The organism is Sphingobium xenophagum (assembly GCF_002288285.1).
Lineage (GTDB): Bacteria > Pseudomonadota > Alphaproteobacteria > Sphingomonadales > Sphingomonadaceae > Sphingobium > Sphingobium xenophagum.
Map to the genome: position 1 here is coordinate 2,908,833 of NZ_CP022745.1, position 57,516 is coordinate 2,966,348.

Annotated in this window: 54 protein-coding genes, 1 other RNA gene, 1 pseudogene and 1 other annotated feature (2 of these 57 running past the window's edge); of the genes and pseudogenes, 10 read left to right on the forward strand and 46 right to left on the reverse strand. The window is 63.6% G+C overall.

The features are described 5' to 3' along the window. The 12 genes from CJD35_RS14195 to CJD35_RS14250 form a co-directional block, all read right to left on the reverse strand. Window positions 1–455, reverse strand: the 5' portion of a protein-coding gene (locus CJD35_RS14195; protein ID WP_019054325.1) for a type II secretion system protein N. It extends 268 nt beyond the left edge of the window; 455 of the gene's 723 nt are visible here — the first part of the coding sequence; its start codon is at window positions 453–455; its stop codon lies off the left edge, out of view. After that, entirely contained in the window at window positions 452–937 is a 486-nt protein-coding gene (gene gspM, locus CJD35_RS14200) for a type II secretion system protein GspM (RefSeq protein WP_026002660.1), read from the reverse strand. The genes CJD35_RS14195 and gspM overlap by 4 nt, the downstream gene beginning before the upstream one ends. After that, window positions 934–2,052 carry a type II secretion system protein GspL gene (gspL, locus tag CJD35_RS14205; protein WP_017184557.1) on the reverse strand — a complete coding sequence of 373 codons (1,119 nt, stop codon included), beginning with the start codon at window positions 2,050–2,052 and terminating at the stop codon, window positions 934–936. Before gspL ends, gspM begins: the two co-directional genes overlap by 4 nt. Continuing rightward, window positions 2,049–3,038: a type II secretion system minor pseudopilin GspK gene (gspK, locus tag CJD35_RS14210; RefSeq protein WP_017184558.1), complete on the reverse strand. Its 990-nt coding sequence runs from the start codon at window positions 3,036–3,038 to the stop codon at window positions 2,049–2,051. Before gspK ends, gspL begins: the two co-directional genes overlap by 4 nt. Next, the gene (gene gspJ, locus CJD35_RS14215; protein WP_017184559.1) at window positions 3,031–3,696 is read right to left on the reverse strand and encodes a type II secretion system minor pseudopilin GspJ; all 666 of its coding nucleotides are present in this window, start codon (window positions 3,694–3,696) and stop codon (window positions 3,031–3,033) included. Before gspJ ends, gspK begins: the two co-directional genes overlap by 8 nt. Beyond that, window positions 3,696–4,022, reverse strand: coding sequence for a type II secretion system minor pseudopilin GspI (gene gspI / locus CJD35_RS14220; protein WP_037515225.1), 327 nt, complete (start codon window positions 4,020–4,022; stop codon window positions 3,696–3,698). The genes gspJ and gspI overlap by 1 nt, the downstream gene beginning before the upstream one ends. Before the next feature lie 70 nt (window positions 4,023–4,092). After that, window positions 4,093–4,542: a GspH/FimT family pseudopilin gene (locus CJD35_RS14225; RefSeq protein WP_017184561.1), complete on the reverse strand. Its 450-nt coding sequence runs from the start codon at window positions 4,540–4,542 to the stop codon at window positions 4,093–4,095. Window positions 4,543–4,588: 46 nt separating this feature from the next. Beyond that, on the reverse strand, window positions 4,589–5,131 hold the full coding sequence (gspG, locus tag CJD35_RS14230; protein WP_095687169.1) for a type II secretion system major pseudopilin GspG: 543 nt from the start codon (window positions 5,129–5,131) through the stop codon (window positions 4,589–4,591). A 9-nt stretch (window positions 5,132–5,140) separates the two neighbouring features. Continuing rightward, entirely contained in the window at window positions 5,141–6,358 is a 1,218-nt protein-coding gene (gene gspF / locus CJD35_RS14235; protein ID WP_017184563.1) for a type II secretion system inner membrane protein GspF, read from the reverse strand. Then, window positions 6,351–7,796, reverse strand: a complete 1,446-nt coding sequence (locus CJD35_RS14240; protein ID WP_276327787.1) for a GspE/PulE family protein — start codon at window positions 7,794–7,796, stop codon at window positions 6,351–6,353. Before CJD35_RS14240 ends, gspF begins: the two co-directional genes overlap by 8 nt. A gap of 164 nt (window positions 7,797–7,960) precedes the next feature. Continuing rightward, a complete protein-coding gene (gene gspD / locus CJD35_RS14245) occupies window positions 7,961–10,144 on the reverse strand; it encodes a type II secretion system secretin GspD (RefSeq protein WP_017184565.1) in 2,184 nt (727 codons plus the stop codon). Continuing rightward, a complete protein-coding gene (locus CJD35_RS14250) occupies window positions 10,141–10,965 on the reverse strand; it encodes a type II secretion system protein N (protein WP_017184566.1) in 825 nt (274 codons plus the stop codon). Before CJD35_RS14250 ends, gspD begins: the two co-directional genes overlap by 4 nt. 169 nt (window positions 10,966–11,134) lie before the next feature. Here CJD35_RS14250 and CJD35_RS14255 point away from each other — a divergent pair, with 169 nt between their 5' ends. Beyond that, window positions 11,135–11,776, forward strand: coding sequence for a prolyl hydroxylase family protein (locus tag CJD35_RS14255; protein WP_017184567.1), 642 nt, complete (start codon window positions 11,135–11,137; stop codon window positions 11,774–11,776). Between the two features lie 81 nt (window positions 11,777–11,857). Here the strand turns inward: CJD35_RS14255 and CJD35_RS14260 are convergent, their stop codons facing one another. The 5 genes from CJD35_RS14260 to CJD35_RS14280 all read right to left on the reverse strand — a co-directional run bounded on the left by CJD35_RS14260 (window position 11,858) and on the right by CJD35_RS14280 (window position 17,892). After that, the gene (locus tag CJD35_RS14260) at window positions 11,858–14,563 is read right to left on the reverse strand and encodes a TonB-dependent receptor domain-containing protein (protein ID WP_017184568.1); all 2,706 of its coding nucleotides are present in this window, start codon (window positions 14,561–14,563) and stop codon (window positions 11,858–11,860) included. A 92-nt stretch (window positions 14,564–14,655) separates the two neighbouring features. After that, window positions 14,656–16,245: a hypothetical protein gene (locus CJD35_RS14265; RefSeq protein ID WP_086485712.1), complete on the reverse strand. Its 1,590-nt coding sequence runs from the start codon at window positions 16,243–16,245 to the stop codon at window positions 14,656–14,658. Between the two features lie 244 nt (window positions 16,246–16,489). Continuing rightward, window positions 16,490–16,873, reverse strand: a complete 384-nt coding sequence (locus CJD35_RS14270; protein ID WP_380789171.1) for a tetratricopeptide repeat protein — start codon at window positions 16,871–16,873, stop codon at window positions 16,490–16,492. A 328-nt stretch (window positions 16,874–17,201) separates the two neighbouring features. After that, window positions 17,202–17,557: a transfer-messenger RNA gene (gene ssrA, locus CJD35_RS14275) on the reverse strand. Window positions 17,558–17,655: 98 nt separating this feature from the next. Then, a complete protein-coding gene (locus CJD35_RS14280; RefSeq protein ID WP_017184572.1) occupies window positions 17,656–17,892 on the reverse strand; it encodes a hypothetical protein in 237 nt (78 codons plus the stop codon). A gap of 223 nt (window positions 17,893–18,115) precedes the next feature. Between CJD35_RS14280 and CJD35_RS14285 the strand changes: the two genes are divergently transcribed. After that, window positions 18,116–18,706 (forward strand): anthranilate synthase component II, encoded by a 591-nt coding sequence (locus CJD35_RS14285; RefSeq protein ID WP_017184573.1) that lies wholly within the window; start codon window positions 18,116–18,118, stop codon window positions 18,704–18,706. Between the two features lie 24 nt (window positions 18,707–18,730). Here the strand turns inward: CJD35_RS14285 and CJD35_RS14290 are convergent, their stop codons facing one another. Together CJD35_RS14290 and CJD35_RS23435 are read right to left on the reverse strand one after the other, a co-directional pair. Next, window positions 18,731–20,221, reverse strand: a complete 1,491-nt coding sequence (locus CJD35_RS14290; protein ID WP_026002665.1) for a SulP family inorganic anion transporter — start codon at window positions 20,219–20,221, stop codon at window positions 18,731–18,733. A gap of 14 nt (window positions 20,222–20,235) precedes the next feature. Then, window positions 20,236–20,358, reverse strand: a complete 123-nt coding sequence (locus CJD35_RS23435) for a hypothetical protein (protein ID WP_017184575.1) — start codon at window positions 20,356–20,358, stop codon at window positions 20,236–20,238. After that, window positions 20,286–20,341: a sequence feature (sul1 is cis-regulatory element that is thought to sense ions involved in sulfur or methionine metabolism; They are found in Alphaproteobacteria), on the reverse strand. Its footprint overlaps the gene before it by 56 nt. Window positions 20,359–20,475: 117 nt before the next feature. On the opposite strand from CJD35_RS23435, the gene trpD reads away from it, so the two are divergent. From trpD to lexA, 5 genes are all read left to right on the forward strand, one after another. Next, entirely contained in the window at window positions 20,476–21,468 is a 993-nt protein-coding gene (trpD, locus tag CJD35_RS14295) for an anthranilate phosphoribosyltransferase (RefSeq protein ID WP_017184576.1), read from the forward strand. Next, window positions 21,465–22,256, forward strand: a complete 792-nt coding sequence (trpC, locus tag CJD35_RS14300; RefSeq protein WP_017184577.1) for an indole-3-glycerol phosphate synthase TrpC — start codon at window positions 21,465–21,467, stop codon at window positions 22,254–22,256. The genes trpD and trpC overlap by 4 nt, the downstream gene beginning before the upstream one ends. Continuing rightward, window positions 22,253–22,723 carry a cyclic pyranopterin monophosphate synthase MoaC gene (gene moaC, locus CJD35_RS14305; RefSeq protein ID WP_017184578.1) on the forward strand — a complete coding sequence of 157 codons (471 nt, stop codon included), beginning with the start codon at window positions 22,253–22,255 and terminating at the stop codon, window positions 22,721–22,723. Before trpC ends, moaC begins: the two co-directional genes overlap by 4 nt. Then, window positions 22,720–23,904, forward strand: coding sequence for a molybdopterin molybdotransferase MoeA (locus tag CJD35_RS14310; protein WP_086485714.1), 1,185 nt, complete (start codon window positions 22,720–22,722; stop codon window positions 23,902–23,904). Before moaC ends, CJD35_RS14310 begins: the two co-directional genes overlap by 4 nt. Before the next feature lie 125 nt (window positions 23,905–24,029). Next, entirely contained in the window at window positions 24,030–24,701 is a 672-nt protein-coding gene (gene lexA, locus CJD35_RS14315) for a transcriptional repressor LexA (RefSeq protein ID WP_017184580.1), read from the forward strand. Here the strand turns inward: lexA and CJD35_RS14320 are convergent. Continuing rightward, window positions 24,698–26,836: a ComEC/Rec2 family competence protein gene (locus CJD35_RS14320; RefSeq protein WP_167383158.1), complete on the reverse strand. Its 2,139-nt coding sequence runs from the start codon at window positions 26,834–26,836 to the stop codon at window positions 24,698–24,700. The genes lexA and CJD35_RS14320 overlap by 4 nt on opposite strands. 19 nt (window positions 26,837–26,855) lie before the next feature. On the opposite strand from CJD35_RS14320, the gene gltX reads away from it, so the two are divergent. Together gltX and CJD35_RS14330 are read left to right on the forward strand one after the other, a co-directional pair. Then, window positions 26,856–28,328: a glutamate--tRNA ligase gene (gene gltX, locus CJD35_RS14325; RefSeq protein WP_380823364.1), complete on the forward strand. Its 1,473-nt coding sequence runs from the start codon at window positions 26,856–26,858 to the stop codon at window positions 28,326–28,328. Between the two features lie 20 nt (window positions 28,329–28,348). Further along, window positions 28,349–29,635 (forward strand): citrate synthase, encoded by a 1,287-nt coding sequence (locus CJD35_RS14330; RefSeq protein ID WP_026002667.1) that lies wholly within the window; start codon window positions 28,349–28,351, stop codon window positions 29,633–29,635. 67 nt (window positions 29,636–29,702) lie between these two features. On the opposite strand, the gene CJD35_RS14335 is transcribed toward CJD35_RS14330, so the two are convergent. From CJD35_RS14335 to CJD35_RS14350, 4 genes are all read right to left on the reverse strand, one after another. Further along, on the reverse strand, window positions 29,703–31,082 hold the full coding sequence (locus CJD35_RS14335; RefSeq protein WP_017184584.1) for a sensor histidine kinase: 1,380 nt from the start codon (window positions 31,080–31,082) through the stop codon (window positions 29,703–29,705). After that, a complete protein-coding gene (locus CJD35_RS14340) occupies window positions 31,079–32,167 on the reverse strand; it encodes a DUF2336 domain-containing protein (RefSeq protein WP_017184585.1) in 1,089 nt (362 codons plus the stop codon). The genes CJD35_RS14335 and CJD35_RS14340 overlap by 4 nt, the downstream gene beginning before the upstream one ends. 56 nt (window positions 32,168–32,223) lie before the next feature. Continuing rightward, window positions 32,224–33,405 (reverse strand): hypothetical protein, encoded by a 1,182-nt coding sequence (locus tag CJD35_RS14345; RefSeq protein WP_017184586.1) that lies wholly within the window; start codon window positions 33,403–33,405, stop codon window positions 32,224–32,226. A 90-nt stretch (window positions 33,406–33,495) separates the two neighbouring features. Continuing rightward, entirely contained in the window at window positions 33,496–33,798 is a 303-nt protein-coding gene (locus CJD35_RS14350) for a hypothetical protein (protein WP_017184587.1), read from the reverse strand. Between the two features lie 81 nt (window positions 33,799–33,879). On the opposite strand from CJD35_RS14350, the gene CJD35_RS14355 reads away from it, so the two are divergent. Beyond that, window positions 33,880–36,552, forward strand: coding sequence for a coiled-coil domain-containing protein (locus CJD35_RS14355; protein ID WP_026002668.1), 2,673 nt, complete (start codon window positions 33,880–33,882; stop codon window positions 36,550–36,552). Window positions 36,553–36,618: 66 nt separating this feature from the next. Here CJD35_RS14355 and CJD35_RS14360 read toward each other — a convergent pair whose 3' ends face one another. From CJD35_RS14360 to CJD35_RS14465, 22 genes and pseudogenes are all read right to left on the reverse strand, one after another. Next, window positions 36,619–36,888: a DUF1467 family protein gene (locus CJD35_RS14360; RefSeq protein ID WP_017184589.1), complete on the reverse strand. Its 270-nt coding sequence runs from the start codon at window positions 36,886–36,888 to the stop codon at window positions 36,619–36,621. Window positions 36,889–36,897: 9 nt separating this feature from the next. Beyond that, window positions 36,898–38,535 carry a ribonuclease J gene (locus CJD35_RS14365; protein ID WP_017184590.1) on the reverse strand — a complete coding sequence of 546 codons (1,638 nt, stop codon included), beginning with the start codon at window positions 38,533–38,535 and terminating at the stop codon, window positions 36,898–36,900. Continuing rightward, on the reverse strand, window positions 38,535–39,314 hold the full coding sequence (locus CJD35_RS14370) for a type III pantothenate kinase (protein ID WP_017184591.1): 780 nt from the start codon (window positions 39,312–39,314) through the stop codon (window positions 38,535–38,537). Before CJD35_RS14370 ends, CJD35_RS14365 begins: the two co-directional genes overlap by 1 nt. Before the next feature lie 14 nt (window positions 39,315–39,328). After that, entirely contained in the window at window positions 39,329–39,988 is a 660-nt protein-coding gene (locus CJD35_RS14375) for a biotin--[acetyl-CoA-carboxylase] ligase (protein ID WP_017184592.1), read from the reverse strand. 41 nt (window positions 39,989–40,029) lie between these two features. Beyond that, entirely contained in the window at window positions 40,030–41,466 is a 1,437-nt protein-coding gene (nuoN, locus tag CJD35_RS14380) for an NADH-quinone oxidoreductase subunit NuoN (RefSeq protein WP_017184593.1), read from the reverse strand. Beyond that, on the reverse strand, window positions 41,466–43,031 hold the full coding sequence (locus tag CJD35_RS14385) for an NADH-quinone oxidoreductase subunit M (RefSeq protein WP_095687171.1): 1,566 nt from the start codon (window positions 43,029–43,031) through the stop codon (window positions 41,466–41,468). The genes nuoN and CJD35_RS14385 overlap by 1 nt, the downstream gene beginning before the upstream one ends. Beyond that, window positions 43,031–45,124 (reverse strand): NADH-quinone oxidoreductase subunit L, encoded by a 2,094-nt coding sequence (gene nuoL / locus CJD35_RS14390; RefSeq protein ID WP_017184595.1) that lies wholly within the window; start codon window positions 45,122–45,124, stop codon window positions 43,031–43,033. Before nuoL ends, CJD35_RS14385 begins: the two co-directional genes overlap by 1 nt. 10 nt (window positions 45,125–45,134) lie before the next feature. Beyond that, on the reverse strand, window positions 45,135–45,419 hold the full coding sequence (gene nuoK / locus CJD35_RS14395; protein WP_019053664.1) for an NADH-quinone oxidoreductase subunit NuoK: 285 nt from the start codon (window positions 45,417–45,419) through the stop codon (window positions 45,135–45,137). Window positions 45,420–45,436: 17 nt separating this feature from the next. Continuing rightward, window positions 45,437–46,048, reverse strand: coding sequence for an NADH-quinone oxidoreductase subunit J (locus CJD35_RS14400; protein WP_017184596.1), 612 nt, complete (start codon window positions 46,046–46,048; stop codon window positions 45,437–45,439). Between the two features lie 136 nt (window positions 46,049–46,184). Then, window positions 46,185–46,670 (reverse strand): NADH-quinone oxidoreductase subunit NuoI, encoded by a 486-nt coding sequence (nuoI, locus tag CJD35_RS14405; RefSeq protein WP_017184597.1) that lies wholly within the window; start codon window positions 46,668–46,670, stop codon window positions 46,185–46,187. After that, window positions 46,667–47,716: an NADH-quinone oxidoreductase subunit NuoH gene (gene nuoH, locus CJD35_RS14410; protein ID WP_017184598.1), complete on the reverse strand. Its 1,050-nt coding sequence runs from the start codon at window positions 47,714–47,716 to the stop codon at window positions 46,667–46,669. Before nuoH ends, nuoI begins: the two co-directional genes overlap by 4 nt. Before the next feature lie 106 nt (window positions 47,717–47,822). After that, window positions 47,823–49,829, reverse strand: coding sequence for an NADH-quinone oxidoreductase subunit NuoG (nuoG, locus tag CJD35_RS14415; protein ID WP_017184599.1), 2,007 nt, complete (start codon window positions 49,827–49,829; stop codon window positions 47,823–47,825). Between the two features lie 2 nt (window positions 49,830–49,831). After that, window positions 49,832–51,163 (reverse strand): NADH-quinone oxidoreductase subunit NuoF, encoded by a 1,332-nt coding sequence (gene nuoF, locus CJD35_RS14420; RefSeq protein ID WP_017184600.1) that lies wholly within the window; start codon window positions 51,161–51,163, stop codon window positions 49,832–49,834. A 7-nt stretch (window positions 51,164–51,170) separates the two neighbouring features. Then, a pseudogene (locus tag CJD35_RS14425) lies at window positions 51,171–51,827 on the reverse strand (complex I 24 kDa subunit family protein); the annotation flags it as partial. Beyond that, complete coding sequence (locus CJD35_RS14430; protein ID WP_017184602.1) at window positions 51,827–53,062, reverse strand: NADH-quinone oxidoreductase subunit D; 1,236 nt, start codon at window positions 53,060–53,062, stop codon at window positions 51,827–51,829. The gene CJD35_RS14430 and the pseudogene CJD35_RS14425, both read right to left, overlap by 1 nt. A 126-nt stretch (window positions 53,063–53,188) precedes the next feature. Continuing rightward, window positions 53,189–53,992 (reverse strand): NADH-quinone oxidoreductase subunit C, encoded by an 804-nt coding sequence (locus CJD35_RS14435; RefSeq protein WP_017184604.1) that lies wholly within the window; start codon window positions 53,990–53,992, stop codon window positions 53,189–53,191. Between the two features lies 1 nt (window position 53,993). Then, the gene (locus CJD35_RS14440) at window positions 53,994–54,548 is read right to left on the reverse strand and encodes a NuoB/complex I 20 kDa subunit family protein (protein WP_026002669.1); all 555 of its coding nucleotides are present in this window, start codon (window positions 54,546–54,548) and stop codon (window positions 53,994–53,996) included. Continuing rightward, entirely contained in the window at window positions 54,539–54,913 is a 375-nt protein-coding gene (locus CJD35_RS14445) for an NADH-quinone oxidoreductase subunit A (protein ID WP_017184606.1), read from the reverse strand. Before CJD35_RS14445 ends, CJD35_RS14440 begins: the two co-directional genes overlap by 10 nt. Window positions 54,914–55,041: 128 nt before the next feature. Continuing rightward, window positions 55,042–55,854 (reverse strand): inositol monophosphatase family protein, encoded by an 813-nt coding sequence (locus CJD35_RS14450; protein ID WP_017184607.1) that lies wholly within the window; start codon window positions 55,852–55,854, stop codon window positions 55,042–55,044. Window positions 55,855–55,951: 97 nt separating this feature from the next. Further along, on the reverse strand, window positions 55,952–56,515 hold the full coding sequence (efp, locus tag CJD35_RS14455; protein ID WP_017184608.1) for an elongation factor P: 564 nt from the start codon (window positions 56,513–56,515) through the stop codon (window positions 55,952–55,954). A gap of 103 nt (window positions 56,516–56,618) precedes the next feature. Beyond that, a complete protein-coding gene (locus CJD35_RS14460; protein ID WP_026002670.1) occupies window positions 56,619–57,191 on the reverse strand; it encodes a M23 family metallopeptidase in 573 nt (190 codons plus the stop codon). 2 nt (window positions 57,192–57,193) lie between these two features. After that, a protein-coding gene (locus CJD35_RS14465; protein ID WP_095687172.1) for a L,D-transpeptidase family protein crosses the window boundary here: on the reverse strand, window positions 57,194–57,516 show its 3' end. 778 nt of this gene lie beyond the right edge of the window; 323 of the gene's 1,101 nt are visible here — the last part of the coding sequence; its start codon lies beyond the right edge, outside the window — the gene reads right to left on this strand; the stop codon is at window positions 57,194–57,196.

Sequence of the window (57,516 nt, forward strand, 5' to 3'; positions counted from 1 at the left end):
ACCCGTCCTTGCGCATGACCGCACCGATCGCCGATGAAATAGGCGGACACATCCTCCATCTGAAGCCCGGCGATCGGCAGCGGCGCGAAGGTCCGGCCCAGCGGCACCGCGCCGGTCACATCATCCACTCCGATCCGCCCGAACCCAACCGTCAGCGCGCCCGATATGTCGTCGGCCAATCCCTTGGTCCGGGCAATGTTGAACCGCGCCCGACCCGTCAGCAACGCCAATGGAGAAAGGCCCGCGCGCACGCTGCCCATTGGCATGTCGCCCAGCATCAACTGGTCGATCCGCCCGCTCCATACCGTGCCCCGCACGTCACGCGCGGCCACGCCCAGCCGCTCCAGCCCGGACAGACCCAGCGCGACCCGCATCGGCAGGAACAGCAACAGCCCCAGCAGCACGATCAGCAACAGGATGATCCGCATCCGGCGGGACAGGACCAATCCCATCATTGCCCGCTTCCCCGCACCAGCACCGCCTGCACCGACAGGCTGCCAGCGGTCGGCGCGGGCCGCGCGCTCATCGTTTCGACCCGCACGCCCTGCGCCTCCAGCACCGCGATCCAGGAAAAGAGTGCGACCGGCCGGATCGCGGCGATGGCAATCTCCATCCGGTCCGGCCCCTGCGCCTGCGCACGTTCCAGTGTCAGGCCCGCTTCGCCCGCGCCCTGCCCGACCAGCTGGTCGAGCGGCGCGGCCGGGCCACCAGCCGCCGCACGGGGCAGCGCCTTCAGCTGCTGCACAGCCGTGCGCACCGCGGCGTTGCGCTCGGTCGCCTCGACCAAATTGTCGCGCGCCGACCGCTGCGCCCGATCGAGCGGCACTGCTACCCCGAACCAGAGGAGCACGCCTGCCAGCAAGGCGAACATCACGCCCAGCATCACCTGCTCACGCGACGATCGTTCCGCCCAAAGCGCCTGCATCCGTTCCATCATGACCGCACCGTAATCTCTGCCAGCGTCCGCCCGCCCGGCTCCTGCGCGGGTGTCGCCGTAATCGTGAAGCCTGCCGCCTGTAACGCGAGCAGCACTATGTTGATGTCATCCGCCTTCGCCGCCGCCAGCGTGGCGCGCAGCATCCCGTCCGGGTCGCGCGACAGGCTGGTCAGCGCCACGCCCGGCGCATCCTGCATCGCCGCCATCAGGGCCGCGACCGGCGCGGTAAAGGCCCGTCCACCAGCGCCCCGCGCAGCCAGTTGCTGCTCCATCGCGCCAAGCGCCTGGGCCGCATCGCTCGCGCCGGGCACGACCTGCTGCGCCAGCGCCAGGCTTTCTGCGTCCAGCCGACTGGCCTCGCGATGGCTTTTGACGATGCCGACCAGTGCGATCAGCAGCGCGGCAAGCAGGATCAGCCCGCTCCACACGGCCGCGCGTTTCAGCACGCGCTGGTCGAGCTGCCGCCGCACCCGCTTGGCGAAATCACCCTGCCGCAGATCGATGGGCGGGGCGTCAAGCGCCGCGATGGCGCGCCCCTCGATCACGCCCCGTGGTACATCCACCACCGGCGCATCGCCGATCAGTGCGGGCAGGGCCAAGTCGCCGGTCAGCGCCATATCCGTGCCGCGCAGCACCGTCACATCGCCGATCAGCCCGCGCGAAAAACCCGCCTCCGGCTCCGGCAGCAACAGGGGCGCTGGCACAATCATTTCGGGGTCCAGCCCATGATGCTGCGCCCAGAGCAGCCAATGCTGCATGTCTGCCCGCGCTGCCAACGCCACGATATGGGGCCGCGCAGGATCGTCCTGCACGTCGGTCACCGCAAACAGCTGATCGGCGGGCAATATCCCGTCCGCCAGCACCGCCAGCCGTGCCGCCGCGCGCGCCTGCCGCACCGGAAGGTCGGGATGCAGCGCCCAATGGAGCGCCACCAGAGCCGCAGGCGGCACCAGCATCACCCGCGCTTCAACGGGCAAGGCGGCAATGCCGCACGCTGCCAGCCAGTTCGCGCCCTCGCCCGATTGCACCAGCGCGCCATCGATCACGCGCATCCAATATGGCGGCGCGTCCTGCGCTTCGGGCAGAAACACGATCAGGGCGTCGCGCGCGCTCATGCCCCCGCACCCCAGCTGCGTCGCACCACGATTGCGGGGCTTTCCCGCGCGTCGATCAGCGACCGCTCCACCAGTTGCGTTCCCCCGACAGTCACCGCCACGTCCACTCCGAAAAATCCCGTCGTCAATTTGACCTGCTCGGCCACCTCGGTCATCGGCGACAGGCCGGCGAGCGAGGGCAAGGCCCAGAACTGGTTCGTGCTGCCGTAGCCGTCCGCGGGCCGCTGCGCCAGCAATTGCCGCGCCTGTCCGACGCTCAATTGCCCCGGCAACAGCATCGCGAACAGCGGCGCCTGCTCCGGCAACAGCGTGTTGATGTTGATCGGCGACAGATCCGTGACTGGCAATGCGCAGATCCAGGGCCGCACCGTCGCATAGATGGCAGGCGTGATGCCATTGACCGCGCGCAACTCGCTGGCATCGACCATCAGGCGGTTGGCCGCGCGATAGGGCCGCGCCATTTGCCCATAGACCGCATCCTCCGCCCCGCCCGGCTGCGGATCGCCATCGCTGTCGATCCAATCGGCCAGGCTCGCCGCAGCGCCCTGCGCCTGTCGCGCATCGACGCCCAGCGCCACCAGCAGCGCCTGAAATTGCGACACGCCGATGGGCCGCACCTTCAGGCTGGCCTCGCTTTCGCCGCTGACCACGCTGTTGAGGTTGAAACAATTGCCGCCGTCATTCACCCGCGCCGTCGCGATGCCGCCGGGCACCGGAATGCTTTGCGGCGCGCCCAGCCAGCCGCCCGCCAGCGTCATCTTCGCCGGATTGGCCGCGACCAGATCGCCGATCCGCAAGCGCGCAACCGCCGTGCCAGCCTCGGCATAGGCGCGCGCCTGATCGATCGCGCCGCCATTGCCGGTCATTCGCGTGGCCAGCGCCACTCGCTCCAGCGCGGTCGCGGCAACGACGGCCATCACCGCCACCAGCAGCAACACGGTCAGCAGCGCTGCGCCCTGTTCATCGGGTTTGCGCGGATCAGGCACCGGGCGAACCTTCGATGACCGGCTTTTCGACCGGGCCGGGCGCGACCAGAAAGCGCAAGGTCACCGGCGGCTCGCCCGTGCGGGTGAGCGTCATTTCCACCGCGCGCGGCAACAGGTCGGGCTGGGTCGGCGTCCAGTCGTCACGCCATTTCCCCTGCGCATCGCGGAATTTCAGCGCGACCGCCTCTACATCCTCCAGCAAGGCGGCTGGCTGATCCCCCGCTGCGCCATCCAGTTGCGCATAGGTTCGCCGCTCCAGCCGCCCCTGCCGCACCCAATATTCGACCTTCTGCAAGGAGGGCCGGGGCAGATCGCCCAGATTGTCCCACCCGCCCCGCACGAACTGCATCACCGGCTGATCCTCACCTTCATGATGCGCCCAGAAGGCGGGCGCCAGCGTGCCGCTCTCCGTACGGGTAATGCGTGGCACAGCCTGCCCCAGATCGCCCGCCAGCGCCCCGCCAGCCCGTTGCACCGCGGCCATATCGTCGAGCCGCGCCTTGACCTGCGCCTGTGCCGACACGCTGTTGCCCAGCAGGAGGACACCGGCGCTGGCGAGCATCGCGAAGATCATGAGGGCGACGAGCAACTCGATCAGGGTGAAGCCATCGTCACCCTTGATCCTGTCACATCCACATTGGTTGAGGCGCGCCGCCATCACTCCACCACCCGTATGAAGCTCAACACCACGGGCGACGCGCCCGGCTGGCCATCGACGGTCAGGTCGACCTGCAACAGGCGCTGGTCGTCGGTTGGCTTGACAGTCCGGCTCCAGTGCCAGCGTCGCCCGCCATTCTCGACATCGCCCGCTTCGTCGCCGACGGATGGCGGCACCGGGTCGCTCTGCACATCGACCATCAGATTGCGCGCGACGATCTGACCCAGCGCCTTGCTATCGAGATCAGCCGCCGTCCGCAGCGTCACCCCCTGCAACCGCACCAGTGCCAGCGCCGCCAGGCTGAACACCGCCAGCGCAACCAGCATTTCCAGCAACGTGAAGCCGCGTTCGCCTTTGAAATGGTCGTCCCGGCATGACGGTGGAGGAGATGGCCGACTACCCACCGACCATGACCTTTCCCGCCATGTCGACCGTCACCGACACCCGCTCGCCCTCGCGCGCCAGCGTTACGGTCAGCGGATCGGTCGGCAGGCCGGTGCCGTCGAAGGCGATCTGCTGCCGCCCGTCCTTGCCGACCAGAGCGCGGGTGCCGCTTTTCCAGTTGGCGGTGACGAAAGGCTTGTCCTCCAGCGCCACCCATTGCCCGCCATCGCGGCGCTGAAAGCCATAGCCGGATGCGGAGACCCACAGCCCCATGGGGGCGGCGGTCACGACCGCTTCGTCGCGCGCGGCGGCAACGCGCGCGGCGAAGCGGTCGGCATCCTCGATCACCCGCCCGCGCGGATCGGGGATGGCCAGCACGACAGCCGCCGAAATGAAACCGATGATCGTCAGGACGACCATCAGTTCGAGGAGGGTGAAGCCATTTCCGTTCGGTTCGAGCATGTCGAGAACCGTTTCTCGACTTCGCTCGAAACGAACGGATGTGGTTTTATAGCTCGCTGGAATGAATATCCGCATTTTCGCTCTCGCCGCCCGGCTGGCCGTCCGCCCCCAGCGAACTGATGTCGAACGCGCCCTTGCGCCCCGGCACGGTGTAGATATAGGCGCGACCCCACGGATCGTCGGGCAGCTTCTTGATATAGCCGCCACGCCGGTAACGTTGCGGCTGCGCCAGCGATGCTGGCGGATTGAGCAGCGCCTGCAACCCGTCCGATCCCGCCGGATAGGTCAGATTGTCGAGCCGATATTGCTCCAGCGCCTGTTCGATCGTGGCGATGTCCGCCTTCGCCTTTTCGACCCGCGCCGTGTCCGTCGCGGGGATGACGTTGATCGCCACGATCGTCGCCAGCAGGCCGATGATGACGATGACGACCATCAGTTCGACAAGGGTGAAGCCTTGTTCGGCGGAACGCCGGGCGGACCCGAATCCTTCTTCCCCGTTCGTCCTGAGCCTGTCGAAGGACTGCTCTTTCCTTCTGAAGAAGGGCAGGGCTTCGACACGCTCAGCCCGAACGGATTCTAGTGTAACCATATTCAACTCCTAAGCCCCGGTCAGGCTTTGCAGCTGCAAGATCGGCAGCAGGATGGACAGGATGATGACGGCGACGATCGCGCCCATCATGATGATGATGATCGGTTCCAGCATGGCGAGCGCGGTCGAGGTGAAGGCGTCGAATTCGCGTTCCAGATAATCCGCCGCCCGCTCCAGCATCGTGTCGAGCCGCCCGGCGCTTTCGCCGCTCGCGGCCAGATAGACCAGCAAGGGCGGAAACACCCCGGCCCGCCTGAGCGCCGCCGACAGGCTGCCGCCGCCACGAATGGCTTCGACAATATCGTCCGAAGCGTGTCGCAATACCCGGTTGTGGACGGTGTTGGCTGTCAGTGTCAGCCCCTCCAGCAGGGGCAGGCGGCTTGCCACCATGGTCGACAGCGTCCGCGCCATCCGCGCCGCGTGCAGATCGCGGGTCAGCTTGCCGATCACCGGCAGCCCCAGCAGCATCGCATCGAACCGATAATGGAACCGCTCATTCCTCATCGCCCGCCAGAAGCCAAGAGCCGCCAGCCCCGCCAGGATCAGCAGCAGCCACCACCAGCCCGCCAGAAAGGCAGACAGGCCCATCACCATCCGGGTCAGCAACGGCAATTCCTGCCCCACCGTATCGAACTGCTCAACCACCTTGGGCACGACGAAGATCATCAGCGCCGCGACGACCAGCACGGCAAAGCTGGCCAGCACCGACGGATAGGCGATGGCGGTCAGCACCTTGGAGCGCATCTGCGCCTGCCGCTCCATCAGGTCCGACAGCCGTTCCATGATCGCGGGCAGGCTGCCTGAACTTTCGCCAGCGGAAATCATCGCACGATAGAGGGGCGGAAAGCTTTTGGGTTCGACGCCCAGCGCTTCGGCCAGCCGCCGCCCTTCCATCACGCCGCCATGCACTTTGCCGACAATAAGCCGAACATGGTCCTGCTCGCTCTGCCGCCCGATCGTGCGCAGCGATTCCTCCAGCGGGCTGACCTGGGTCAGCGTCGCCAGTTGCCGGGTGAACAGCGTCAGTTCCTTGGGACTGAGGCGCGGGGTGCGCAGCGACAGGCCGGTGCGTTTGCGGGCCACCTCCACCGCGCCGGCGCTGAGTTCGACAATGAACAGCTTGCGCGCGTCGAGCTTCGCCCGTGCATCCTCCAGCGTTTGCGCCTTCAGCGCGCCTTTGCGCTCCTTGCCAGCCGGGTCGATCGCGACATAGTCAAATTCAGCCATCGGCGATGGTTTCCGCGTCCACGCTGTCGCGCCGCGACACGCGGATGGCCTCTTCGGCCGTCGTCTGCCCGTCACGCACCAATGCCCGCGCCGCCGATCCCAGATTGGGGGCATTGAGGAACGCATGGCGCGCGATCAGCGATTCATCGCCACCGTCATTGATCAGGCGTCGGATCGTATCGTCCACCCGGATCGCCTCGAACACGCCGATCCGGCCCTTATACCCCGTGCCGCCACATTCGCTGCAACCCCTGGCCCGATAGATGATCGTGCCGGGATCGAAGCCCAGCAGGGCGCTGGCGGACTTGTCCGCCTGCACCGGTTCGCGGCAATGCTGGCACAGTCGCCGCACCAGCCGCTGGGCGATGACCGCGCGCAGCGTGGAGGCCAGCAGGAAGGGTTCGACCCGCATGTCGCGCATCCGCGTGATCGCGCCGACCGCATCGTTGGTGTGAACGGTCGACAGCACCAGATGCCCGGTCAGCGACGCCTGCACCGCAATTTCCGCCGTCTCGCGATCGCGGATTTCGCCGACCATCACCACGTCCGGGTCTTGCCGCAGGATTGCGCGCAACCCGGCAGCGAAGGTCAGCCCGACCTTGGCATTCACCTGCGTCTGCCCCACGCCCTCCATCGCATATTCGACCGGATCTTCGACCGTCAGGATATTGCGGCTGCCGTCGTTGAGCTGGCGCAAGCCTGCATAGAGCGTGGTCGTCTTGCCCGATCCGGTCGGCCCGGTGACCAGGATGATGCCATTGGGTTCGCTGAGGCCTTCGCGGAAAATCCGGTCCGGCACGCCGTTCATGCCCAGCAGGTCGAGCGTGATCCCGGCATTTTCCTTGTCCAGAATACGCAGCACCACCCGCTCGCCCGCCCGGCTCGGCAAAGTCGATACGCGCACGTCGAGCAATTTGCCGCCCAGCGTCAGGCCGATGCGCCCGTCCTGCGGCACACGCCGTTCGGCAATGTCGAGCCGCGCCATCACCTTGACCCGGCTGACGACCACCGGGGCGACATGGGGTGGCATCCGCAGCGTTTCGCGCAATACGCCGTCGATCCGCATCCGCACGACCAGGCCGGTTTCATAGGGTTCGATATGAATGTCCGACACGCCCTGCCGCGCGGCTTCGGCGATGATGCCGTTGATCAGCCGGATTGCGGGCGCGTCATCGGCGCTGTCCAGCAAATCGTCGGCGGTCGGCATGTCGGCGGCCAGCATGTCCAGTTCGTCCGCGCCCATTTCGATCGACCCGGCCATGGCCGCCGCGCTGCCGTCCATCGCATAATGGTTGGACAGATGCCGGTCGAATTCGGCCTGATCGACGAAACTGACATCGAAACTGCGCGCCAGATGACGACGGACTTCCAGCAAGACCCGCGGATCGCTGCCTTCGCGCACTGCGATGGACAGGCGCTCGCCCTCCTGCGGCAACAGCACCACGCCATGCTTGCGCGCAAAGCCATAGGGAATGTCGATGGCGCGTGGATGGGCTGATGCAAAAGCCTCGTACTCCTGCGCAGGCAGGAGCCCAGGGTTCTGGACACTGCCCTCTCCGCCCTGGGCTCCTGCCTGCGCAGGAGCAGCTTGCCCATTCTCGCTCACTTGCGTTCTCCGCTTGCCGGTATCTCGACCGGGCGCACCACGCCGCTTGACTGGCGCACGGTCGGTTCGATCATTTGCGGCGCATCCGGCTGCACCATGGCATCGCCCGGTTGCGGCGCGACTGGCGGGGTCGCGCCCATATAGTCGCGGACCAGTTCGTCGATCGTCGGCTCCATGTCGGGATTGCGCTGTAACTGCATGTTGCGGACATAGCCGTAACGCTGCTGGGTCAGCTTCTGCGCATCTTCCTTCGACCGCAGGATGGTCGGGCGGATGAACACCATCAAATTGGTCTTGGTCCGGCTGCGGCTGCGCGATTTGAACAGTTCGCCAAGGCCCGGAATGTCGCTGAGCAAGGGAATGCGCTCGATCGTCTTGCGCTCATTATCGTCCAGCAATCCGCCCAGCGCCAATATCTCGCCATCATCGACCGTGACCGTGGTTTCGATCTCGCGCTTGTTGATGATGAGGTCGCTGCTGGAGTTGCTGACCGGCCCGGCCACGCTCGATACTTCCTGCCGCAGAAACAATTTGATTGCGCCGCCGGTATTGATCTGCGGTTTCACCTCCAGCTTGATGCCGACATCCTGCCGCTGGACGGTGCGGAACTGATTGTCAAAATTCTGGCTCAGCGCTTCCCCGGTCGTCACCGGCACCTGTTGGCCGACCAGGATCGATGCCTTCTGATTGTCCAGCGTCATCACCGACGGGGTGGAGAGAAGATTGCTTTCCGTATCGGATTTGACCGCGTTGATGATCGCGCCGAAAATCCCGTTCTTGCCGATGCTGCCGCCCAGCCCGGCAATCGCGCCGGTTGCGCTGGTCAGGCTGTTGATCGCCGATTGCTGGAGCGTGCTGGCCAGATCGCCGCTATTTTGCACTTCGGTCGTGGTTTGCGTCCCATCGGGCGCCACCACCGTCGTTTTGGTCGTGCCCAGTTGCGTCGCGCCATAGGCGCCTGCCAGCGTCAGCAGATTGGGCGAGGCATTGCTGTAATTGGTCGCGGCAAAGCCGGTCGATGTGCTGCCGATCAGGAATTGCACGCCCAGCTTCTTGGCCGCTGCATCGCTGATTTCGACGATGATCGCTTCGACCAGCACCTGTTCGCGGCGCGTGTCGATCTGGCGGATGGTTTCGCCCAGCATCCGCTGCACGTCGCTATTGGCCGCCACGATGATAGCGTTCGCGCCCTCATAGCGGGTGACGATCGCCGGGCCGCGCGTGGAAATACCGCTGCCGCTGGAGGAGGAAGAGGATGCCGCAGCAACCGGCGCGGCCGCCGCGCTCGCCGGCGCAGCGCCGCCCGCCGCCGGGGTGGAGGCGGTTACCGGCTGGCTGGTCGATTGCCCGACCAGTTGCTGCAACACCGGCAGCAATTTTTCGGCATCCGCATGTTCCAGCCAATAGACCCGGATTTCGGTGCCGCTCGCGGCCTGCTGATCGAGTTGCCGGGCCATCGCGGCCAGGCGTGCTACCGTGTTGGCATCCCCGCGGATCGCGATGGCATTGCTGCTGTCGATCGGCACGACGGTCGCGGCCGAAGGGGGCGCATTTTCCCCGCCGCCGCTTTCCACCAATGCCTGGAGCGATGTCGCAATTTCCCGCGCACCGGCATTTTTGAGCATCACCATCTGCGTCGATGAAATATCGCGATCGACCCGTGCGATGACTTGCCGGATGCGGGCGATATTGTCGGCATAGTCCGCCACCACCACGCTGTTGCCAGCGCGATTGGCGGTGACCGACCCGTCCTTGCTGACCAGCGGGCGCAGCGTTTCCAGCGCGCTCGCCGCGTCGATGGAACGCAGGCGAAACACCTCCGTCACGAAACTGTTGCGATTGGCCGCACGGCCAACACCGCTGGGCTGCCCCGCCGCGCCGTCGGCGGGCTGGATGCGATATGCCCCGCCGGGGGCTGGCACCGCGACCAGACCGTTGGCGCGCAGCGTGGACAGCACGATCTCGAAATATTCGGATCGTGACAAAGGCCGGTCCGTGACGACAGACACTTTCCCCTGCACCCGATTGTCGATGATGAAGGTGCGGCCCGTCACGCGCGCAGCGTCCTGAATGAAGGCGCGAATATCGGCATCGCGGACGTTCAGCGTCTGCTGCGCCATGCCCGGTGCGGCCAGAACCAGCGCAAGCGCGGCGGAAAGGGGAAGGAAATATCTGGTCATTGGCCTTGCACTATGAGGTTCACCGAAGCGACGGTCGCACCGCGCTCCACGGTCAGGGACAGGCGCGCGCCGGGCGCGATCTGGTTCTGCACGGACTGAAGGTCACCCACCGGCTGGCCGTTGATCTGGCTGATAATGTCGCCGGGCCGGAAACCGGCGCTGGCAAAGCCCGGCCCCTTCGCGCTGACCACCAGACCCGTGACCCGGCCATTTTGCATCCGGGGCGCAAAGGCAATGTCGCGTTTCAGACTGTCGGCGGTCGGGCCAGCCGTTGCCGGGGGCGAAGATGGCGGCGGCGACGCTGGCGGCGATCCCGGTGCTTCACCCCCTTCCGGGGCGGCCGTAGGCACCGGCGCCGACTGGTCGAGAAATATCTGCTCCTCCGCCCCGCCCCGGTCGATCGTCACATGATCGAACGATACCGATTTCAGCACCACGCCCGGCAGGATTTCATCGCCAACGGCAAAACTGTTCTGCACCCCGTCAGGCGCGGCGATGATCGCCGATCCCAGGCCCGATCCTTCATTCAACCGGATGCCATAGAGTGTCAGCGCCAACGAGGTGACGACACCCTTCCCTGCCGTTTGCGGCGCGCCGCTGCGAAAGAAAGGATCGAAGCTGGCGAACAGCGCCTGTCGCGCGGCGGGAGGCAGCAGTTGCGCCTGCCGCCCTTCCCATGGGCCAAAACTGCCGACCGGCGTCACGACGACCCAGGCCAGCCGCACCAGTTGCAGCGCCAGCAGGGCGATCAGCCCCTTTTCCAGCAACGCCAGCCCGTCAATCGACCGGCCCCGCAACCTGTTGGCGATCGCCACCCGCATCTGCCCGCTTGCCCCTTTATGATGGGACCGCTGCTAGGCGCTTCGTTTTACGGATGGATGACAGTCATATGACCTATTTGTGACAGGCGAAATTCCGCTGTCATGACGCTTGCATTTCCGGTCCCGGCCAGTAGCAAAATTGCCCTCTCAGGCCATGCTTGCGAGTATTATGTCCGATCATCCCGCCGCCCCCGATGCCGATCCTGCGTGGATCGCCAGCCATGCCCGCGTCCAGCGCGTCCCCAGCCGGGATCTGACGCTGTTCATCCGGCGCGATTTTCTGTCCGCCGCCGAATGCGCGGCGCTGATCGAGCGAATCGAAGCAAATCGCCGCCCGTCCACCATCGCGGATGCCAATGGCGACGGCTATTTTCGCACCAGCGAAACCTGCGACCTGGATCATGGCGACCCGTTCGTGGCGACGATCGACGCGAAACTGGCGGCCTTTGCCGGGATCGACCCCGCCTATGGCGAACCGATCCAGGGTCAGCGCTATGATGTGGGGCAGGAGTTCAAGGCCCATACCGACTATTTCGATCCCAAGGGTGCGGACTATCCCAAATATTGTTCGGTCGCGGGTAACCGCACCTGGACCCTGATGGTCTATCTGGACGAACCCAGGGCAGGCGGCGCGACCCGCTTTCCCAAAATCGGCAAGACCATCCAGCCGGAAACCGGCAAGTTGCTTGCGTGGAACAACCGGATCGCGCCGGGCCAGCCCAATCCCGCGAGCCTCCACCATGGCATGAAGGTTCGCGTGGGCGTGAAGAATGTCATCACCAAATGGTATCGCGAAAAGCCATGGGGATAGCCTGACGCAAAAAGACCGGCCCGCCAGAAGCGGACCGGTCGTCTTGTCGGTGACGGGACCGCCTTCGCGGCCCCGTTCATGTCAGAAAGCCACCGTCATCGATGCAGCGATGGTCGTGCCGATCTTGTAGCGGTTATAAAAGACGCGGTTGCCGTCCTGTTCCTGGAACTCCTGGAACTTGCGGCCCAATATGTTGCGCGCCTCGAACTTCACTTCGCTGTTGATGCCTCCCGGCAGCTTGACCCCCTGGCGCGCCACGAAGTCGAGCTGGATCCCCGGCCGTTCCTTGATGTCGGGCTGAAGGTTGGGACCACGGCTGGTCACGCGATCGCTGGCATAGGTCAGCAGGAACGTCTGCTGGGACAGCGTATCGGTGTCCTCCAGCCCCAGTTGCAGGTTGACCAGATGGTCCGACTGGCCCGTCAGCGGCACGCCGTTCAGGAAGAAGTCGGACGCCGCCGGCGGCTCCCCGGTCGTGTAGGTATAGGGAATGGTCGTGTCCCCGGCGCCGACCTTCAGCTTCGACTGGGTGTAGGTATAGTTGCCGATCAGCGCGATGCGGCGGCTGACGAAGAAGCTGGAATCCGACAGGGTATCCAGCGGCACATATTTCTGCACTTCCACTTCCGCGCCATACAGGGTCGCTTCGGGCGCATTGGCGAAGCTGGTCGTGACATTATAGGTGTCGGTGATGGTCGTGTAGGTTTCGATCGGATTGTCGATCTTCTTGTAGAAGGCCGCCGCCGTGATCCGTTCATCCTTGCCCATATACCATTCGGCCCGGATGTCCGCATTCCACAGCTGGCTGTCCTGCAGGAACGGGTTGCCGCGGAAGAAACGGTTGGATTCGGTGTCGAGATAGGGCTGGGCGATCAGTTCGCGGAATTGCGGGCGGGCGATGGTCTTGGACCCGCTGGCGCGCAGTTGCAGACCCTTGGCCGCTTCGAACGTGAAGGTCACGGCAGGCAGCCAGTAATCCTTGCGGATTTCGTTGAACGGCGTCAGCCCGGTATTGTACACGTCAACACCCGTCACCGACATTTCGCCCTTTTCGTAGCGAACGCCTGCGTTGACCGACAGGCCGGCAAACAGGTCCGCCTGCACCTGGGCATAGCCCGCATGGGTGCGCAGCGCCGCGTCATAGACCGGATAGTTACCCGAAAATTCGAGCAGGCCGAGATCGTAGAGCTGGATCGTCGCATCCGACAGCAGATAGTCGGGGCGCAACTGCTGCACCGGCACCGGCAGGTTGACGGCATCGAAATGCAGCTCATAGCGCGACGAACGACGCTTTGTGTCGTTGAAGGCATAACCCGCCGTCAGCGAGAAGCCCGGCGCGATCTTGTAGCTCCAGTCGACGCCGGCGAACCACAGATCTTCGTTGAGGTCGCTGAAGGTGACCGACGCATCGCCGCGCTGACGATTGAGCGCATTGACGAAACGGTCGCCAACAGGATCGGTCGCCAGGTCGCGATTGCTGCGGACGTAAGTGAATTCGCGCTCATAGGGCGCTTCACGCTGCGAATTGGCGAAGCCACCGCGCATGTCGAGGCTGAGGGCATCGGAGAGTTTGAATTCACCGACCAACTGGGTGTCGATCAACTGACGCTCATACCAGCCGGTGCTTTGCGTCAAATAGTCAGCGCCCTGGATCAAACCGTCATTCTGACCGATGGTCAAAGCGCTGCGCTTCAACGTGTCGCGAATATAGAGGTTGGTCCAGCGCAGCTTCTGCTCACCCAGTTCCAGGCCCAGGCCAAGAAGCCCGTTGACCGTGATTTCATTATCGGTCGCGACCTGCTGATAGCTTTTGCCAGCCCCCTGCGACACGTCCAGCGAGGATTGCTGGAGATTGTCGCGGGTGCGCCACTTGTTGCTGTAGGATGCGGTGGCGATCACGCCCAGCCGTCCGTCGCTGCCGACATCAACCGCCGTGCCGCCATTGAGCGACGCGGAAAAGTTGAACGGCAGGCTGTTGGTCCGCTGCACGACAGACGTGTCGGCATTCAGGAACTGCATCGCAATTGCCTGCTGATCCGTCCGGCTGATGTTCGGGAACGGGGTTCCGCTGGCAAACGCCTGCTTGAGCAGCGGCGGCACATCGCGCGAACTGTCGTCAAAGCCGGTCCAGTCGGACTTGGAGCCATAATGGGTATAGCCCAATTGGCCGGACGTTTCGGTGTTGGCCGAACTGCCAAAGCCGATTTCCAGATAGCTTTCGGCTGGAATCGCCTTGGTCGTCAGATTGATGACACCGCCGCCAAATTCGCCGGGGAAATTGGCTGAATAGGTTTTCTGCACCAGCGTCGATGCGATCACGCTGGTCGGGAAGATGTCGAGTGGCACGACGCGCTTCAGCGGTTCCGGGCTTGGCAGCGGCGAACCGTTGAGCAGCGCGAGCGAATAGCGATCGCCCAGGCCGCGGACATAGACATAGCCGCCGGATACGACCGACAGGCCGGTGACGCGCTGGAGCGAACCGGCAATATCGCCTTCGCCCGTCCGCTTGATGTCGGCGGCCGACAGCACGTTGACCACCTGCGGCGCGGCCTGCGACACGTTGGTCGTGCGGCGGCCGGTGACGACAATGTCCGCGCCGGGGATCGACACGTCGACATTGCCTGCATCGGAATCGGCCTGTTCGGCGGCGGTCGGCGTGCCGGATGTAACGGCACCGCCAGCATCCGCGCCGGTCGTGCCAGCGGGGTCGGTTTGCGCCAGGGCCACAGGTGCGACCAGGGCGGATGAAATCAGGAGCAGGCGCGCCAGGCTGAGCGGCTTCGACATGCTAGGGGTCCCCCTTTGGGAATTGCAGTGCAAAAGAAGGCGGGGAAGCGCAGATGCACGCTCCCCCGCCCCTGTTGAGGTCGTGGGTCCGATCAGGTCGTCGGGATCGCCGTGCAGCTCTTGCTGGTGCTGCCGAAGCTGGCAGTTGCCGAGTTGCAGGTCCAGCCGGCATACCAGGTGTCGCTGCTGTCCTTCACCGCACCGATATAGTTGGTGGTGGTGAAGGCACTGTCGATCGTCTTGGGGTCGATCGCCACTACAGCAGTTTCCGTTGCCCCGTTGATGAACAGGCTGGTCAGCGACGGGGTGTAGGTGAAGCTGCTGTTCGCTCCGGCAGTGAAGATCGACTGGACCAGCGCTGCATCGACGCCCGTGCCAGTGCCCTTGAAGGGCGTGCCGTTGCACTGCATCACAACCGAGATGTAGCGCGGCTTGCCGGCATCCTGAAGCGCGGTGTCAGCATCACGCACAGCCGCGGCGCCGTTGATGCGCAGGCAGCTCTGGTTGGGGCTGACGATGATGCCGTTGACCAGCGCCAGATCGGCGCCGCCGCGCAGCAGCATCGAAGCGCCGTCGTCGCCGGTGTTGGAACGCTGGATATGCGTGAAGTTGGCGACCTTCAGATACTGGCGGGGCAGCACATCTTCCCCGTTGTTGGAGGCCGAGCCACCGTTCGAGTCGGTTTCGAGGAAGGTGTCGCCGATATTATTGCCTTCCCGCTGAACCGAGATGACAAACTGCGCCGTGCCGCGGAAGCCGACATCGGTATCCAGATTGTCGTCTTCGTTCCCGGTCAGCACCAGATAACGCATGTTGGCCGAGCCACCAAAGGCTTCGATGCCGTCGTCGGAGCTGTTGTGGATCTGAATATGATCAAGAACCGTGCCAGTGCCGACGCCCGAAGGCGTGAGGCCTTGCAGTTCCTTGCCGTCAGCCAGCACGAAACCCGAATAGCGGATCTGGACATAGGACATGCGACCCGAACTGTCGGCGTCATTAGCGCCGCCATAGAGCGCGTTGCTGCTGCCTTCGGTGTCGCGCTCGCACGCCGTGGTGCCTGCCGCTGCGGCCGGAGCCAGACAGTCGGTGATCTTCGCGCGGCCCAGCAGCACGATGCCACCCCACTGGCCAGACGACTGGTCAGTCGTGGTCCCCAGCACGTTTTCACGGCTGGTGAAAACGATCGGCTGCGACGCGGTGCCGACAGCGTTGATCTTGTTGCCACGATTGACCGCCAGATAGGCGTTGCCGGTGGCAGCGAATACCGTGACGCCCGGATCGATCGTCAGCGTGACGTCGGTGTTGGTGCTGGCAGCGCCCTGGTCGGTGCCGACATCGACGCGGCCGGGCAGCGAATAGATGACGCCCGGAACCTTGGCGATCGCGGTCGTGCTGGTGAAGCGGGTCGGGAAACCGCAGTTGCGCCACGTATTGCCACCATCGGAAATGGTGCCGAGGTCTGCAAGCTGCGCGGAACCGGCGATGGTCGGGCAGTTGGCAGCCGGGGTCACGCCGGTCGGCGTGGGGGTCGGCGTAGGCGTAGGCGTGGGGGCCGGGGTCGGCGCGGGGATGACAATGGTGCCCTCGCCCGGCGAAGCGATGTCGTCAGCGCCGCAGGCGCTCAGGCCTACGCAGGCGCAGCTCGCCATCAGGATCGTGTGGATACGGTTAATCTTGGCCATGTCGTCTCCGCTCCGGTAAAATACCGGGATTGTTGCTGTGCGGAGCGCAGGGGATATGATTCGGACAACGCCCCCTGTCGCCCTCCGAAGGGGCAGTTAGGGACGTCCGGTGACAGGCTTGTTCTGATTTGGTGACGAAACAGCGTCACTAAAATGACAGTTTAGTGACTTCCGTTATGCTTTCATGACAAGGGCGCGGTTAAGCCCCGCGCCCCGTGCAATTGCTTGAAACAGAAAGCTTCGATCAGCGCGACGCATAAACCGGCGTCAGGCGGCTCATCGCCCGCCGCGCTACATCGCGCGAGGATTGTTCGCTGCCGTCGGCCATCACCAGCGTCATTTCCGGGGAGAAGCGCGCGGACCTATAGGCGGAGCGGGCGTCCACCATGCGCCCCATGCCCGCATAGGCATTGCCCAGGTTGATGAGGCGCGCGGGGTCATTGGCGCTATCGGGCCACACGGCCTTCAGCCGCTTGGCCGCCTTTGCATAATCGCCAGCCGTCAGGTCGCGCGCGGCAAGGCCGCCGTCGGGAACGCCGACCACGATCACATCCTCCGGCGCACTCTGCGCCATGGCAGGCGAGACGCAAGCGAGAGCAAAACCGGCGATGAGGGCGACCTTCAGCATCATATTTTCTCCAGCAAAACCTTTTGACTATAGCGCTGATTATTTCATTATGATGACATTTGAGCAATAGCGGTTCGATGGTCGAAAAAGGATTTTCTTTTCTGTAAAAACAGACACTTATGATTTTTTCTTCATACTGTCATAAAAGTGTAATCGAACGAGTGCGCAGAGTCGATAGCGATTCGCGCGGTGCTGGCCGGTTTCGCGCTGCGCGGCGACGGGCACAGGTTCAGCGTCAGGCAATCGACCAAGCGACGCCCGCCAAACGATGACAGCAAAGGGGATGAAGGTCCGGGAGGTTCTGTTGCCCGGCGCTCCCGGAGGCCGCTGAATTCCCTTCTGTTGCCCGGTGGGTTCAACCGCGCTATTTTAGAATGAAGTCAGGCCGTTAGGCCCTCATTCACGCTGCAATGGCGAGTGCTTCGTTATCGTTGGCACTTATGAGTTTTGCACAGTTTAACGGCTTACACGGGCCGGGTAAAAACATCGTCTTTGAACACACGTCGATCCTAGTTCGGCCCCGTCAGACATCCCGTTCAGCCCATGGGTCGACCGGGATATGTGGTGGAACCGCCGGGTACTGCCCCCGGGTCCGCTGCGTCTATTACACGACACAATTTATCACCATAGCCGGGCGAACCCGGCACGACCCATATGGGCGTAAAGTTGCGCCTTTTCAAGCCGCCGCATAAGGGAAGGCCGATGTGCATCGTGACAATGGCCTGGGCGGCCCATCAAGAGCAGCCGACTGCCGAGACCATGATGGCGTTCGCCTGGCCGCTTTAGCGCAGCACCGACCGAGGCTGGCGCGCGAGATGCAGCGAGGAGCGTACGACCGGCGACTCGATCAGCCTGGTTTTCATGAGGTCGCGCATCCGGTCGGCCCCATCAGGGTTCAGCATCACCACGCGGGCGCCGCCCGATGTCAGCGCTTCGATGGTGGATATAGCCAGCGCGTGCTTGGTGCAGAGCGCCTGCACATCGGCCAGCGGCGCGTCGACGTTGATCGCGCGGCTCATGCGTCGCGGCCGACGACAGGGGTGATGGAAAGACGAACATATTGGTCCAAGAGAAAGCGCCTTGCTGGCAAGCGGGAGCGCTGGTGTCTCTCGGTCACGCGAATGCTTGCGGGCAGGGTTCGCGTCGATAGGCTGGCTTTAGCAGAGGCATGTGTTCCCGTCGCGACATTTATGGCGCAGCCCGCTTCCCCTTGCGGCGCTGCCTCTCTATAGCCCTGATCCCATGATCCTCGTCATCGACAATTATGACAGCTTCACCTGGAACCTGGTCCATTATCTGATGGAACTGGGCGCGCGGGTGGAGGTCGTCCGCAACGACGCCATTTCGGCGGGCCAGGCGCTTTCCAGCGGGGCAAAGGCCTTTTTGCTCTCGCCCGGTCCCTGCACCCCCAATGAAGCGGGCGTCAGCCTTGATCTGGTCGCGGCCTGCGCCGACGCGGGCGCGCCGCTGCTGGGCGTGTGCCTGGGTCATCAGGCGATCGGCCAGCATTTCGGTGGCAAGGTGGTGCGCGGCGGCCTGATGCATGGCAAGACATCGCCCGTCACCCATGACGGCACCGGCCTGTTCGCCGGCATCCCCTCCCCCTTCACCGCGACCCGCTACCACTCGCTGATCGTCGATGATATTCCGGGCAGCCTGGTCGTCAACGCAACCAGCCAGGACGGTTCGGTCATGGGCTTTCGCCACGCGACGCTGCCGATCCATTCGGTCCAGTTCCATCCCGAAAGCATCGCCACGGAATATGGCCATGACATGCTGGCCAATTTCATGAAGATAGCGGGCATGAAGGTGAAGGCGCGCGAAGCGGCCTGAACGGGACCGCCTCCCACCCCATCTTCAATGCGGGGCTAGGCCGCTTTCCACGCCGGTCTTGTCATGCAGCGCGAAGCGATCGACAATGTCCGCGCTGGCGCGATTATAGCCGATCACATCGACCGTGCAGCCGTCGCGGCGCAGACGCGCGATGATCTTGTCGAGCGCGCCAACCCCCGAAATATCCCAGAAATGCGCGCCTGATACGTCGATCAATACGGGCGTCAATCCGTCTTCGGCCTGGAAGGCGCTGGTAAAGCGATCGACCGACGCGAAGAATATCTGGCCGACGACATTATAGGTCACATGGTCCGTCGACACTGTGCGTTCCACCGCGAACATCCGCCGAACCTTGCCTGCAAAGAAAATGCCCGACAGCAGGACGCCCGCCAGTACGCCCAGCGACAGGTCGCGTGTCGCGACCACGACAACCACCGTCGTCACCATCACCACGGACGATGTGGGCGGATGGCGGCGCAAATTGGCGACGGAATTCCAGCTGAACGTGCCGATCGACACCATGATCATGACCGCCACCAGCGCGGGCATGGGGATCTGCCCGACAAATGGCCCCAGCACCGCTAGCAAAAAGAGAAGGAATGCGCCCGATACAAAGGTGGAAAGACGACCGCGTCCGCCCGATGTCACATTGATCACCGACTGGCCAATCATCGCGCAGCCGCCCATGCCGCCGAACAGCGCCGCGACGATGTTGGCGCTCCCCTGCCCTGCACATTCGCGCCGCTTGTCACTGTCGGTATCGGTCATGTCATCGACGATCTGCGCCGTCAGCAACGATTCGAGCAGGCCGACAGCCGCCATCGTCAGCCCATATGGCAAGATGATCTGCAAGGTTTCGAGCGTGAATGGCACCATGGGAAAGGCAAAGCTGGGCAACCCCTCCGGCAACTTGCCCATGTCGCCGACGGTGTTGACGGACAAGCCCATGCCGATGCTGATTGCGCTCAACGCCAATATGGCGACCAGCGGCGACGGCACAGCCTTGGTCAGGCGTGGCAAAAGATAGATGATCGCAAGGCCGCCCGCGATCATGACGTAGGTTTCCCAGCCGACATTGGTCAATTGCGGCAATTGCGCCAGGAAGATCAGGATCGCCAGCGCATTGACGAACCCGGTAATCACCGACCGGGATACGAACTGCATGAGCAGGTCCAGCCGCAACAGCCCCGCAATGATCTGGACAATGCCCATCACGATGGTCGCGGCGAACAGATATTCGACCCCATGGTCGCGAACCAGCGGCATCACCAGCACGGCGACCGCAGCCGTGGCGGCTGAGATCATGCCTGGCCGACCGCCGGTAAAGGCCACGACCATCGCAATGACGACCGAGGCATAGAGGCCGACGCGCGGATCGACGCCAGCGATGATCGAAAATCCGATCGCTTCGGGAATGAGGGCGAGCGCAACGACGATACCCGCCATGACGTCCCGACGCGCAGCCTGTCCGTCACTGAACCATTGCTGGCGATAGCGTGTCAAAAAATCTGTCATCTGAAAATTCCACATCAGGGCATATCGCGCCGGACTACTGGCGCTGGCGTATGAACATGCGTGATGTTGTCCGGCGGATCGGCGGCCGGAATAGCCACCCGGAATTTCACCGGGTCCTTGCGAATGTCGCGGTTCATAGCGGGGCGACGACTGATTGCAAGGTCGGGCTTTGGCCGAGCAACTGGCCCCCACACGCAAAATTGCCGTCGCTCCCCCCTCGACTCACTACCCCGCTGATGATTAAGGCAAGCGCGATGACCAGCCTGCCCGATCCTTCCAGTCCGCTTGATGCGCAGGCCGCCGCCCGCGCCTTCGACCAGCTGTTCGACGCCGACCTTCCCGAAGCGGACATCGCCGCCTTTCTCGTCACCATGGCCCGGCGCGGCGAAACTGCGATCGAAATCGCGGCTGCCGCGCGGGCCATGCGCGCCCGGATGATCCCGGTCACCGCCCCGGCAGGCGCGATCGACGTGTGCGGCACCGGGGGCGATGGCCATCATACCCTTAATGTCTCGACCGCCGTGTCGCTGGTCGTCGCGGCCGCTGGCGTCCCCGTCGCCAAGCATGGCAACCGCGCGGCATCTTCCAAGGCGGGTGCAGCCGACACGCTCGAAGCGCTTGGGCTCGACCTGGACCGGGCGGCGGCCAGCGCCGAAAAGACACTGGCGGAGATCGGCATCTGCTTCCTCTTCGCACAAAATTACCATCCCGCGCTCAAGCGGCTCGGCCCGATCCGCAAGGCGATCGGCGAACGGACCATCTTCAACCTGATGGGACCGCTCGCCAACCCGGCCGGGGTACGCCGCCAACTGGTCGGCATCGCCCGCCCCGCCTATGTTCCCATCTATGCGCAGGCGCTTGCCGAACTGGGCGTCGACCGGGCCATGATCGTGTCGGGCGATGAAGGGCTGGACGAACTGTCGCTGGCAGGCGGCAACGACATTGCCGAAGTCGCGGGCCATGGCGTGGTTGCCATGCATCGCCTGTCCGCTGCCGATCTGGGCCTCTCCACTGCCCCGGTCGATGCGATCCGGGGCGGCGACGCAGCGCATAACGCCGCCGCCCTGCGCGCGCTGCTGCTGGGCGAACCGGGCGCCTATCGTGACGCCGTGCTGCTCAACGCCGCAGCCGCCCTTGTCGTGGCCGACGCGGTAGCGGACCTTAAGGAGGGCGTGGAGGAAGCGGCCGAGACGATCGACCGTGGCCTTGCCAATGCCCTGCTCAATTGCTGGATAGCCTATCAATGACCAACAAGCTGATCGAGATTTGCGATTTCAAGCGCAAGGATGTCGCCCGGCGCAAGGCCGCGACATCGCTGTCGTCGCTCCACGCCCGCGCCAGCGAACAGACGCCCCCACGCGGCTTTCGCAAGGCGCTGGACGACGCAGCCCGTTCCGGCTTCGGCTTGATCGCGGAGATCAAGAAAGCCAGCCCGTCCAAGGGGCTGATCCGCGAAGATTTCGATCCCCCCGCCCATGCGCAGGCCTATGCCGCTGGCGGCGCGGCCTGCCTGTCGGTGCTGACGGACGAACCCTATTTTCAGGGCCATGACGATTATCTGATGGCGGCCCGCTCCGCCTGCGCGCTTCCCGTACTGCGCAAGGATTTCATCGTCGATCCCTGGCAGATTTTGGAAAGCCGGTCGCTGGGGGCCGACGCGATCCTGATCATCGTCGCCGCCCTTGATGACGGGCAGATGGCGGAGATTGAGGATGCAGCGCTTGGGCTTGGCATGGACGCGCTGATCGAAGTGCATGACGAGGCGGAAATGGAGCGCGCGCTCAAGCTGCGATCCCGCCTGATCGGCGTCAACAATCGCGACCTTCGCGATTTCAGCGTCGATTTCGCCCGCACCTATGAACTGGTGGGCAAGGCGCCTGCCGGTTACACCTTCGTCGCCGAAAGCGGCCTTGGCAGCCATGCCGACCTGACCGCCATGGCCGATCATGGCGTGCGCTGCTTCCTGGTGGGCGAAACGCTGATGCGGCAGGCCGATGTCGAGGCGGCGACGCGCAGCCTGCTGACCGGCGCGTGACGGGCCTTACCCATCTCGACGCGGACGGCGCGGCGCGCATGGTCGATGTGTCGGCCAAGGCGGTGACCGCGCGGGAAGCGGTCGCCAGCGGCCGGATCGACATGATCGCCGATGCCGCTGCCGCGATTGCGCAGGGACTGGTCAAGAAGGGCGACGTGCTGGCGGTCGCGCGGGTCGCAGGGATCATGGCGGCCAAGCGCACGGCCGACCTCATCCCGCTTTGTCACCCGATCGCGCTGAGCAGCGTGAATATCGACTTCGATCTGGACGAAAGCGGCGTGACCGTCACCGCCACCGCGCGCACCGCTGGCCAGACGGGCGTGGAAATGGAGGCGCTGACCGCTGCCTCTGTCGCGCTGCTCACCATCTATGACATGGCCAAGGCGCTCGACAAGGGCATGGTCATTGGCCAGGTCCGCCTGATCGCCAAGAGCGGTGGCAAGTCGGGCGACTGGCGCGCGGCATGAGCCTGCTGCCCGTCGCCGAGGCGCAGGTTCGCCTGTTCGCCCTTGCGAGCCCGCTGCCAGCGGAAACAGCGCCGGTCGCCGCCTGCACCGGACGCTGGCTGGCCAGCGACCTACTGGCGCTTCGCGACCAGCCCTGGGCCGATCTGTCCGCGATGGACGGCTATGCCGTGCGTGCCGCTGAATGGCCGGGGCCGTGGCAAGTCACTGGCGAAAGCGCGGCTGGCGGCGCTGTGCCTGCGCCGCTGGCGCCCGGACAGGCCTGCCGCATCTTCACCGGCGCGCCCCTGCCCGCTGGCGCAGACACGATCCTGATCCAGGAAAATGCCATCCGCGAGCGCGACCGACTGACCGCCAGCGACGATCCCCTGCCTGTCGGGCGCAACATACGCCCGGCCGCGTCGGACTTTGCCACGAACGCCCTGTTGCTCGCCACCGGGACTACCCTTACACCCGCGCGCATCGCGCTCGCCGTGCTGGGCGGCCATGGGAGGCTGCCCGTCGGCCGCCGCCCCACGGTCGCGCTGATCTCGACCGGCAACGAACTCGTGCCCCCCGGCGCGCCGACCCCGGCGGGCAGTCTGCCCTCTTCCAATGCGGCCATGCTGGCGGCGATGCTGGCAACCCTGCCGTGCGACGTCGTTGATCTGGGCATCGTTCCCGATGATCTTGATGCCATGACGGCTGCGCTGAAACGCGCGGCGTCGGCGGACATCATCGTCTCTACCGGCGGTGCATCCGTCGGCGATCATGACATGGTCCGGCCTGCCTTTGTGCAGGCGGGGGGTACGCTCGATTTCTGGAAGATCAGGATGCGGCCGGGCAAGCCGCTAATGGCCGGTACCATTGCCGATGCCGTATTTTTGGGCCTGCCGGGCAATCCGGTCTCGGCCTTTGTCACCGCGACGCTGTTCCTGTTGCCGCTGGTGCGCCATCGCGCCGGATCGACCGCGCCGCTCCCGCGCCTGAGCGAGGCGCGCCTTGCCGCGCCGCTACCCGCGACCGGCGATCGCGACGATTATCTGCGCGCCTATCGGGGGGAGGCCGGGATCGTCTCCGTCACGTCGCAGGACAGCGCCGCCACGGCCGCCATGGCTATGGCCGACTGCCTGATTGTTCGCCCTGCCGGTTCATCGATCGCAGCCGCAGGCGACATCGTCACCATCCTGCCCCTGACGGACTGATCGACCGTTCGATTGGACCCGGTCCCCATGGCCGGATGCGCCGCTTCCGGTCCGTTGTTGCTCGCTTGACTCGCCTCCTTCCGTTTCCTATGTGTTCCTTATACGTTCCATGGAGGACCGCAGGCATGTTGACCCTCAAGCAGCAGGAATTGCTGAGTTTCATCCAGACCCGGCTGGAGGAAGGTGGCGTATCCCCTTCTTTCGAGGAGATGAAGGATGCACTCGACCTGCGATCCAAGTCCGGCATTCACCGGCTGATCAATGCATTGGAGGAACGCGGCTTCATCCGCCGCCTGCCCAATCGCGCCCGCGCGCTGGAGGTGTTGAAGCTCCCCGACGCCATGCACCGCGTCCCTGCGCCGGTTGCTCCGGCCAAGCCGCAACTGGCGCCCAGCCTGCCGATCGCTGCCAATGACGTCATCGAAATCCCGCTGCATGGCCGTATTGCCGCCGGCGTCCCGATCGAGGCGATGGAGGGGCAGAATATGCTGTCCGTCCCCGCCGCGCTGCTGGGGGCTGGCGATCATTATGCGCTGGAAGTGTCGGGCGATTCGATGATGGAAGCGGGCATTCTCGACGGCGATTTTGCACTGATCCAGCGCACTGATGTCGCCCGCGAAGGCCAGATCGTCGTCGCCCTGATCGACGATGCGGAAGCGACGCTTAAATATTTCCGCCGCGAAGGACAGCGCGTCCGGCTCGATCCGGCCAACAGCGCCTATGAACCGCAAATCTATGATCCGCGACAGGTGCGAATTCAGGGCAAGCTGGCGGGACTGCTGCGCCGTTATAATTAAGGCCGCCATGACGGGCTGCGGCGAGGGCGCGGTGCGACGATCCAGGGATGAGCGTCGCCCGCCATCTTCACCGTACTGACCCGCGCATCGTCCAGGTCGATGGCAATGCCGCCGGTTCGCGCCAGCATCCGTCGGTCGATCTTCAGCCAGCGCGGGCGGCACCAACGTGGCAGCGCGCGATCGGCAATGACGATGTCGGCGGCGGCACATTCCCGGCTGAACAAGGCCCGTTCGACCAGCATGTCGCTGCGGGTGGCCAGCACATGCCAGCGCCGCCCGCCCGCCTGCATCCCCACTGCGCACAGATCCGTCGAGCAGCGCGCCTGCCGCAGGTCCGCCATCGCTTCGATCGGCCCGTCATAGCCTGCGCTCTCCGCCAGCGTGTCACGCACATAATCGCCTGCGCCCGCGCGCAGCAGTGCCATGCCGCCCGTCGATGTCCGCACCGCGACGTGGCGGTCATCGCTCGTCACCAGAATATCGGGCGGTGATAGCCAAAGCACGCCGGTCACGCCGATCGCCACGGGCCCAAGGCCCAGCCAGCGCCACCCGCTGCGCCACAACAGACACCAGAGCAGCCCGCCGATCATCAGCGCGAACAGCCAGGACGGCACCGCCGGCGTCAGCATTGTCGCCATTGGACTGGCGGCGACGCCATGGGCGATGAGCAGCAACAGGTTCAGCGTCTGCGCGGTCATCCACCAAAAGGGGGCGCCCAGTCCGACAAGATCGAACAGCAACGCCAGCGCCTCCAGCGGCATCACGACAAAGGTAGTCAACGGGATGGCGACGAGATTGGCGAACGCCCCCAGCATCCCGGCCTTGTGAAAATGGAACAGCGCGATCGGCATCAGCACCAGTTCGACGACAATGCCGGTCATCAGCATTGCCGCCAGCACCCGCCCCGCCCTGCGCGCCCACCCCTCATCCCGCGCGCTGGTCAAGGCGCGAAACCGCGGATGCTCGGCCAGCGCAACCAGCGCGGTAACGGCGGCAAAGCTCATCTGGAAACTCGGTCCCGTCATCGCTTCGGGCCAGAAGGCCAGGACGATGAGCGCGCCCACCGCGACCAGCCGCAACGTGATCGCGTCGCGCCCCAGCGCCAGCCCGCCCAGCACCAGCAGCGCGGCGATGCAGGACCGCAGCGTCGGCACCTCCGCCCCGGTCAGCAGCGTATAACCGATACCCGCCAGCGCCCCGCCCGCCGCCGCGATCAGCATCAGCGGCCAGTCGAGGGCTGCTCGCTGGCTCAACGCCATCACCCGCATCAACAGGAAAATCACCGCGCCGATCAGCGCCGTCACATGCAACCCGCTGATCGAGAGCAGGTGGGCAAGCCCACTACGGCGCATCGCTTCGGCATCGGCCTCCGCAATCGCGCCCTGGTCCCCTGTCGCCAGCGCCACGGCAATGCCCTGCGCCGGCCCATCCACCTGCTCCCGAATATGCGCGAACAAGCGCGCCCGCAGCGGCGGCGGCGCGGTTGACGGGCGTAGGACGTCAATCGGTTTGAGCGCCTTGCCAGTAGCGCCAATCCCCTGAAAATAGGCACGCGCGGCAAAATCATAGCCACCCGGCACGCTGGGCGGGGCTGGCGGCATTAAACGGACGCGAAAGCGGATCACCGCCCCCTCGCCCAATCCGGCCGGAACATCCGCCTCGGCTATGTTGACCCGGATCGTGGCTGGCAGGCCTGACGCGTCGACCGGATGCAGCATGGCGCGCACCATCTGTTGCGCGGGAACCGCCCGAACCGCCATCACTTCACCCGTCACCACGGTAAAGACCGCCCGCGCCAACGGCGGCTGCCCCAACAGCACCGCTTTCCCCCAGATCAGCGCGCATCCGATGCAGGCCAGCATCCCGCCCGCCACGATCATGCGCCGCAGCCGCGCGCCATCGGGCAGCAGCGACCCCAGGCAAGCGAGCGCCAGCGCACCACAGCAAAAGGCCAGCCAGCCGGCCCTGTCGGGCAGCAGGAACCAGGCAGCGATGCCCGCGCCCAGCGCGATTGGCACCCACAGGGGAATTTGCTCGCGCTCCGTCTCCAGCCAGCTTTCCACCCGCGAAAACGCCCCGCGCAACCACGCCGCAGCCCCCCACCAAAGGGAGGTTTGTCGTGGCTCAAAAGCCATGCTAGGGGGCGACGCATTCATGGAACAGGCAGGACGAATGTCAGCGAATATGACGGCAAGTGCAACGGGAATGAACAAGCCGGTAGTGACCCGTTTCGCGCCATCGCCAACCGGGTTCCTGCATATTGGCGGCGCGCGCACCGCTTTGTTCAACTGGCTGTTCGCGCGTCACCATGGCGGCAAATTCCTGCTGCGGATCGAGGATACCGACCGCGCCCGCTCGACCGAAGAAGCGGTGGCGGCCATTTTCGACGGGCTGGATTGGCTGGGTCTGGGCGGTGATGAACCGGCCGTGTTTCAATTCGCCCGCACGCCGCGCCACGCCGAAGTCGCCAACGCGATGCTGGCGAACGGCCATGCCTATAAATGCTATGCCACGCCCGAAGAACTGGCCGAACTGCGCGAACAGCAGCGCGCGGCCAAGCAGCCGATGCGTTATGACGGGCGCTGGCGCGACCGTTCGCCCGAAGAAGCGCCTGAAGGCGCGCCTTTCGTCATCCGCCTGAAAGCCCCGCGCGAAGGCGAAACGGTGATCGAGGACGCGGTGCAGGGCCGTGTTGTCGTACAGAATGCCGAGCTGGACGATATGATCCTGCTACGGTCCGATGGCACGCCCACCTATATGCTGGCCGTCGTCGTCGACGATAATGACATGGGCGTCACCCATGTGATCCGCGGCGACGATCATCTCAACAACGCCTTCCGCCAGCTTTGCATCATCCGTGCCATGGGTTGGGACGAGCCGGTCTATGCCCATATCCCGCTGATCCACGGATCGGACGGCGCGAAATTGTCCAAGCGCCACGGGGCGCTGGGCGTGGATGCCTATCGTGACGATATGGGGATGCTCCCCGAAGCGGTGCTCAACTATCTGCTGCGGCTGGGCTGGGGTCATGGCGACGAGGAGATTATCCCGATCGACCGCGCCATCGAGCTGTTCGACATCAGCGGCGTCGGCCGATCGCCCGCGCGCTTCGACATCAAGAAGCTGGAAAATCTGAACGGCCATTATCTGCGCGAAGCCGACGACGCCCGCCTCGCCGCGCTGGTCGCGCCGCGCGTCGCCGCCCGTCTGGATCGCGCCTTGCCGGACACCGGCCTGGCGCTATTGACGGCCGCGATGCCCTCGCTCAAGCCGCGCGCCAAAACGCTTAATGAAATTGCCGAGGGCGCCGAATTTCTGTTCAAAAATTGCCCACTGGATTTTGACGAAAAGGCATTGGCTCTGCTAGACGACTCGGCGCGCGCGCTGCTGGTCAAGACAGCCGACGCTTTGAGACCAGTTCAAACATGGACGGTCGAAGCGATCGAGGACGCAATTCGCCGCGTGGCGGAGGATGCCGGCCTGGGGCTGGGCAAGGTGGCGCAGCCGCTTCGGGCGGCACTCACCGGGCGCACCGTCTCGCCGGGTATTTTTGATGTCCTCTTCCTGTTGGGGAAAGAGGGGAGCTTGGAACGGCTGACCGATGTTGGGCACGCATCGGTTGGCTGATGGCATAAATGGAGAACAATATGTCGGAAAACAAAGCCACTTTGACCGTCGGAGGAGAGACCAAGGACTATGCCGTCATGGACGGTTCGGTCGGTCCGCAGGTCATCGATGTGCGCAAGCTTTACGCCAACACCGGCATGTTTACCTATGATCCCGGTTTCACCTCCACCGCGAGCTGCGAATCCGGCCTGACCTATATCGACGGTGACGAAGGCGTCCTGCTGCACCGCGGCTATCCGATCGGCCAGCTGGCCGAAGCATCGAGCTTCATGGAAGTCAGCTATCTGCTGCTGAACGGCGAACTGCCATCCAGCCAGGAACTGGACGAATTCACCCGTACCATCACGCGCCACACGATGGTCAATGAACAGCTCACGACCTTCTATCGCGGCTTCCGTCGTGACGCGCATCCGATGGCGATCATGTGCGGCGTCGTCGGCGCGCTGTCGGCCTTTTATCATGACTCGACCGACATCAACGATCCGATGCAGCGAAGGATCGCCAGCCATCGCCTGATCGCCAAGATGCCCACGATCGCGGCCATGGCGTATAAATATTCGGTAGGGCAGCCCTTCGTCTATCCGCGCAACGACCTGTCCTATACGGCCAACTTCCTGCGCATGACCTTCTCCGTGCCCGCGGAAGAATATGTTCCCGATCCAGTGATCGTGGACGCCATGGACAAGATTTTCATCCTCCATGCCGACCACGAACAGAATGCATCGACATCGACCGTTCGTCTGGCGGGATCGTCGGGCGCCAATCCCTTCGCGTGCATCGCGGCTGGCATTGCGTGCCTGTGGGGTCCGGCGCATGGCGGCGCGAACGAAGCCGCGCTCAACATGTTGCGCGAAATCGGCACTGTCGATCGTATTCCCGAATATATCGCCCGCGCCAAGAACAAGGATGATCCGTTCCGCCTGATGGGCTTTGGCCATCGCGTGTATAAGAATTACGATCCCCGCGCGACCGTCATGCAAAAGACCGCCGAGGACGTGCTGCGCACGATGGGCGTCACCGACCCGGTGTTCGACGTCGCGCGCGAACTGGAAAAGATTGCGCTCAGCGATCCCTATTTCATCGAAAAGAAGCTCTTCCCCAATGTGGACTTCTATTCCGGCGTGATCCTGTCGGCCATCGGCTTCCCGACCGAGATGTTCACCGTTCTCTTCGCCCTGGCCCGCACCGTCGGCTGGGTCGCCCAGTGGAACGAAATGATTTCGGACCCAGCGCAGAAGATCGGTCGCCCGCGCCAGCTCTATACCGGCCCGGTGCAGCGCGACTATATCCCGGTCGACAAGCGCTAAGCCTGCGCAACCACAATGCAAAATGCAGAACGGCGCCCTGTCAAAGGGGCGCCGTTTTTCATGGGGATCAATCGTCCGCTGGCAATGTCAGGATGAAGCGCGCGCCTTCGCCGGGCGCGCCGCCAATGCGAATATCGCCGCCCATCGCGCGGGCAAGGCGGCGGGAGATATAGAGGCCCAGGCCGCTGCCCCCGGAATCGTCGCGGCCCAGCCGCTCGAACTTCTCGAATATCCGTTCGCGATCCGCGACGGCCACCCCCTGCCCCTGGTCGATCACCATGATCCGCGCCTGGCCATGATCACATTCGGTGACGATCCGCACTTCGCTGCCTTCGGGCGAATAGCGCACCGCATTGCCCACAAGGTTCACCAAAATCTGTAGCACGCGGCGAAATTCCCCGATCGCGGGCATGGTCGCGTCCGGGTCCGGCGCTGATATGCGGATATTCCGGTCGAGCGCCTTGACCGCCAGCAGCCCGGCAGCGCGGCGACCCAGATCCGCAAGATCAATCTCTTCTGCGATCACGCTGAAATCGGGTCGGTCGATTGCCTGCAAATCGGCCAGATCATCGACCAGCGCCATCAGATGCCGTCCGGCCGCTGCAATGTCCGTCGCATAATCGGCATAGTCGGGGCGCAACGGCCCCTCCAACTGGGCACTGATCGTATCGGCGTTGGCGATGATCCGCCCCAATGGCTGGCGCAGCGACCGGTCGAGCCGCTTGCCGAATTCGCCCGGATACAGCGCAATTGCCGCCTCCTGCACGATCGGACCAGCCGCCATCTGCTCCAAAGCGAATGCCGTGCCGCGATAGCCGGTCAGTTGTCCGGCCAGATCGAACATGGGGAAACCCGACAGGCGAAACGTCCGCGCCGGATCGCTGACCAATGCTGCCGTCTGGTCCCGAAAGGCGCGCCGCTGGGCAAAGGCGCGCAGCATCGCCATGTCGCCATCATCGTCAGGCTGAAGCTGAAAATAGCTGGAAAAGCGGCTGCCGGGCACGGGCGGATCGGGCGGTAGCGCGCCATGGCCGTCGTTTCCGGCCAGCACCATCTGGAACCGCAACTGCACGTCTATCTGCCAGTTCCAGCCATCGGCCAGCGCCGCAATATCCGCTTCACGCCGCGCTATGTCCGCTGGCAACGCAGCGACTGGCCGCTCATGCCAGTCAATGATCGACAGAGTGACGCCATCGCTGTCGGGCCGTGCCCGTACCCACATGTCGATGTCGCCATGCTGGGTCGCCGCGATGATCGGCCGCGAGACGGTAATGCCCAATCGCACGCACAACCGCGCGATCGCTGCCAGTTGCGGTACCGCGACCGGCGCGCCAAGATCGCCCCCGGCTTCGCGCTGAAGCGCCAGCAAAGGCAGGTCAGCGCTGAGCAAAAGGCCGTCGGCGGAGATGAATGCCCGGATGATCGCGGGATGGGACGGCATATTCACGCGCCTGTAACCCGGCGCAGATGGTCCAGCCGTGAACGGAAAGCGGGCGGCGTGCGCAACGCGCTGACTGCTGCATCAGCCTGCGTCTCGGTCAGTTGCTGATAGCGTTCGGCCTCCGCCACGATAGCCGCGTCGGACAGTGAAGGACGCACCGGCTGCAGCGCCAGCAGCAAATGGCGATAATCGGCATCCGATCCACCGAGCGAACGGCACAGCATCGCTACCTGCGCCAATGGCCCCAGCACCAATATTTCGGTCGCCTGCACCGTGGTCATGCGCAGCCGCCGCGCCGCGAGCGCTGCAAACAGCAGAAAGCGGCGCTGCCCCAGCGCGACACCCATCAGTTCGGGCGAATCCGCAAGATCGCCGATCCGCCGCACCAGCCGATCGGCCTCGGCAATGGGACTAGCACTTTCGTCATGATCGGCAAGCAAGGCCCAGCCGGACCGCTCGAATCCCACCAGTATCGCGTCCCCCAGATCGGGTGCGCTCCGCTGAACCACAGCGGCCAGACAGGCAGCCGCCGTCCAGACCAGTTCAGCAAAATATTCAGCGGGCAGGTCCGGCCGCATCGGCCGATCCTCGCCGCCCGCCGCGATCCAGCGCCCCTCTGCCAGCGCCAGCGCAGACAGGGCGTCGCCGATCATCGGATCATCGCCCAGCGTGAGCACGCCCCCATCGCTATCGTCCAGCCGATCAACATCAGCCTGGCCAAACTGCCGCAGCATCAGGCTGATGCCAGCGCGCATCTGCATATGCGCCAGCAGCGCCGGCCCGATCAGCGTCGGTTGCGCCCGTACGGTTGGCCAGCAAATCGGTTCTGACGAGCGTGATAATATGTGTGCGACATCCGGTGCGTGGTCGAGCGAGAGCCGCAGCGCCATCTCGATCGCGTTCAGGCATCCGCCCAGATGCCGCCGCGTTTCCGCGATCAACGCATCGTGGCGCGCCTGTTCCTCGACCGGGAAAAAGAAAGCCAGATCGATGGCATGGCCAACCGGCACGGCGGACATGCCCGCCATGACTTGCGCCATCGGCCAGCTGTCCGCCATGACCGCACCGGTAAGGGACGAATAGGCGTTCATACCGGGACCATAGCCCGACGTCCTTAAAATGCACTAAACCCTGCTATCGAAATATATCAGTCGCGCGGGCGCAATATGATCGCGCCAGCCGAAGCGATCAGCGCCAGCATTGCCACCCTGATACCCTGCGCCAGCATGCCCACCAATCCGGCGAGCATCAGCATGAGCAGCACGGTGCCGGGCGTAACGATCATCCATGGCCGGGCGCCGCCGGTACGCCGCCAGCGGTCCGCCACCAATATGATCGCGAGCAGCAGCGCCAGATCGGCGGCCATCGTGCTGCTGCCCGCCAACACGATGCCGGTCAGCGCCAGTAATGGCGTGACAAATGCCAGCCAGCCCGTCGGCGCCGGTCGCAGCGCCAGTTCCTCCAGACGATCGGCAATTTCCGCCAGTAACAGCGCGCCCAGCAGCAGCGCGAACCCGGTCAGCGTCCATAACAGCTCGACGGGCACCAGCGCGATCGCGGCCAGTGCGATGGCGGCGATCCGCACCTGCATTGCAGGAACCTGCATGCGCATCAGCGCCGGACTGATCATCCGGGCCAGCGGCGAAAGCAGATAATGTTCAACGCCACCCCGCGCCCGTGCCGACGAAGCGCCTGCCGCCGTGACCGCCTGCGCCACCAGATCGGCCTGCTGCTGGGTCTCGATCAGCGCGACGCGCCCTTCGAGCAGATCATCCTGCGCCACGGTGACGCGGCGCGCGCCCTTCTGCACCGCTGCCCGTACCAGCGTGAGCGACAAATCCCAGTCGCCGATCATGTCGAGCGTGCCGAACAATAAGGTCGGACTGATTCGCGCCAGACCGGCCCAGCGCTGCCCCGCGTCGATCCGTTCGAACGGGGTGCTGGCGCGGCTGTCATCCGTGACCAGCAGAGCATTGCCCTCCGCGCTCGCCATCGCCTCGAAATGGGTCTGCGACACGATCGCCCCGTCGGCCACGAGCAGGACGTCGGCATCGCGCGGCGCATCCCGCACCATCGACACCATATCGCGCACCAGTGCGACCGCGATCCCGTCGGCGCTCAGCCGATCGACCGCCTGCGACAGGGCGGGGGTGATCACGCTCACCAATATCATGATTCGATCCGCACCGGCCTGCGCCGCTTGCCGTGCCTGATATTCGACCAGCGTCTGTCCGGCAAAATACAGACTCGCGCGCTGACCAACGGTCGTCTGGCCACCAGACGAATCGCCCGAAGCCCGGCTGGCGCTGAGAATAGCCGCGAAACTCATATCGTTATGGTATCGACCCGATTGTTGTGCAGCGGGCCTTGTCGCAAGGCTGGCGGCTTCGCGCAAGCGCAGCCGTACCGATGCTTCAATTCAGGTCTGTTGCAGCCCCGCCAGCGCAGCGCGCAACCGGCGCAGCACGCGCGGATCACCCGGCGCGGCCTCTGCTGCCTCATCAGCCAGCGCCATCAATGCTGTAAGCCCGAAGCTGGCCGCCAGCCCTTTCAGCCGCCATGCCGCCAATTCCCAATTGGCGTCGCACCGCGCCCGCCCCAGCAGATCGATCTGCCGCTCGGCACTTTCCATGAAGGCCACGCGCAGGTCTGCGATCAGGGCGCTGTCATCGCCGACGGCTGCGGATAAAGCTGCATGAAGGGCGCCGGGATCATAGGACATAGAGACAGACGCTATCTGGCTTGCGTTAAGTTTTGGTAACAGGGCATTTGCGCGGACGGAAAAGCTGCTAGGATGCACGACATGACAGGGGGCAGCACAATCGTCGAGTTCTGGCGCGACGAATCAAGCGCAGCTAGCGACGCGTCGCAGGCGGATGACATTTTGCTTTTGAAACAGGCGTCTCTCAACATCGACGAAGATGATTCGGATGATGGCGCGGGCGATGGCTGGGTCAAACGCATACGCGTGGGCTTGAGCCTGCTCGCGATCGGCTGGGTCGGCTTTGCCGGCTGGGCGATTTTCGCGGCGGGCGACCTGCCCGGCGGCCCCTTGTTCTGGGCCAATGCCATCGCCACGCTGGTCGTCCCGCTCATCCTGCTGGGCCTCGCCTATCTGCTGTTGATGCGTAACAGCCGCGCCGAATCGCGCCGCTATCTCGACACTGCCCGCGCCCTGCGGACGGAAGCCGATCTGCTGGAACTGCGACTGGGACGGATCGCCACCCAGCTGGAAACCGCCCGTCAGTCGATGCAGCAACAGGCCGAATTGCTCGACAGCTATGGCGCTGCGGCCAGCAGCAATATGGAGGCGTCCGCCGAACTGATCGCCAGCCGGTCCCAAGCAACGGTCGATCGCGCCGAATCGGCGGAGCGGGCAAGCGCTGCGCTGGTCGCCAAGATGGACTCGTTGATCGCCACGATCCCCGAACTGGAGGACCGCACCGGCCGGATGGCGGCGCAGATCATGGACAACGGCCATGCGCTGGCAGAACGAATCGACACATTGGAAGCGCGGCTTCACGCGCTGGCCGAATTGTCCGACGACGCCCGTGCCCGCACCCTGTCCGCGACCAAGAGCCTGTCGAGCCAGCTGACGCAGCTTCAGGAATCGACCCGCGCCGCCAATGAAGAAGTAACGGGCATGGCGGAAATCGCCGCCGGACGGATCGATGCGACTGCCCAGAGCGCGCGGCAGGCGATGGACCGGACCCGTCAGGATGTGGAAATTCAGGCAGCCGCTCTCGCGACGCTGATCGAAACCGCCGAAACCGGCATTGCCAGCACCAGCGACACTGTGCGCGCGGCCCTGATCGAGGATCTTGACCGGGCGCAGGCCGACCTGACCGCACGCCTCGACGCTGCCTTGCGCAGCGTGCGCGCGACGATGGCAACGACCGACGAAGGCCTTTCGCGCCGCGCCGAACATCTCGAAGCGCTGGTCGCGGCGGCACAATCGGGCATCGGTGACGTCAGCGAAACGACCCTGGCCACCTTGACGCGGGACATGGACGCGATCGAGAAGGATTTGCGCGAACGGCTCGACACCGCGCTGGCCCGCGCGCAGGAAGCATTGGCGCTGACCGAGGGCAATTTGTCGACCCAGTCGGCCGCGCTGGAATCTCTGGTCACCCGCTCACGCGACAGCCTCGACGCCATCGGCAGCGAGACGGTCACGGGTCTGGCCAACACGATCGGTGACGTGGAAAACCGCCTGCACCAGATGAACGAGGTCATGGCCGGGCAACATAGCCTGATGGCCGGCATCCAGTCCGGGCTGGACGAAACGATCACATCGACCCAGAATCGCTTTGCGACGCTGGAGGAAGTCGCCCTTGCCCGAAGCGAGCGGCTGACCGAAGCGCTTACGCGCCTGACCGCCGAAACCCAGCGCATCGACGGCGCATTGGCCAACGGAGGCGTGACCGCCGAAAAGCTGATCGGTTGTGCCGAAACCCTGCTCGTCGCTCTCGATTCGAGCGTGCGCGAACTGGACGAGACTTATCCCGCGGCACTGGAGCGGTTCGACGCCCGCTTGGAACAGAGCCGCGCTCTGCTGGGCCACACGACGCCCGAAATGGAGCGGCTGGAAGCCATATCGCAGGCATTGGTTGGCCGGGCGGAAGAGGCCGAATCGATGCTGCGCGGCCAGGGCAGTCGCCTGACCGAATGGCTGGAAAGCACGCAGGGCGGGCTGGAGGCCAATCGCAATCTGGTCGAACGGCTGCGCGTCGCACTGGACGGCGCCCATCAGGATGCGACCCGCATCACCGAAGGCGCCGGCCCCTTGCTCGTCACCGCGTTGCTGCGCGTCAAGGATACGGCCGATCAGGCCGCCGAGCGTGCGCGTCAGGCGCTGGGCCGGACCATTCCCGAAGCCGCGCAGGCTCTGGCCGACGCCAGTGAACAGGCGATGCAGAACGCGATTGGAGACAAGGTCGCGGCGCAGATCGAACAGGTTGCGCGCGTCGCCGAAGAAGCCGTCAATGCCGCGCATCACGCGTCCGAGCGCCTGACGCGCCAGTTGCTGACCATCGCCGACACCAGCGCCAATGTCGAACAGCGTATCGAGGAAGCGGAACGGGCGGCGGAAAATCGCGACCGCGACCATTTTGCCCGCCGCTCCGCGCTGCTGATCGAATCGCTCAACAGTACCGCGATCGACGTCGCCAAGATCCTGTCGAACGACGTCACCGATTCAAGCTGGTCGGCCTATCTGAAGGGCGATCGCGGCGTATTCACCCGGCGCGCAGTCAAGCTGCTGGACGCCGGGGAATCGCGCGAGATTGCGCTCCATTATGACAATGACGCGGAATTCCGCGATCATGTGAACCGCTACATCCATGACTTCGAAGGCATGCTGCGGATCATCCTGTCCGCGCGTGACGGCAACGCGCTGGGCGTCGCCATTCTTTCATCCGACATGGGCAAACTCTATGTCGCGCTGGCGCAGGCGATCGAGCGGCTGCGCCAGTAACGGACGCGCGCCGATGGATCCCGGCGCGCGCTTCGACATCAGGAGCGGGGCTTAATCCCCAAACAGTCAATTCTGGTGGGTATAGCCTGGCAGCATGTCCAGCGTGATCCAGCCCTGCACATAATTGGCGTAATAGAGACCGAACAGCAGTCCTGACAGAATGGTCGCGCGAAGCACCACCACGCCGGGCCTGAAATTGCTGGGCGCGCTATCCGCCTGCCCCTTGAGCAACTGCTCGCCCGTCTCGTCGGGCGTGCGGATGCCAAAGGGCAGCATGATGAACGCGCTGATCACCCAGAACAGCACATAGATGGCGAAGATGGCGTAAAGATTCATACGGGCGATTTAGGCCCGAATGAGCAACACGTCCACAATCGGTTTCTTGCCGGTCCAGCGCGTCGCCGCGCGGCGTACGGCCAGGCGGATACGCTCACGTACCGCCTCTTCCTCATGCGATCCCTTGGCAATCACGTCCGCGGCATCATCCGCCGCTTCGGCCAGGAAGTCCGCCTTGTCCTCTTCCACCGGAACGCCCTGCGTCCGCAGCGTCGGTCGACCAATCAGCCTTCCTTTGGCATCGAGCGCGACGGCTACACTGATCTGGCCATGCAGACCCAGCTTGCGCCGCTCGTTCATGGTCGCGCCTTCCGCCGGCAGGATTACGTCGCCATCCAGCACCAGTCGACCAACCTCTTCCCGCCCAATTATCGCCGGCGCGCCCGGTGCCAGCCGCAGCAGATCGCCATTGGACTGCACCACCGCATTGGGGATACCCGTCGCCAGGCCAAGCCGCGCCTGTTCGGCCATATGCCGTCGTTCGCCATGGACCGGCAGCAATATTTCGGGCCGTATCCAGCGATACATGGCTTCCAGTTCAGGACGCCCCGGATGGCCCGACACATGGACTTCGGCCTGCCGGTCCGTGACCATCACGATATTTTTCGCCGCCAGCGCGTTCTGGATGCGACCGATCGCGATTTCATTGCCGGGGATCTGCTTGGACGAAAAGACGACCAGGTCACCGTCGGTCAGCTTGATCGGATGGCTGTCGAACGCGATGCGCGCAAGTGCGGCGCGCGCCTCCCCCTGACCGCCGGTGGCGATGATCATCACCTCATCGCGCGGCAGTTTCATCGCATCGTCCCAATCGACCGTCGGCGGAAAATCCTTGAGATAGCCGCTGGCCTTGGCCATGCCGATGATCCTGTCGAGCGAGCGGCCCGCGACGCACACCTTGCGTCCCATCGCCGTCGCCACTTCGCCCAGCGTCTGAACACGCGCGGCATTGGACGCAAAGGTGGTGACGAGCACCCGCCCCCTGGCTCCCTCTATCGCCTGCATCAGCCCTTCGCGGACATCGCCTTCGGAACCGCTGGCCTTGTCGTTGAACACATTGGTGCTGTCGCATACCAGCGCCAGCACCCCCTGATCGCCCACCGCCGTCAATTGCTCCGGGGTCGAGGGGACGCCGAGCAGCGGCTGATCGTCCAGCTTCCAGTCGCCGGTATGGAATATGCGGCCATAGGGCGTATCGATGACCAGCGCATTGCCTTCCGGGATGGAATGCGCCAGCGGCATGTAACGGAAGCCGAACGGACCCAGTTCGAAACTGCCTTCATTGGGAATGACGTGAAGCTTGACTTCCTTGGTCAGCCCCTCTTCCTCCAGCTTCAGGCGGATAAGGCCAGCGGTAAACGGCGTGGCATAGAGCGGCACGCCCAGATCGGCCGCCAGATAGGGGATCGCGCCGATATGGTCCTCATGCCCGTGGGTCAGCACGATGCCGAGCAGATCCTTGCGCCGTTCCTCGATAAAGCTGAGGTCCGGCAGCACCAGTTCGATGCCCGGATAATTGGGATCGCCAAAGGTCATGCCGAGATCGACCATCACCCATTTGCCCTGGCATCCATATAGATTGACGTTCATGCCAATCTCGCCCGACCCGCCGAGGGCCAGGAAGAGCAGCTCATCTTTGGGTTTCATTACGCTTGTAAACTCCGTTCGTGCATCAGCGCGAGGCCCTGAACCGTCAGGTCCGGCGCGATCGCATCGAAAATATCGCTATTGTCATTGAAGAGGACCGCCAGGCCCCCTGTCGAAATCACTCTGGTCGGGCGGCCGATTTCGGCCCTCATCCGGGCGACCAGCCCTTCCATCATGGCTACATAGCCCCAAAATACACCAATATGCATCTGCGCTTCGGTCGTGCGACCGATGACCGATCGATTTTCCGGTGGCGCGATCGCGATCTTCGGCAGCTTCGCCGCTGCTGCGACCAACGCATCGAGCGACAGGTTGATCCCCGGCGCAATGATCCCGCCTTTATAAGCGCCGCTATAATCGACAACGTCGAATGTCGTCGCGGTGCCAAAGTCGATGACGATCAGGTCGCCTGCATAAAGATGGTGCGCGGCGATGGCGTTTACAACCCGGTCAGCGCCCACCGATCCCGGTTCGGCCACATCCAGTTCGATGCCCCAATCAACCGGCGGCTGTCCCGCGACCAGAGGAGTCGTCTTGAAATATTTTTCCGCCAGCACCTGCAAATTATGCAGCGCACGCGGCACGACCGTCGCGATGATCACGGCATGGACGTCCGTGATCTTATAGCCTTCCAGCATCAGCAACTGGTTGAGCCACACCGCATATTCGTCCGCCGTACGGCGCGGATCGGTCGCGATCCGCCAGCGCGCGCGAATGTCCCGCCCTTCGAGCAGCGCGAAAACCACATTGGTGTTGCCCGCGTCGATCGCGAGGAGCATGGCCGGTCCTTGGTTCAGGTGAGAAATATGTCGCCCGCGTGAATGGCACGGCTGTGTCCGTTCGCCAAGCGCAGGATCAACATGCCCTGCTGGTCGAGCGTATCAAATGCCCCCTCGACGCTCTCGCCATCGGCTTGAACCACCCGCATGGGCGTGCCGGTCGGGTGTGCGTTCAAAAGCCAGTGCGTCCGCACCGGGTCCAGCCCCTGCGCGCGCCAGATCGCCAGCCAATGGCCGAACAGTTGCGCCAGTCGCTCCATCAGCGCACCGGCGTCAGCCTCCCTGGCGCCCTGCGCCAAAAGGCTGGTGACCGGACGATCCAGACCGCGGGGATAATCGGTGACATTGATGCCGATCCCCACGACGATCGCATCACCGGCCCGCTCCAGCAAAATGCCTGCGATCTTCGCGCCATCGACCAATATGTCATTGGGCCATTTGATCCGCGCCTGCCCTGCGCAGAGCGGCGCGACCAGCGCGTGAACCGCATTGGCCGCAACCAGCGCCAGCGTATGCGGCATGGGGTCACTCGCGCGCAACCGGACCAGTGCGGAACAATAGAGATTGCCGACCGGGCTTTCCCAGCCCCGGCCCATCCGTCCCTTGCCACCCGTCTGCCTACCCGCGCGCAGCCAGATGCCGTCCGGCGCACCCTGCTCCGCCAATGCCAGCATATCGGCATTGGTGGAGCCGGTCTCCGCGACGAAGCGAATGGTCAGAACAGGGACGCCGCAGCGGCGGCGCTCGCCTGATCCAGTAGGGGGTTGAGCAGATAGCCCAGGACGATGACCACGGCGCAGGCGGTCAGGACGATATTTTCAACCGCGCCGCCCTTCGCCTCATAGGCGCCGGTCGGCTCGTCGAAATAGATCGTCTTGATGATCTTGAGATAGTAGAAAGCGCCAATCACCGACGCCGCGATGCCGAACGCCGCCAGCGCGGTCAGACCTGACGCCACCGCCGCATCGAACACCAGGAATTTGGCCCAGAAACCGAACAGCGGCGGGATGCCGGCCATCGAGAACATGAAGATCGCAAATCCGGCCGCCAGCCCTTTGCGCGACTGCGACAGCCCCGCGAGGCTGGCGATCGTCTCGACCGGCTTGCCGTCGGCGTCGCGCATCTGAAGGATGCAGGCGAACGCGCCGATCGTCATCACGACATAGATAGCCATATAGCTCATGGTCGCGGCAACACCTGCAGGCGTGCCAGCGGCCAGGCCGATCAAGGCGAAGCCCACATTGTTGATCGACGAATAGGCCATCAGCCGCTTGATATTGCTCTGGCCGATCGCCGCGACCGCGCCGAACAGGATGGAAGCGAGCGCGACGAAGATCACGATCTGCTGCCAGTCCATACCCGCCGGGCCCAGCGCCTCGATCGCGACGCGGACGGTCAGGCCCATGGCCGCAACCTTGGGCGCGCTGGCAAAGAAGGTCGTCACCGGCGTTGGCGCGCCTTCATAGACGTCCGGGGTCCACATATGGAACGGCACGGCGCTGATCTTGAACGCAAGGCCCGCCAGCACGAATACCAGGCCGAACAATTCGCCCTTGCCCACGCCATCGCCCAGCGCAACGGCAATGCCATCAAACGCGGTGCTGCCGGTAAAGCCATAGAGCAGCGAGATACCGTAGAGCAGGATACCGCTCGCCAGCGAACCCAGCACGAAATATTTAAGGCCCGCTTCGGACGAACGCCCGTCCTGCCGCATAAAACTGGCCAGGACATAGGAGGCCAGGCTGTTCATTTCGAGACCGACATAAAGCGTCAGCATGTCGCCCGCCGACACCATCATGCCCATGCCGATCGCGGCAAACAGGATCAGGATCGGATATTCAGGCCGCAGCGCGCTGTCGGTAGAAAAGAAGCGCGGCGCAAGCAGGATAGCCACGGCGGCCGCCGCATAGATCAGCGCCTTGGCATAGACGGAGAAAGCATCGGCACGGACCAGGCCGTCAAATGCATCCGGCCCATGGGCGATCGTGCTGGACAGCGCCACACCCGCGACGATCAGCGTAAGCACCGACAATGCGTTGACAATCCGTGCGGTGCCATCGCCGCCAAAAGCAGCCACCATCAGCAGGATCAGGCCGCCGGCCGTCAAAATCAGTTCCGGCAGGACTGCCAGAAGGGAAGCGGAGTCGATCATCAGTGCGCCTCCCCGTGCGCAGGAGCTTCTTCGTGATGGGCACCTTCATGCGCTTCGCCCGCAGGCTTGGGCGCACCCATCTTGATCTTGGAATCGCCGGCCGGCGCGGCTGGCGCCAGGCGGACTTCGAGTGCATGAATATCCGGGCGCATGGGCTTGAGGAAGCTTTCGGGATAAACCCCCATCCACAGCACCACCGCAGCGATCGGCGCAAGCAACCAGATTTCGCGACCCGACAGGTCCGGCATCGCGGCGGCATCGGCATTGACCTGCTCGCCGTAGCAGATGCGGCGATAGAGGTAGAGCATATAGGCCGCGCCCAGGATGATACCCGTGGTGCAGATCAGCGCCACCCAGCTCGATGCCTGATAGATGCCCATCAGCGACAGGAATTCGCCAACGAAGTTGGACGTCCCGGGCAGGCCGACCGACGCCATGGTGAAGAACAGGAACAGCATGGCGTAGCGCGGCATGTTGATCGACAGGCCACCATAACGGACAATCTCGCGCGTGTGCAGCCGGTCGTAGATGACGCCGACGCACAGGAACAGCGCGCCCGCGACCAGACCATGGCCCAGCATCACCATCATCGCGCCTTCGATGCCCGCTTGATTAAAGGCGAACAGGCCGACCGTGACGATGGCCATATGCGCAACGGACGAATAGGCGATCAGCTTCTTCATGTCCGACTGAACAAGCGCGACGAGCGAGGTGTAAACCACCGCGACCATAGACAGGCCCCAGACCAGCGGCGCAAGCTGCGCCGAGGCTTCGGGGAACATCGGCAGCGAGAAGCGGATGAAGCCGTACCCGCCCATCTTCAGCAGCACACCTGCCAGAATGACGGAACCGGCCGTCGGCGCCTGAACGTGTGCGTCGGGCAGCCAGGTGTGGACCGGCCACATCGGCATCTTGACCGCGAAGCTGGCAAAGAAAGCCAGGAACAGCCAGGTCTGGATATGCGGATCGAAATTATACGCCATCAGCACGGGGATGTCGGTGGTCCCGGCTTCATGCACCATCCACATCATCGCGATCAGCATCAGCACCGATCCGAACAATGTGTAGAGGAAGAATTTATAGCTGGCGTAAATCCGGTCAGCACCGCCCCATATGCCGATGATCAGATACATCGGGATCAGGCCGGCTTCGAACATGATGTAGAAAAGATAGAGATCCTGCGCCGTGAAGACGCCGATCATCAGCACCTCCATGAACAGGAAGGCCGCCATATATTCGCCCACGCGCTTTTGAATCGCGTTCCAGCTGGCGCCGATGCAGATCGGCATCAGGAACACCGTCAACGCAATCAGCATCAGGGCAATGCCGTCAATTCCGAGCGCCCAGGCAAATTTGCCGAAGATCGGCGCATATTCCTGAAACTGCCATTGCGCGCCGCTGCCCGACTGGTCGAACTGCGCCCACAGGGCCATGCCCAGGACGAAATCGACCAGAGTGGCGATCAATGCGATCCAGCGCGCGCTGTTCGCGCCGACGAACAGACAGGCGATGGCCCCCGCCATCGGCACTGCCATCATCAGGGAAAGGATGGGGAAGCCGTCCATTATCGTGTCATCGCCCAGGTTGCGGCAGCGGCGAGGCCAATCAGCATCACCAGCGCGTAGGTGTAGAGGTAGCCGGACTGGAGCCGACGGGTCACTTTATTGCCCTGCACGACCAGAGCGGCCAGGCCATTGGGTCCGAACCGGTCGATGAAACCGATGTCCCCGAACTTCCAGAAGAAGCGGCCGATGGCGAAGGCAGGCTTGACGAACAGGAAGTTATACAGCTCGTCAAAATACCATTTGTTGAGCAGGAAGGTGTAGAGTCCACCAAAGGTCGCGACGAAGCGCTGCGGCCAATCGGTGTTCCTGATATAGCTGAGATAGGCAATCAGCAACCCGGTCAGCATCACCGTGAACGGCGAGAATTTGACCCATTTGGGCACTTCATGCGCCGCGTGCATCAGATGACTGTCGAACGACAATGCGCCCTTCCAGAATTCGATGCCGCCCTCTGCCCCGATAAACTGATCGTGGAACAGGAAGCCCGCAAACACTGCGCCAAGGCTGAGCATGATCAGCGGGATCAGCATCACCAGCGGGCTTTCATGCGGATGATAGCCGCCCGTGCCGGCGGGAAGTTCATGTGCGCCTGCCTCAGCCGCATGCGGATCATGGCCAGCATCTTCCTGGGCCGGTGCGTTGTCATGCGCCGATCCATGGCCGTGGGTTGCATGATCGTCATGGCCATGCGCGTCATGCAGCGCATGCTGGATATGCTCGGACTGGGTCCAGCGCGGCTTGCCGAAGAAGGTCAGGAACACCAGACGCCAGCTATAGAAGCTGGTCAGCAGCGCGGCCAATACGCCGACGATGAACGCGCCGGTGCCAGCTCCGCCGGCAGCATAGGCCGCTTCAAGAATGCCGTCCTTGGAATAGAAACCGGCAAAGCCGACGCCGATGAGCGGCAGGCCAACGCCCGTGATGGCCAGCGTACCAAGTGTCATCGTCCAGAAGGTGATGGGAATGCTTTTCCGCAGGCCGCCATAATAGCGCATGTCCTGTTCATGATGCATCGCATGGATGACCGAACCGGCCCCCAGGAACAGCAACGCCTTGAAGAAGGCATGGGTGAACAGGTGGAACATCGCCGCGCCATAGGCGCCAACGCCCGCTGCAAAGAACATATAGCCCAGCTGCGAACAGGTCGAATAGGCGATGACGCGCTTGATGTCGGTCTGCACCGTGCCCACGGTCGCCGCGAACAGGCAGGTCGCTGCGCCGACATAGGTTACGACGGTCAGCGCCGTCGCTGACGTCTCGAACATCGGCGACAGGCGGCACACCATGAACACGCCCGCCGTCACCATGGTAGCAGCGTGGATCAGCGCCGACACGGGGGTCGGACCTTCCATCGCGTCCGGCAACCAGGTGTGGAGACCAAGCTGCGCCGACTTGCCCATGGCGCCGACGAACAGCAGCAGGCACAGCACCGTCATCGTGTCGAAACGATGGCCCAGAAAGCCAATGGTCGATCCCGCCATCGACGGGGCCATTTCCAGAATTTCGGGGATCGATATGGTGTTGAACACCAGATAAGTCCCGAAAATCCCCATCATGAAGCCAAGGTCGCCCACGCGGTTGACCACGAACGCCTTGATCGCGGCGGCATTGGCCGACGGCTTGCGGAACCAGAAACCGATAAGCAGGTAGGAAGCCAGGCCCACCCCTTCCCAGCCGAAGAACATCTGGAGCAGGTTGTTGGCCGTCACCAGCATCAGCATCGCGAAGGTGAAGAGCGAGAGATAGGCGAAGAAGCGCGGCTGATCCGGCTCCTCTTCCATATAGCCCCAGCTGTAGAGGTGGACGAGGCTGGACACGCTGGTGATCACCACCAGCATCACCGCCGTCATCGCATCGACCCGCAAGGCCCATTGCGCGTCAAAGCTGCCCGACTGAATCCAGGTGAACAGCGGCGTCACATGCGCCTCGGCGCTGCCGGTCAGGAAGCTGATGAAGATCGGCCAGGACATGGCGCAGCTGGCGAACAGCGCGCCCGTGGTGACGATCTTGGCGGGCAGCTTGCCCAGCGCCTTGTTGCCAAGGCCCGCAATGGCAGCGGCCAGCAGCGGAAGAAGAACGATAAGCTGGATCATGAGTTCAGGCTCAGCCCTTCATCCGGTTGACATCGTCGACGGCGATGGTGCCCCGACCACGGAAGTAAATGACGAGGATGGCTAGGCCGATGGCCGCCTCACCCGCCGCGACGGTCAGCACGAACATGCTGAACACCTGCCCGACCAGATCGCCCAGAAAGGCGCTGAAAGCGACAAGGTTGATGTTCACGCTCAAAAGAATCAGCTCGATCGCCATCAGGATGATGATGACATTCTTGCGATTGATGAAGATGCCCAGCACCCCCATCACGAACAGGATGGCGCTGACCACCATATAATGTTGAAGGCCGATCACAGCTCCACCCCCTGCCCTGCGGGCTGATTGATATTGCGGACCGCATCCTGCGGACGGCGACGATTCTGCTTGGCGATGTTCTGGCCCTTCACCCCGCCGCGTGCCCGATGGGTCAGGACGATCGCACCGATCATAGCAACCAGCAGGACGATGCCTGCCGCTTCGAACAGGAAGATATAGCGGGTGTAAAGCAGCGTACCGATCGCCTTGATGTTCGATACGTCCGGCGTGGCCGGCGCCGCGCGCTGCGCCAGTTCAATCGGACCGGCGCTCCACAGGCCAATGCCCAGCACGATTTCCGCCAGCAGCACCAGCGCGATCAGTAGGCCGAACGGCAGATAGCTGACGAAACCGGCGCGCAATTCGGCAAAGTCGATGTCCAGCATCATGACGACGAACAGGAACAGGACCGCGACCGCGCCGACATAGACGATGACCAGCAGCATCGCGATGAATTCCGCGCCCAGCAGGATCATCAGACCCGCCGCGTTGAAGAAGGCCAGGATCAGCCACAGCACCGAATGGACCGGGTTGCGCGACAATATGGTCAGCGCACCGCTGGACACCACCAGGATCGCGAACAGGTAAAAGGCTAAGACATGGATCACAGGATGGCCCCCGGAAACCGTTCGGGCTGAGCGAAGTCGAAGCCTTCCACTGAACGAAGTGAAGTGACTTCGCTGCGCTCAGTCGAGCCCTTCGACAAGCTCAGGGCGAACGGGTTTGAGTTAGACACGGCGCGCATTACCGATAAGGCGCATCGGCGGCAAGGTTCGCGGCGATCGCGCGTTCCCACTTGTCACCATTTTCAAGAAGCTTGGCCTTGTCGTAGATCAGCTCCTCGCGCGTTTCGGTCGCGAATTCGAAGTTCGGCCCTTCCACGACCGCATCCACAGGGCAGGCTTCCTGGCAGAAACCGCAATAGATGCATTTGGTCATGTCGATGTCGTAGCGCGTCGTGCGGCGGCTGCCATCCTCGCGCGGCTGCGCCTCGATGGTGATCGCCTGCGCCGGACACACCGCCTCGCACAGCTTGCACGCGATGCAGCGCTCTTCGCCGTTGGGGTAGCGACGCAACGCATGTTCGCCCCGGAACCGCGGCGAAATCGGGTTCTTCTCATAGGGATAGTTGATCGTCGCCTTGGGCTTGAAAAAATATTTCAAGGTCAGCCAGTGCGCCTTCACAAACTCCCAGAGGGTGAAAGACTTGACGTAATATCCGAGGCTCATTGTGCGCCTCCATAGCGCGTCAGCATGAGGAAGCCCGACACCAGAAAGACGAAGAAGAGCGAGGTTGGCAGGAAGATTTTCCAGCCCAGCCGCATCAGCTGGTCATAACGGTAGCGGGGCACCGTCGCCTTTACCCAGGAAAAGACGAAGAAGAAGAAGAGGATCTTGGCGAACAGCCAGATGATACCCGGCACCATGTAGAGCGGCGCCCAGTCGAGCGGCGGCAAGTAACCGCCCCAGAACAGGATCGCATTCAAAGCACACATCAGGATAACGTTGGCATATTCGCCCAGCCAGTAGAGCGCGAAGGCCATGGACGAATATTCGGTCTGGTAACCCGCGACCAGTTCGCTTTCCGCTTCGGTCAGGTCGAACGGCGCGCGTGCGGTTTCGGCCATGGCGGAGATCAGGAACATGATCGCCATCGGGAAAAGCAGCGGGTTGAATCCGTTGCCGTTGAGGAAACCGTAATAGCCCTTCTGGCTTTCCACGATCGCGGTCAGGTTGAAGCTGCCGGCCCACAGCACAACGCTGATCAGGATGAAGCCGATCGAGACTTCATAGCTGATCATCTGCGCGCTGGCGCGGATCGCGGAATAGAAGGGATATTTCGAGTTGGACGCCCAGCCCGCCAGCACGATGCCATAGACGCCAAGAGACGAAATCGCGAGAATGTAGAGCAGGCCGACATTGATGTCCGCCAACACGACGCCAACATCGAACGGCACCACTGCCCAGGCGAGCAGCGCGACCGTGAAGGTGATGATCGGCGCAATGATGAACAGCGCCTTGTTCGCCGCCGACGGGATGATCGTTTCCTGCAGGAACACCTTGGCCCCGTCCGCAAAGGACTGGAGCAGGCCGAAGGGGCCAACCACGTTCGGCCCGCGCCGCAGCGCCATCGCCGCCCAGATCTTGCGATCGGCATAGATGATCATCGCCACCGCCAGCATCAGCGGCAGGGCAATCACGAGGATGCCGATGATGGTCGACAGGAACCAGGCGCCTTCAAACGGCAGGCCCAGATTTTGGAAGAAAGCGGTCACTTCGCGCCCCCGGCGTTAACAGAGCGACGTGTTCCCGCGCAGGCGGGATTCCAGTTCAGACCCTGGGACTGGGTTCCCGCCTGCGCGGGAACACGGATGAGGTGCGTCATTCCGCCGCCTCCGCAAATTCAACCCCATGGACCAGTTCGGCCGAGCATTGCTGCATCGTCGGGCTGGCGCGGCAGATGGCGTTGGTCAGGTAGAAATCCTTGATCGGCGAAGCCAGTTCGCCAGTCGCGCCGGTCGGCAGCTTGGGGATCGACCAGCCATAATCGGCCAGTCCCTCGATACCCAGAGCAGGCACGGCCTTGACCATCTCGGCGCGCAACTGTTCGAAGCTGTCGAACGGCAGCGTTGCACCCATGACGTCCGACAGGGCGCGCAGGATCGACCAGTCCTCACGGGCGTCACCCGGTGCGAACACAGCCTTTTCGCCCCGCTGCACCCGGCCTTCCAGATTGACATAGGTGCCCGCCTTTTCGGCATAGCTTGCGCCCGGCAGGATCACGTCCGCCGCATGCGCGCCCTTGTCGCCATGGTGGCCGACATAGACTTTGAAGCTGCCCTCGAAGGCGGCATAATCCACCTCGTCCGCGCCCAGCGAGAAAAGCAGCTTGGGCCTGGCAGCCGCCACTGCCTTGATCCCGCCAGCCGTCGCATAGCCGAGCATCAGCCCGCCCATGCGCGCAGCCGCGAAATGCAGGACGTTATAGCCGTTCCAGCCGTCCTTGATCAGGCCCAGCGTCTCGACCAGCGCCAGCGTGTCACCATGCGCGCCATCCTTGGCCAGCACGCCGCCGCCCACGATCATCGCGGGCCGCGCTGCCTTGCCGAATGCCTCGACCACCGCTTCCGGCAGCTTGGCGAGCAGCGACGCATCATTGCCCAGCCACTCGACCTTGTAGGTCAGATCGAACTCAGGCCCGATGCCGAAAACCTTGGCACCCTTCTTGATCGCCTTGCGCAGCCGCGTGTTCACCAGCGGCGCTTCCCAGCGCAGATTGGTGCCGACCAGCAGGATGACGTCCGCAGTTTCCAGTTCCGCCAGCGGCGTGTTGAACACGACCGACGACAGGCTCGACACGTCATAGGCGAGGCCGGTCTGACGCCCTTCGAGCATCGTCCCGCCCAGCTTCTCGACCAGCGCCTTGCCCGCGAACATTGTCTCGCAGTCAAGCAGGTCGCCCGCGACCGCCGCGACGCTGCCGCCATGCTGGACCGCCGCGATCGCCGCAAAAGCCTCCGCCCAGGTCGCCGGGACCAGCTTGCCGTCCTTGCGGACATAAGGCTTGTCGAGCCGCTTGCGCACCAGACCATCGACATTGTGCCGCGTCTTGTCGCTGGCCCATTCCTCATTCACATCGTCATTGATGCGCGGCACGGCGCGCAGCACCTGACGGCCCCGGCTGTCGAGACGGATGTTGGTGCCAACGGCATCCATCACGTCGATCGCATGGGTCTTTTTCAGCTCCCATGGCCGCGCTTCGAATGCATAGGGCTTGGCGGTCAGCGCGCCGACCGGGCACAGGTCCACCACATTGCCGGACAGCTCGCTCTTGGCGGCATGTTCCAGATAGGTGGTGATCTGCATATTTTCGCCGCGATAGATGGCACCGATTTCCGGCACGCCCGCGACTTCCTCGGCAAAGCGCACGCAACGGGTGCACTGGATGCAGCGGGTCATGACGGTCTTGACGATTGGACCCATATATTTCTCGGTCACCGCGCGCTTGTTTTCGTCATAGCGCGACGCACCGCGGCCATAGGCGACCGACTGATCCTGCAAATCGCATTCGCCGCCCTGGTCGCAAATCGGACAGTCGAGCGGATGGTTGATGAGCAGGAACTCCATCACCCCTTCGCGCGCCTTCTTGACCATTTCGCTGTCGGTGCGAATCTCCTGACCCTCGGCAGCGGGCAGCGCACACGATGCCTGCGGCTTAGGCGGTCCGGGCTTCACCTCGACCAGGCACATGCGGCAATTGCCCGCAATGGACAGCCGTTCATGATAGCAGAAGCGCGGAATTTCCTTCCCCGCCAGCTCACACGCCTGCAAGACAGTCGCGCCCGCCGGGACGTCCAATTCTACGCCGTCAACTTTGACCTTAGGCATGATTACTCCGCTGCCTCCATCACAGGCGTGCCACGCTCGTTGATGCGGCGTTCGATTTCGGGCCGGAAATGCCGGATCAGCCCCTGGATCGGCCAGGCCGCCGCGTCGCCGAGCGCGCAGATAGTGTGGCCTTCGACCTGCTTGGTCACCTGATGCAGCATATCGATTTCGGACAGGTCGGCGTCGCCGGTGCGCAGCCGTTCCATTACGCGCCACATCCAGCCCGTGCCTTCGCGGCATGGCGTGCACTGGCCGCAGCTTTCATGCTTGTAGAAATAGCTGAGGCGGCTGATGGCCCGCACGATGTCGGTGGACTTGTCCATGACGATGACGGCGGCGGTGCCAAGGCCGGAGCCGAGCGCCTTCAGCCCGTCAAAATCCATCGGTGCGTCCATGATCTCCTTCGCAGGGACCAGCGGGACCGACGAACCGCCCGGAATGACCGCCAACAGATTGTCCCAGCCGCCCCGGATGCCGCCGCAATGGCGATCGATCAGTTCGCGGAACGGGATCGACATCGATTCCTCGACGACGCAGGGCTTGTTCACATGGCCGCTGATCTGGAACAGCTTGGTGCCGCGATTGCCTTCGCGACCGAAGCGGTTGAACCAGGACGCGCCACGCCGCAGGATCGTCGGGCTGACCGCGATGCTTTCGACATTGTTGACCGTGGTCGGACAGCCATAGAGGCCAGCGCCCGCCGGGAAAGGCGGTTTCAGGCGCGGCTGGCCCTTCTTGCCTTCCAGGCTTTCGATCTGCGCGGTTTCCTCGCCGCAGATATAGGCGCCCGCGCCGCGATGGACGAACACGTCGAAATCATAACCCGACCCGCAGGCATTCTTGCCCAGGAACCCCTTGGCATAGGCCTGCTCGACCGCCGCGAACAGCACCTTGGCTTCGTAGATGAACTCGCCGCGAATATAGATATAGGCAGCCCGCGCGCGCATCGCGAAACCCGCGACCAGCGCGCCCTCGATCAGCTTGTGCGGATCGTGGCGGATGATCTCGCGATCCTTGCACGAACCCGGCTCGGATTCGTCGGCGTTGATCACCAGGAAGCTCGGACGGCCATCCTTGCTTTCCTTGGGCATGAAGCTCCACTTCATGCCGGTCGGGAAGCCCGCGCCGCCACGGCCGCGCAGGTTCGACGCCTTGATGATGTCGATGATCGCGTCCTGGCCCAGCGCCAGCAGCGCCTTGGTATTGTCCCAATCGCCACGCTTCATCGCGGCGTCGATACCCCAGTCCTGAAAACCATGGACGTTGGTAAAAATGCGATCGCTGTCGGCGAGCGGGCCGACAAACGGGGCCGGTGCGGCAGGTGCGTCGGTCATGCCCAATCCCCCGATAATCGTGATTTTCGGACACCATCTCCTTGAGCGTGGTCGGGCCACCCTCCGGCGCGCTGGTCTGGCGATCGATCTGCGGCCCGATCTTGGGTTGGCCGCCCGCGCTAAGCGTCTCCAACACGGCGCTCATGCTGTCATAGGTCAGGTCTTCGTAATTATCGTCGTTGATCTGCACCATCGGCGCATTGGCGCACGCGCCAAGACACTCGACTTCGGTCAGCGTGAACAGGCCGTCGGGCGTCGTCGCGCCCTTGACCAGACCCTTGTTCTTGCAGGCCGCAAACACATCGTCGGAGCCGCGCAGCATGCAGGGCGTCGTGCCGCACACCTGCACATGATAGCGGCCAACCGGCGCCAGGTTATACATGGTGTAGAAGGTCGCGACCTCATAGACGCGCATATAGGGCATATCGAGCTGACGCCCGATATATTCCATCACCGGCACGGGCAGCCAGCCCTGGGTCTGCGTTTCCGCCCCCACCTGCCGCTGCGCCAGATCGAGCAACGGCATGACAGCGGATTGCTGGCGACCGGCCGGATAGCGGGCGATAATCTTCTCCGCCTGCGCGGCATTCTCCGCCGTCCACGCAAACGCGCCCCAGCGCGCGCGGGTTTCGGCTTCATCGGGGATATGAGGTGCGTCAGCCATTATCGGTCACATTCTCCGAACACGATGTCCATCGCACCCAGCACAGCGGTTGTGTCGGCCAGCATGTGGCCTTTCATCATGAAGTCCATCGCCTGCAAATGCGAGAAGGCGGTTGGGCGGATCTTGCAGCGATAGGGCTTGTTGGAGCCGTCCGCGACCAGATAGACGCCGAATTCGCCCTTGGGGCTTTCGGTCGCCACATAGACTTCACCGGCGGGCACATGGAAGCCTTCGGTATAAAGTTTGAAGTGGTGGATCAGCGCTTCCATCGACCGCTTCATCTCGCCGCGCTTGGGCGGCACAACCTTGCGATCGAAGCTGGCGATCGGCCCTTCGGGCATCTCATTGAGGCACTGCTTCATGATCCGCGCCGACTGGCGGACTTCCTCGACACGCACCATGAACCGATCATAGCAGTCATAATTGGTGCCGACCGGCACGTCGAAGTCCATGCGGTCATAGACGTCATAGGGCTGCGACTTGCGGATGTCCCAGGGAATGCCGGAGCCACGGATCATGGGACCGGAGAAGCCCCATTTCAGCGCGTCTTCCTTGCTGACCACGGCGATGTCGACATTGCGCTGCTTGAAGATGCGGTTGTCCGCGACAAGGCTGATCGCATCTTCGAACAGACGCGGCAGGCGCGTGTCGAGCCAGTCGGCAATGTCGGTCAAGAGCTTCAGCGGCACATCCTGATGCACACCGCCCGGACGGAAGTAAGCGCTGTGCATGCGCGCGCCCGACGCCCGTTCGAAAAAGTTGAGGCAATCCTCGCGAATTTCGAACAACCACAGGTTGGGCGTCATCGCACCCACGTCCATGACGTGCGAACCCAGGTTGAGCATATGATTGCAGATGCGCGTCAGTTCCGCGAAGAACACGCGCAGATATTGCGCGCGCAGCGGCACTTCCAGGTTCAGCAGCTTCTCGACCGCCAGGACATAGCTATGCTCCATGCCCAGCGGCGAACAATAATCGAGCCGGTCGAAATAGGGCAAAGCCTGCAAATAGGTCTTATATTCGATCAGCTTCTCGGTGCCGCGATGCAGCAGGCCGACATGGGGATCGCAGCGTTCTACGATTTCGCCTTCCAGTTCCATGACGAGGCGGAGAACGCCGTGCGCCGCGGGATGCTGGGGACCGAAATTGATCGTGTAATTCTGGATTTCCGTGTCGCCATAGGCCGGATCGGCGGCGTCGGTATGGTGGTCCAGCTTTTCCAGATAATCAGCCATGATCCGCCTCCATAATCCGTTCGGGCTGAGCGAAGTCGAAGCCCTCGCCTGAACGAAGTGAAGGGGCTTCGACAAGCTCAGCCGACCCCTTCGACAAGCTCAGGGCGAACGGAGGTTGGTTGACACTCATGCCTTGTCCTCCGGCTTGGCGGCGCCCTTGCCTTCATCGGTCTGCGCGGCTGGCTTGGCCGGCGCTTCCTCCGACTTGGCCTTCGCCGCCTTGTTCGCCGCTTCGCCAGCGCCCGTGTCGGCCTTCTTTTCGGTCGTCTTGGGCGTGGACGTCGGCGGGGGAGTTGGCGTCGGCGCGCCGGGCGCTTCGCCCTTCGCCTTCTCGTCGCCCGGCAGAATATATTCCGCGCCTTCCCAGGGCGACATGAAGTCGAAGCTGCGGAAATCCTGCGCCAGCTTCACCGGCTCATAGACGACGCGCTTATCCTCTTCGGAATAGCGCAGTTCGACATAGCCGGTCAGCGGGAAGTCCTTGCGTTGGGGATGCCCCTTGAAACCATAGTCCGTCAGGATGCGACGCAGGTCGGTATTGCCCTCGAACACCACGCCATACATGTCGAACACTTCGCGCTCCAGCCAGCCCGCGACCGGCCAGATATGCGTGACGGTCGGCACCGGCTTGTCCTCATCCGTCGACACCTTCACGCGGATGCGGTGGTTCCGCGTCACGCTCAGCAGGTGATAGGCGACTTCGAACCGTTCGGGGCGATCGGGATAATCGACCCCGGCAATCTCCATCAGCTGCTGATATTGCGCGCGGTCACGCAGCAACGTCATCGCCTGCGACAGCGCTTCGCGCTGCACGATGAAGCCCAGTTCGTCGGCATGGTCGACCGTCTCGATCAGCATCGAACCGAGGATCGCCTCGATTTCCTGCACGATCCCTTCGATGGTCGCGATTTTCGGTGCGGAATGACCCATCTTAACGCTCAATCGTCCCGATCCTGCGGATTTTGCGCTGCAACTGCATCACGCCATAGAGCAGCGCTTCGGCAGTCGGCGGGCAACCCGGCACATAGATGTCGACCGGCACGATCCGGTCGCAACCACGCACTACCGAATAGCTATAATGATAATAGCCACCGCCATTGGCGCAGGAGCCCATGGAAATCACATATTTCGGTTCAGACATCTGGTCGTAAACCTTGCGCAACGCTGGAGCCATCTTGTTGCACAGCGTGCCCGCGACGATCATCACATCGCTCTGGCGCGGTGACGCACGCGGCGCGGCCCCGAAGCGCTCCATATCGTAGCGCGGCATGTTGACGTGAATCATCTCGACCGCGCAGCAGGCGAGGCCAAAGGTCATCCACCACAGCGACCCGGTACGCGCCCAGGTAAACAGATCTTCGGTCGATGTGACCAGGAAGCCCTTGTCATTCACTTCGCTGTTGAGCGAATTGAAGAAGTCCTGATCGGGCTGAGTCCCGACGGGCGGCAAGGTGCCGGGCGCCGGGCTATAGAGTTCTACTCCCAATCGAGCGCTCCCTTCTTCCACGCATAGACGAGGCCGAGCACCAGCTCCGCTATGAAAATCATCATCGTCGCCCAGCCGGCCCAGCCGATCTGGTCCAGGCTTACCGACCAGGGAAACAGGAACGCCGCTTCAAGATCGAAGATGATGAAGAGGATCGCCACCAGATAGAAGCGGACGTCAAACTGGCTGCGCGGTTCCTCGAACGCGGGAAAGCCGCATTCATATTCGCTGAGCTTGGCCGGGTTCGGCTTGTGCGCGCCGGTCAGGCGGCCCACCAGCATCGGCAGAAAGACGAATGCGCTGGAGAGCAGCAGCGCGACCCCAAGAAAGATCAGGATCGGCAGATATTGGGCAAGATCGACCAACGTTATCCCCTGGGCGAAAAGGTTGTGGGGGCGCTTTAGGCCTGCTGCATATGCGAAGCAAGGGGCCTAAGGACTGAGAATGAATCGCAAAAAGGCCAAGTGGCTGAACCGCTTGGCCTAGATGCCCTTTAGCGCAGGGCGTTGGCGACCAGCTTGTGCAATTTGCTGTGGATCGCGTCATTGCCCGCAATCACTTCCTTGCGCTCGATCGCCTGATCGCCACCCCGGAAGTCGGACACGAAACCGCCTGCCTCTCGCACCAGCAATATGCCAGCCGCCACGTCCCAGGGTTGCAGGCCGCTTTCCCAGAAGCCGTCATACCGGCCGGACGCCACATGGGCGAGATCCAGCGACGCCGCGCCAAAGCGGCGAATCCCCGCGACCGACGGCGCGACCGCGCCGAAAATGCGGGTCCATTGCGCAAAGTCGCCATGCCCCATGAACGGTATGCCGGTCGCGATCAGGCATTCGCCCATGTCGCGCCGCGCCGACACGCGCAACCGCTGGTCATGCCGCCACGCGCCACGGCTCTTTTCCGCCCAATAGCTTTCATCGGAAACCGGCTGATAGACCAGACCCGTCGTAATGTCGCGCTTGCCGCCATAAAGCGGCTCCTCGACCGCGATCGAGATGGCGAAATGCGGAATGCCGTGCAGGAAATTGGTGGTGCCATCGAGCGGATCGATGATCCAGCGCGGCTTGGTCGGATCGCCCTCGATCACCCCGCCTTCCTCCAGCAGGAAACCCCAGTCGGGCCGTGCCTTCTGCAACTCTTCGACCAGCGTCTTTTCGCATTGCTTGTCCGCCTTGGACACGAAATCGGCAGGCCCCTTGCGCGACACCTGAAGATGCTCGACCTCGCCAAAGTCGCGGCGCAGCTTGGAGCCGGCCTTGCGCGCGGCGCGTTCCATGACGGTGAGAAGGCCTGAATGGCTGACCATTTTTATGTCTTTCTCCCCTCCCGCTGGCGGAAGGGGTCGGGGGAGGGTATGTGATGGAGAGGACGCGACCCACCCTCCCCTTGGCTTCAAGCGCGAGTCAGTCCGCGCGCTTCACATATTCGCGGGCATAGACATCGACCACGATACGCGTGCCGCTGACGATGTGCGGCGGCACCATGACGCGCACGCCATTGTCCAGAATTGCGGGCTTGTAGCTGGCAGAGGCGGTCTGCCCCTTCACCACGGCGTCGGCTTCCACCACGGTCGCTTCGATCGTGTCGGGCAGCTGCACCGAAATCGGCCGCTCCTCATACATTTCCAGCGTCACTTCCATGCCGTCCTGCAGGAAGTCGGCGGCATCGCCCAGCAATTCCTGCGGCAGGTTGATCTGCTCATAGCTTTCCTGATCCATGAAAACGAGCATGTCGCCTTCAGCGTAGAGATACTGGAAATCCTTGGTGTCGAGCCGGATGCGCTCGACGCTTTCGGCGGAGCGGAAGCGGACGTTATTCTTGCGACCGTCGATCAGGTTTTTCAGTTCGACCTGCATATAGGCGCCGCCCTTGCCGGGCTGGGTGTGCTGAATCTTGACAGCGCGCCACAGGCCGCCTTCATATTCGATATTGTTGCCGGGACGAATGTCCACGCCGCTGATCTTCATGGGAAGAGCCTGCCTATATGTCTGTGGTGAAAAGAGCCGCGCCTTCATCAAAAAAGGCTGGGCGGGCCAATACAGACAGACGGGCCTCAGGGCAAGAGGGGCGTCATCGGGCGCGGGTCAACAGCGGATAGGGATTGACCGGACGCCCGCCATGCCACGGCTCGTCCGGCGTCATTATGTGGACCGCGAAGTGGAGATGCGGCCCCGCCGGATCGGCATTGCCGCTGCTCCCCACGCGCGCGATCCACTGCCCCCGGCGCACCGTCTGTCCTTCGCGCACGCCGGGCGCATAGCTGTCCAGATGGGCGTAATAATAGAGAGTGCGCCGGTCGGGCGAGCGCAGATAGAGCGTCCGCCCGCCCGCCTCGCTCCAGAATATCTTTTCGATCCTTCCATCCGCCACCGCGATGACCGGGCTGCCGCGTGGCGCCATGATGTCGATCGCGTCATGTCGTCGCGCTCCACTTGCCCGCGCCTGCGTGAAAGTATCGGTCAATGCGGCAGGCGAGATGCCCGCAACCGGCACGATCAACGCTCCGCCACGGTCCGCAGTCTCTTGAACAGGCGCCGGATCGCCAGCGGGCGCATCGGCAGGAACGATGCGTACGCAAAAATGCGCAAAGGCGACGCAGGCCAGCAGCACGACTGCCACCCAGCCCCACCGTCGCGCCCGCAATTTCACGGCTGGAACACCGCCTTCATGCCACTTTGCACCATCTGCGCCAGCCGCGCTGCATCCCAATTGGTCAGGCGGATGCAGCCATGGCTTTGGGTCCAGCCGATATTCTGCGGCTCCGGCGTGCCATGAATGCCATAATGATCCTTGGACAGGTCGATCCAGACCACACCGACCGGACCATTGGGACCGGGCTTCAGCACCGCCTTCTCATCCTTGGCCGACGCATCCCAGAACAGGTCCGGATTATAATGGAAATCGGGATTGCGGCTGACGCCCTTCACCGTCCAGTCGCCGATCGGCAAGGGATCATGCTGTGACCCGG

Bases quoted from the DNA above. Each gene is read 5' to 3' on its own strand.
- CJD35_RS14255 (WP_017184567.1), top strand. From the start codon at position 11,135: ATGTCCGATCATCCCGCCGCCCCCGATGCCGATCCTGCGTGGATCGCC.
- gspJ (WP_017184559.1), bottom strand. From the start codon at position 3,696: ATGGCGGCGCGCCTCAACCAATGTGGATGTGACAGGATCAAGGGTGAC.
- CJD35_RS14345 (WP_017184586.1), bottom strand. From the start codon at position 33,405: ATGAGTTTCGCGGCTATTCTCAGCGCCAGCCGGGCTTCGGGCGATTCG.
- CJD35_RS14285 (WP_017184573.1), top strand. From the start codon at position 18,116: ATGATCCTCGTCATCGACAATTATGACAGCTTCACCTGGAACCTGGTC.
- nuoF (WP_017184600.1), bottom strand. From the start codon at position 51,163: ATGACCGACGCACCTGCCGCACCGGCCCCGTTTGTCGGCCCGCTCGCC.
- nuoN (WP_017184593.1), bottom strand. From the start codon at position 41,466: ATGATCGACTCCGCTTCCCTTCTGGCAGTCCTGCCGGAACTGATTTTG.
- gspD (WP_017184565.1), bottom strand. From the start codon at position 10,144: ATGACCAGATATTTCCTTCCCCTTTCCGCCGCGCTTGCGCTGGTTCTG.
- CJD35_RS14350 (WP_017184587.1), bottom strand. From the start codon at position 33,798: ATGTCCTATGATCCCGGCGCCCTTCATGCAGCTTTATCCGCAGCCGTC.
- nuoI (WP_017184597.1), bottom strand. From the start codon at position 46,670: ATGAGCCTCGGATATTACGTCAAGTCTTTCACCCTCTGGGAGTTTGTG.
- CJD35_RS14370 (WP_017184591.1), bottom strand. From the start codon at position 39,314: ATGCTCCTCGCGATCGACGCGGGCAACACCAATGTGGTTTTCGCGCTG.
- CJD35_RS14375 (WP_017184592.1), bottom strand. From the start codon at position 39,988: ATGCTGGCATTGGCGGAGCAGGGTGCGCCGGACGGCATCTGGCTGCGC.
- CJD35_RS14310 (WP_086485714.1), top strand. From the start codon at position 22,720: ATGAGCCTGCTGCCCGTCGCCGAGGCGCAGGTTCGCCTGTTCGCCCTT.
- gspG (WP_095687169.1), bottom strand. From the start codon at position 5,131: ATGGTTACACTAGAATCCGTTCGGGCTGAGCGTGTCGAAGCCCTGCCC.
- CJD35_RS14365 (WP_017184590.1), bottom strand. From the start codon at position 38,535: ATGAAACCCAAAGATGAGCTGCTCTTCCTGGCCCTCGGCGGGTCGGGC.
- nuoK (WP_019053664.1), bottom strand. From the start codon at position 45,419: ATGGTGGTCAGCGCCATCCTGTTCGTGATGGGGGTGCTGGGCATCTTC.
- nuoL (WP_017184595.1), bottom strand. From the start codon at position 45,124: ATGATCCAGCTTATCGTTCTTCTTCCGCTGCTGGCCGCTGCCATTGCG.
- CJD35_RS14270 (WP_380789171.1), bottom strand. From the start codon at position 16,873: ATGCTGAAGGTCGCCCTCATCGCCGGTTTTGCTCTCGCTTGCGTCTCG.
- CJD35_RS14290 (WP_026002665.1), bottom strand. From the start codon at position 20,221: ATGACAGATTTTTTGACACGCTATCGCCAGCAATGGTTCAGTGACGGA.
- gltX (WP_380823364.1), top strand. From the start codon at position 26,856: ATGGAACAGGCAGGACGAATGTCAGCGAATATGACGGCAAGTGCAACG.
- CJD35_RS14450 (WP_017184607.1), bottom strand. From the start codon at position 55,854: ATGGTCAGCCATTCAGGCCTTCTCACCGTCATGGAACGCGCCGCGCGC.
- CJD35_RS14355 (WP_026002668.1), top strand. From the start codon at position 33,880: ATGACAGGGGGCAGCACAATCGTCGAGTTCTGGCGCGACGAATCAAGC.
- efp (WP_017184608.1), bottom strand. From the start codon at position 56,515: ATGAAGATCAGCGGCGTGGACATTCGTCCCGGCAACAATATCGAATAT.
- CJD35_RS14280 (WP_017184572.1), bottom strand. From the start codon at position 17,892: ATGAGCCGCGCGATCAACGTCGACGCGCCGCTGGCCGATGTGCAGGCG.
- CJD35_RS14260 (WP_017184568.1), bottom strand. From the start codon at position 14,563: ATGTCGAAGCCGCTCAGCCTGGCGCGCCTGCTCCTGATTTCATCCGCC.
- gspL (WP_017184557.1), bottom strand. From the start codon at position 2,052: ATGAGCGCGCGCGACGCCCTGATCGTGTTTCTGCCCGAAGCGCAGGAC.
- gspI (WP_037515225.1), bottom strand. From the start codon at position 4,022: ATGCTGGTTGCGCTGGCGGTGTTCAGCCTGGCGGCGCTGGCACTGGTG.
- CJD35_RS14320 (WP_167383158.1), bottom strand. From the start codon at position 26,836: ATGGCTTTTGAGCCACGACAAACCTCCCTTTGGTGGGGGGCTGCGGCG.
- CJD35_RS14385 (WP_095687171.1), bottom strand. From the start codon at position 43,031: ATGGACGGCTTCCCCATCCTTTCCCTGATGATGGCAGTGCCGATGGCG.
- CJD35_RS14430 (WP_017184602.1), bottom strand. From the start codon at position 53,062: ATGGCTGATTATCTGGAAAAGCTGGACCACCATACCGACGCCGCCGAT.
- lexA (WP_017184580.1), top strand. From the start codon at position 24,030: ATGTTGACCCTCAAGCAGCAGGAATTGCTGAGTTTCATCCAGACCCGG.
- CJD35_RS14225 (WP_017184561.1), bottom strand. From the start codon at position 4,542: ATGCTCGAACCGAACGGAAATGGCTTCACCCTCCTCGAACTGATGGTC.
- CJD35_RS14360 (WP_017184589.1), bottom strand. From the start codon at position 36,888: ATGAATCTTTACGCCATCTTCGCCATCTATGTGCTGTTCTGGGTGATC.
- trpD (WP_017184576.1), top strand. From the start codon at position 20,476: ATGACCAGCCTGCCCGATCCTTCCAGTCCGCTTGATGCGCAGGCCGCC.
- CJD35_RS14340 (WP_017184585.1), bottom strand. From the start codon at position 32,167: ATGAACGCCTATTCGTCCCTTACCGGTGCGGTCATGGCGGACAGCTGG.
- CJD35_RS23435 (WP_017184575.1), bottom strand. From the start codon at position 20,358: ATGAACCGCGACATTCGCAAGGACCCGGTGAAATTCCGGGTGGCTATT.
- gspF (WP_017184563.1), bottom strand. From the start codon at position 6,358: ATGGCTGAATTTGACTATGTCGCGATCGACCCGGCTGGCAAGGAGCGC.
- CJD35_RS14250 (WP_017184566.1), bottom strand. From the start codon at position 10,965: ATGCGGGTGGCGATCGCCAACAGGTTGCGGGGCCGGTCGATTGACGGG.
- CJD35_RS14330 (WP_026002667.1), top strand. From the start codon at position 28,349: ATGTCGGAAAACAAAGCCACTTTGACCGTCGGAGGAGAGACCAAGGAC.
- nuoG (WP_017184599.1), bottom strand. From the start codon at position 49,829: ATGCCTAAGGTCAAAGTTGACGGCGTAGAATTGGACGTCCCGGCGGGC.
- trpC (WP_017184577.1), top strand. From the start codon at position 21,465: ATGACCAACAAGCTGATCGAGATTTGCGATTTCAAGCGCAAGGATGTC.
- gspM (WP_026002660.1), bottom strand. From the start codon at position 937: ATGATGGAACGGATGCAGGCGCTTTGGGCGGAACGATCGTCGCGTGAG.
- CJD35_RS14265 (WP_086485712.1), bottom strand. From the start codon at position 16,245: ATGGCCAAGATTAACCGTATCCACACGATCCTGATGGCGAGCTGCGCC.
- CJD35_RS14435 (WP_017184604.1), bottom strand. From the start codon at position 53,992: ATGGGTCATTCCGCACCGAAAATCGCGACCATCGAAGGGATCGTGCAG.